Genomic DNA, 54,478 nt, shown 5'->3' on the forward strand with positions numbered 1-54,478 from the left:
GCATCGACCCCGAGGGGATCGTGCGCGCCTTCCTGACCAACGCCAAGTCGGGCAAGCGGCAGGGCGCCTCGACCATCACCCAGCAGGTCGCCAAGAACTTCCTGCTGTCCTCCGAGCAGACCTACGACCGCAAGATCAAGGAGGCGCTGCTGGCGCTCCGCATCGAGGCGGCCTACTCGAAGGACAAGATCCTCGAGCTCTACCTCAACGAGATTTTCCTGGGCACGATCGTCCCGGGCCGCAACCTGCACGGCGTGGCGGCCGCGGCGCTCGACTACTTCGGGAAGTCGGTCCACGAGCTGACCATCAACGAGGCGGCCTACCTCGCCGCCCTGCCGAAGGGGCCGAACAACTACCACCCTTACCGCAAGACCCAGGCGGCGCTCGACCGCCGCAACGAGATCATCCGCCTGATGGCGGAGAACAACTACATCACCCGGGAGGAGGCGGACGCCGCCAAGAAGATGCCGCTCGGCGTCAACCCGCGGGTCGCCTTCCCGAACGCCGCCAACGCCAACTACTTCACCGAGGAGGTCCGCCGCGAGATCTCCGAGCGCTACGGCGAGAAGAAGCTCTACGAGGGCGGCCTCTCGGTGCGCGCCACCCTCGATCCGAAGATGCAGGGGTGGGCCCGGAAGGCGCTGGTCGACGGCCTCGTGCGCTACGACCAGGCCCATGGCTGGCGCGGTCCCGTCAGCAAGGTCGACCTGACCGGACGCGACTGGGGCATGGCGGCGGCCGAGGTGCCGGCGCTCGGCGACGTGGCACCCTGGCGGCTCGCCGTGGTGCTGGGCAACGGCGGCGGCGGCGTGCAGGTCGGCCTCCAGCCGCGGCGCGAGGCGTCCGGTCAGGTCGGCAAGGACCGTGAGACAGGCGTGATCACCCCCGACGGCATGCGCTGGGCCGGCCGCGCCAACCTCCAGCCCGGCGACATGGTCTATGTCGAGGCGATGGAAGGCGGCCGCGGCCAGTTCCGCCTGCGCCAGAAGCCCGAGGTCTCCGGCGCCATCGTGGCCATGGACCCGAACACGGGCCGCGTCCACGCCATGGTCGGCGGCTTCTCGTACGACGAATCCGAGTTCAACCGTGCCACCCAGGCGATGCGCCAGCCGGGCTCCTCGTTCAAGCCGATCGTCTACTCGGCGGCGCTGGACAACGGCTACACCCCCGCCTCGATCGTGCAGGATTCGCCGATCACCATCGAGGCCGGCCCCGGCCAGGAGGCCTGGACGCCCTCGAACTACGACGGCAAGTCCGGCGGCCCCCACACCCTGCGCTACGGCATCGAGCACTCGAAGAACCTGATGACGGTCCGGCTCGCCAAGGATGTCGGCATGCCGCTCATCGCCGAGTACGCCCGCCGCTTCGGCGTCTACGACGACATGCTGCCGGTTCTGCCGATGTCGCTGGGCGCGGGCGAGACCACGGTGATGCGCATGGTCACGGCCTACTCGATGCTGGCCAATGGCGGCCGGCGCATCCGCCCGACCCTGATCGACCGGATCCAGGATCGCGTCGGCGAGACGATCTATCGGCACGACAACCGGAAGTGCATCGGCTGCGACGCCGAGAAGTGGTCCGGTCAGGACGAGCCCAAGCTGGTGGACGATTCCGAGCAGGTGCTCGACCCGCTCACCGCCTACCAGATGGTCTCGATCATGGAGGGCGTGGTCCAGCGCGGCACCGCCACCATCCTGAAGCAGATCGGCAAGCCGCTCGCCGGCAAGACGGGCACGACGAACGACGCCAAGGACGCGTGGTTCGTGGGCTTCTCGCCGGATCTCGCGGTCGGGATTTACCTCGGCTTCGACAAGCCGCGCTCCCTCGGCGACCGCGCCACCGGCGGCGGGCTGGCGGCACCGATCGCCCTGGAGTTCCTGAAGACGGCCCTGAAGGACAAGCCGCCGACGCCGTTCCGCGTGCCCCCGGGCATCAAGCTGATTCGCGTCAACCTCGGCAGCGGCACCCGGGCCGGCTCCGGCGAGGGCGCCGGGACGATCCTCGAGGCGTTCAAGCCCGGCACCGCGCCGCCGGATTCCTACGTGGCGTCTTCGGGCGGCCAGAGCGCGGCGCCCGCCGCCGCGGCGGTGCCGCCGGATGCCGACCGGGCCGCGCAGGCCGGCGGCTTGTACTGAGGGGATCGCCGGCGGGTGGCTACACCCGCCGGTCTCGTCTCAGGCTCCGAGCGGGGCGCGCGACGGTTCGCGGACGTTCCACCGGCCGGTCGACACGTGTGCGTCATCCCGCGGGCGCCGATTGAGGCTCGCGCGGGACGCCGCGGGAACCGCCCGGCGCACAGAAAAAAGCCGCCCCGGTGGGAGCGGCTTCGAGAAGTCTTCAGGGAGGCATCAAACAGAGCGGACAGAAGATACCGCTCGACATCCAGATCTCTGGATGCCCCCTTTATAAATTGAAAACCCTAATCGCCGGTTAAGATAAAACTCCGCCGTCGGCGCCTAGGCCGCCAAGCTGTCGAACAGGCCGCGGCCGTCGGTCCCGCCGATCAGGCCTTCGACAAAGTTCTCCGGATGCGGCATCATCCCGAGGACGTTGCGGCGCTCCGACAGAACCCCGGCGATCGCGTTGAGCGAGCCGTTGCGATTGGCCTCCACGGTGACGTTTCCGTCCGCGTCGCAGTATCGGAACGCGACCCGGCCCTCGCCCTCGACCCGCGCCAGGGTCTCGGGATCGACGAAGTAGTTGCCCTCCCCGTGGGCGACGCAGACGTCGATCACCTGACCCTGCTGGTACGCGCTGGTGAAGCGCGTGTCGGTGCGCTCGACCCGGAGCGTCTGCCGGTGGCAGATGAAGCGCCGGTTGATGTTGCGCATCAGCACGCCGGGCAGCAGGCCGGATTCGCACAGGATCTGGAAGCCGTTGCAGATGCCGAGCACGAGTCCGCCGCGGCCCGCATGGGCGCGCACCGCATCCATCGCGGCCGCGCGCCCGGCGATGGCGCCGCAGCGCAGGTAGTCGCCGTACGAGAAGCCGCCCGGCAGGACGGCGAGGTCGGTTCCGACCGGGAGTTCGTGGTCCGCGTGCCAGACCAGATCCACCTGCGCGCCCGACCGCCGCAGCGCCCGGACCACGTCCGTCTCGCGGTTCGAACCCGGGAAGACGATGACCGCGGCGCGCATCAGAGGATCTCGATCGCGTAGTTCTCGACCACCGTGTTCGCCAGCAGCTTCTCGCAGGCCGTGCGCAGGGTCGCCTCGGCGGCCGCGCCGTCTGTCGCCGACACCTCGATGTCGAAGACCTTGCCCTGCCGCACGCCGTCGATCCCCTCGATGGCCAGCGACTTGAGGGCGGCCTCGATCGCCTTGCCCTGCGGGTCCAGAACGCCGGTCTTCAGGGTGACGATGATACGGGCTTTCATGGGGCTTCGGGTCTCACACGGGGCCTGGAACGGGGCGCGACCTGCGGCGTCGTTACGCAGCCGGCCGCGGAGCGGTTCTAGCAGGGACGTTCCCGGCTCGCCAGCAAGGCGATGACAGGACGGGTCCGCGCGCGGTTCGCCTACCGGCGGGGCGCGGTCGGGGCGGTCCGCAACGGCTCGATGCTGGTCGCCCGGCGCCACAGCTGGAGCATGATCCAGGCCGCGAACAGGCTGAACACGCACATCAGAACGTGGCCCAACCGGTCTCCGAGATCGAACAGGCCCGCCAGGGCCCACCCGGCCGCGATGGCCACGGCGAACACCTCTGTGCCGACGAGGACCATCATGCTCACGATGGTGATGGCGTTGCGCCCGTTCACGATCTGCGCCCTCAAAAACGTTCGGGTCCCGGGCGATTACCGCCCGAGACCCGTGCAGCTAGCCCACGAAGGCCGGCCTGCGCAACCGATTGTGCCGGCCCGCCTCAGCGCGGTGCGCGCTTGGCCAGGATCCGCTGCAGCGTCCGCCGGTGCATGTTCAGGCGCCGGGCGGTCTCGCTGACGTTGCGGCTGCACAATTCGTAGACCCGTTGGATGTGCTCCCAGCGGACCCGGTCCGCCGACATCGGGTTCTCCGGCGGGTCGGCGCGCTCGCCGGGCTGCGCCATGAGGGTGCCGTGGATCTCGTCGGCGTCGGCGGGCTTGGCGAGGTAGTCGAAGGCGCCGAGCTTCACCGCGGTGACGGCCGTCGCGATGTTGCCGTAGCCGGTCAGGATCACGCCCCGGGCCTCGGGCCGGCGCTCCTTCAGGCGGGCGATCACGTCGAGGCCGTTGCCGTCGCCGAGGCGCATGTCGATCACCGCGAAGGCCGGCGCCCGCGCCTCGACGGCGGAGACGCCATCGGCCACGCTGTCGGCGACCTGCACGTGGTAGCCTCGGCTCTCCATCGCGCGCGCGAGACGCGTCGAGAAGGGCTTGTCGTCGTCGACGATCAGCAGGCTCCGGTCGGAGAAAGCCGCCAGCGGATCGGCATCGTTGATCACGGCAGCGTCGGTCGCCGCCGAGGTCCCGGGCTGCGTGAGCATCCGGCACTCCTTTCAGGTTTTCGTCGTCGGGTTCTTGGTCTGTCCCCTATATAGGTACCGCATCGCGCGGTGGCAGGGGGGTGCGTATATTGAGTTCCGGAGAATGTCGCGGCACCGCCCCCCGCTCGAAGATGTGGCGGGCCCACGAGATCCGCACGACCGCGCCGTGGGCGTCGGGGGCCGAGACGTTCATCAGGGTCAGCTGGGCGCCCGAGCGCTCGATCAGCGTTTTGGCGATGAACAACCCGAGGCCGAGCCCGGCGCCCACGGTCCCGCCGGATTGCTGCCGGTCGTGGCTGCGGGTCGTCACGTAGGGCTCGCCCGCGCGCAACAGCACCTCGCTGGAGAAGCCGGGGCCGTCGTCCCGGATCTCGATCCAGACCCGCTCCGGGCCCCAGTGCCCCTCCACGGAGACCCTGGCCTCGGCGAAGTCGACGGCGTTGTCGAGGATGTTGGCGAGCCCGAACATCACGCCGGGGTTGCGGCGGCAGGCCGGCTCCGGCCCATCGCCCGTGCTGGCGACGTCCAGGACCGCGCCGAGCCCCCGCTGCGGGGCCACCAGCTCCTCCACCAAGTGGCTGAACGTGACGGTCTCCAGGAAGCCCGCCCCGTCCCCGTCGAGGGAGGTGAGCTTGCCCAGGATGCCGCGGCAGCGGTCGACCTGCTCGCGCAGGAGGTCGAGGTCCTCCGCCACGGCGGGCGAGGCCGTGGGCCCGAGTTGCCGGATCAGTTCCTTGGTCACCACCATGATGGTGCCGAGCGGCGTGCCCAGCTCATGGGCCGCCGCGGCCGCCAGCCCGTCGAGCTGCGAGAGGTGCTGCTCGCGGGCGAGCACCAGCTCGGTCGCCGCGAGGGCCTGGGCGAGGAGCCGGGTCTCCTCCGCCACCCGCCACGCGTAGACGCCCGTGAAGGCGGTGCCGAGCAGGATCGCGGTCCAGACCCCCGAGACGTACAGGAACGGCAGCTCGATCCGCCCGTCCGCGAACCAGGGGAGCGGCCGGTGGACCAGGGCCAGCAGGGTGGCGAGCCCCACCGCCAGGAGGCCCAGCGCCAGCGTCCGCTCCGGCGGCAGCGCCGTGGCGGAGATCAGGACGGGGGCGAGGAACAGCAGCGAGAACGGGTTCTGCAGGCCGCCCGTGAGGAACAGGAGGGCGGCGAGCTGGACGATGTCGAAGGCGAGCAGCAGCGCCGCGGAATCGTCGCTGAGCCGGTAGCTCGCCGGGAAACGGATCCGCAGGGCGAGGTTCAGCCAGGACGAGGTGGCGATCACCAGGAAGCACCAGCCGAACGGCAGGGGCAGCCCCAGGCCGAACTGCGCGCCGACGACGGCGGCGCTCTGGCCGGTGATGGCGAGCCAACGCAGGCGGACGAAGGTGTCGAGCCGCAGGTGTCGCGCGTCGCGGCCGAGGCCGCTGAGGTCGGTGTCGGGCATGCGCTGCTTCGGTGCGTCGCTGGACGGACCGTGCCGGCCCGGCCTCATCGCGGATCAGCACCGCATGACGCAGGCGCGGGGATCCCGGCAAGCCGACCCGGACGCGGCGTCGCTGGCTCACGTCGTCACAGGAACGTGTCCCAGGCAAGTCGCCGCGGGTGCGGGATGTTCCACCCTCGTTCAGGGTGGGGCATTATCCTCTCGATTCGTGTCGCGGGAGGTATGGGCCGATGGGCTGGGCGCCGGCGGCCGGACGTGAGACCGCGAGGTGACGATGCTGCTGGCCTACTCGATGTACGAGGGCGCCCGCGCCCTGATGGCGCCGGCCCGGGTCGCCGCGGACCTCACCCGCTACGGGCTGCAGCTGCCCGGCAACCCCCTGGCCTACGGACCCTACGCCCGCGCGGTCAGCGCCGGCTGCGAGATGTTCGAGCGCGTCACCCGCCAGTACGGCAAGCCCGCCTTCGGCTTCACCGAGACGGTGAGCGACGGCATCCCGGTCCCCGTCACGGAGCGGGTGGTCTGGGAGCGGCCGTTCTGCCGCCTGATCGCCTTCGACCGCGCCTTCCCGACGCCGCCCGCGGAGGCGCAGCCGAAACTGCTGATCGTCGCACCGATGTCGGGGCACTACGCGACGCTGCTGCGCGGCACCGTCGAGGCGATGCTGCCGAACCACCGGGTGTTCATCACCGACTGGACCGACGCCCGGATGGTGCCGCTGCTCGCCGGCCGCTTCGACCTCGACGACTACATCGATTATCTCCAGGAGATCTTCGCGGTCCTCGGGCCGGACCTGCACGTCATGGCCGTGTGCCAGCCGGCGGTGCCGGTGCTCGCCGCGGTGGCGCTGATGGAGGCCGCCGCCGAGCCCGCGGTGCCGACCTCGATGACCCTGATGGGCGGGCCGATCGACACGCGCCGCTCGCCCACGGCCGTGAACTGCCTCGCGCAGGAGCGCGGGCAGGCCTGGTTCGAGAAGAACACGATCAGCCTCGTGCCGCCGATCTACCCGGGGGCGTGGCGGCGGGTCTATCCGGGCTTCCTGCAGCTCTCGGGCTTCATGGCGATGAACCTCGACCGCCACGTCACCGCCCATTCCGACATGTTCGACCACTTGGTGAGGGGCGACGGCGACTCCGCCGAGAAGCACCGGGATTTCTACGACGAGTACCTCGCCGTGATGGACCTCACGGCAGAGTATTACCTCCAGACCGTGCAGACCGTGTTCGTCGACCACGCCCTGCCGCAGGGCCGGATGCGGCACCGGGGCACGCCGGTCGAGCTCGGGGCGATCCGTCGCTGCGCGATCCTCGCGGTCGAAGGCGAGAACGACGACATCTCCGGCGTCGGCCAGACCAAGGCGGCCCTCGACCTGACGCCCAACCTGCCGGAGGCGCGCAAGGCCTACCACCTCCAGGCCGGCGTCGGCCATTACGGCGTGTTCAACGGCTCGCGCTACCGGGCGGTGATCGCGCCCCGCATCGCCGCCTTCATGCGCGCCATGCAGGCGGCGCCCGGTGCGCGCGGCGGGCACCTGCGGCAGGTCAGCTAAGGCAGGTCAGCTGAGGCGGCGGCGCGGCGCGCCACCCGTCCGGCGCGGATCCGGCCGGGCGGGTCGCGCGCCCGCATCCCGCCCCGATCCCCTACCCCAGCGCCTGCTCCACCGCCTTGCCGCAGGCCTGCGTATCGGCATTCCCGCCGAGGTCGCGGGTGCGCAGCGTCCGCTCGGACAGCACCCGCTCGATCCCGCCGACGATCTCGGCGGCGGCCGCGTGCTCCCCGAGATGCTCCAGCATCATCGCCCCCGACCAGATCTGGCCGATCGGATTGGCGATCCCCTGCCCGGCGATGTCCGGCGCCGAGCCGTGGACCGGCTCGAAGACGGAGGGATGCACCCGCTCCGGGTTGATGTTGCCGGACGGCGCGATGCCGATCGTGCCCGTGCAGGCGGGCCCCAGGTCCGACAGGATGTCGCCGAACAGGTTGGAGGCCACCACCACGTCGAACCGATCCGGGTTCAGGACGAAGTGCGCCGTCAGGATGTCGATGTGGTACTGGTCCCAGGACACGTCCGGATAGGTCTTGGCCACCTCCCGCACCCGCTCGTCCCAGTACGGCATGGTGATCGAGATGCCGTTCGACTTCGTTGCCGAGGTCAGGTGCTTCTTCGGGCGCTTCTGGGCCAGTTCGAAGGCGAACTTGAGGATCCGGTCGACCCCGTGGCGGGTCATGATCGTCTCCTGCAGGGCGAATTCCCGGTCGGTGCCGACAAACATCCGGCCGCCCGCGTTCGAGTACTCGCCCTCGGTGTTCTCCCGGACGACCCAGAAGTCGATGTCGCCGGGCTTCCGGTCGGCGAGCGGGCACTTCACCCCCGGCATCAGCCGCACCGGGCGCAGGTTGGCGTACTGGTCGAACTCCCGCCGGAACAGGATCAGCGAGCCCCACAGGGAGACGTGGTCCGGCACGCGCTCCGGCATGCCGACGGCGCCGAAATAGATCGCGTCGTGGGTCTCGATCTGCGCCTTCCAGTCCTCCGGCATCATCCGGCCGTGCTGCTCGTAGTAGTCGCAGCTCGCGAAATCGAACCAGTCGAGCTGGAGCGCGAAGCCGTGCCGCTTGGCCGCCTGCTCGAGCACGCGCACGCCCTCGGGCACCACCTCCTTGCCGATGCCGTCACCCGGGATCACCGCGATGCGGTAGCGGCGCTGCTGGCTGCTGGTCTGATCGGCCATAGATCCTCTCACGTGTGTCGGGTCGTCGACGTCCCGTCGTCTGGGTCAGGGTTGTTGCCGCCGGGTATCCGGTCAACACCCGGCCCTGACAATCAGTCGGTTTCGCCCGCCATGGCCCGGCGCTGACGGTCGAGTTCCTCGCTGTAGCGCTTGAGGGTGTGGCTCTCGGTGAGCAGGCCCAGCACCTTGCGGGTCTCGGGCCCGTCAACCACGGCCAGCGCCTCGCTCTCGGCGCGGTCGAAGGCGGCGGCGGCGTCCTTGGCGTTCATGCCGGGCGTGAGGAAGGTGTTCGTGTGGAGTAGGAGATCGGCCAGCACCGGCTGCGCCGCGGTCGCGGCCTCCCGGGCGGCCGCGTGCGTCTCGGGCACGTTCACGATCCCCGCGTAGCGCCCGCGCCCGTCCACGGCGATCACCCGCGAGGGCGATCCGAGGGCATGGGCGCGCAGGAAGGTGGGCAGCGGCGTGTCCAGGGCCACGGTTTCGGGATCGCGCCGCATCAGCCGGCCGACCGTCAGCGAGCGGATCCAGCCGACATCGTGGGGGCTGCGGATGCTCTCGCCGCGCAGGTGGAAGCGCCATGTGGCGAAGGAGTAGCCGAAGGTCTTCCGCACGGTGAGCGACGACGCGATCACCGCCGCCAGCACCACCCCGGTGATCGGCAGGCTGCCGGTGACCTCCAGCGCCAGGAACGTCATGGTCAGCGGGCCGCCGATGATCGCCACGGCCAGCGCGCTCATCCCGATCACCGCGTAGGCGAGCGGCGTGAGGCCGAATCCCGCCAGCGGCGGCACCAGCATCGGCGCCAGGGCGGCGAACAGCTTGCCCGCGATGGCGCCGAGGAAGAGCGAGGCGAAGAACAGGCCGCCCCGGAAGCCGGAGCCGATCGAGATCGCCGAAGCCGTCGCCTTGGCGGCGAACAGCCCGGCGAGCGCGGCGATCCCGTGGCCCTGACCCTCGGCGGCGAAGTGCATGTGCAGGGCGCCGTGGCCGCCCGAGAGCACCTGCGGGGTCGCCACGAGGGCCAGGGCGCCGACGCACAGCCCCCCGAAGGCCGGGGCGGCCGCCCGCGGTATCCCGGAGGCCTGGACCAGCCGCTCCACCAGGGTCACCCCCCGCATGATCAGGATGCCGAGGGCCGCGCAGATCAGGCCGAGGGCGAGGCTCGGCAGGATCTCCATGCTGGTGACGTGCGAGGTCGTAACCGCCTGCATGTCGCCGAGATCGACCAGCGGCTGCGCCTCGATCAGCGACCGGGAGACGAGGTTACCGCAGAGCGCCGCCACGACCACGGGGGTCAGCGTCGCGATCGAATAGGTGCCGATGATCAGCTCGAAGGCATAGAACGCGCCGGCCAGCGGTGCGCCGAATCCCGCCGCGATGGCCCCGGCCGCGCCGCACCCGACCAGCGTCCGCAGGTCGCTCCGGCGCACCTCGAAGGCGATCCCCAGGCGCGAGGCCAGGCCGGAGGCGATCTGCGTGTAGCCGGCCTCCAGCCCCACCGAGGCGCCGCAGCCGTTCGAGATCACGTTCTGGGCGGCGAGGTAGACGCTGTCGCGCAGGGACATCCGGCCGCCGTGCAGGGCGTTCGCCTCGATCGGGTCGATGGCCGGGCGCTTGCGCGGTCCGCGGACGTACTGCATCCCGACGATCAGCGCACCGAGCAGCGCCCCGCCGAGGCAGGGGCCGACCAGCAGGAGGGCCGGCGTCACGGTGTCGGCCGCGCTCAGCCGCAGGCCCGAGGGCAGGAGGAAGAGCAGCTCCCGCAGGCTTTGGGTCACCCAGCTCATGGCGGAGACTGCCACCCCGGCGACGCTGCCCACCAGGGTGGCGAGCGCCACGAGGCCGCCCTCGCTCCGGCGGACGAGGCTGCGCAGGCGGCCCGGGGCCTGGACGATCCCGGCTCCCGTCCAGCGCCGGCGGGTGCGCCCCCCCGGCCGGGGGGCTGTCCGGCCCGCCGCGTCCGCTGCCCTGCCGGCGGAGGTCTGCCCCCCGCCCGCGGCCGCCGCTGGCTGTCGCGCGCTCACGGTCCGTTCCCCAGTCCCCGGTCCATCCCGGCCGGCGAACCGACCGTCGGCGCCGCGGCCCCGCCCCGTACTTAGAGCATCTCACAGGTCGCCCGGCCACAGGACACCCGGCCAGGGGGCGCTTCGCCGGAGGCTCCCGGGGGTTGATCGGCCGCTGCGTCCACCGGCTCCGCATCGCGTCGCACAGTTCGCCTTGAAAACCGCCGCAGCCCACGATACACCGCCCGCCAGTGCCGCCGTAGCTCAGTTGGTTAGAGCACCAGATTGTGGATCTGGGGGTCCCCCGTTCGAGCCGGGGCGGTGGTACCATCCATTCAGCCGGACAGCGCGAGGGGTTGGCGGATCGCCGGCCCCTCTTCGCTTGTCCGGCGCCCCGCACTGGCTCACGGCTGCCGTGGCGGCCTCGCTTCGCCGATCCCGTCCCAAGGACGCCCGGGCCCGCCCCGCAGGCTCGCACCGGGACGCGCCGCGGATCGGGGCCGGCTCGCTCGGGCGGGTGACGCCTCAGGTTGCGCCTTGAAATGACGTGTCGGCCACGCGCCGCCGGATCCGCGCCAGCAGGGCCTGGCTCCGGCGCCGGTGGCGGCGCAGCTCCGCCGCGAGGCTGCGGGCGTCCGGCAGGCCCACGGCCTTGGCGATCTGCCGGGCCGCGGTGTCGGAGGGCGCCGCCGGATCCGCCATCACGAGCCGCTGCCACTGATAGACCGCGTCGAGGAACCCGTAGATCTCGGACAGCGACTCCGCGGCCCCCACGGGCAGCAGGTTGCGCGCTCCGGCTTCGCGGAAGACCGCGTCCGCGCCCAGGCCGATGAAGGCGGGCCAGGCATGGGCGTGGCTCAGCACGATCGCCTGGGCCAGGAAGTCGAGGTCGAACAGCGCGCCCGGCGCGAGCTTCAGGTCGGCGGGGCCGCCATGGCCGCGCTCGCGGGCGACCAGGGCCCGCATCGCGCCCGCCTCGGCGCAGACCGCGGCCGGTTCGCGGCGTCGCCCGAGGATCCCGGCGATCTCCGCCGTGACGGCATCCCCCAGGGTCGCGTCGCCGGCCACGATCCGGGCTCGGGCGAGCGCCATGTGCTCCCAGAGTTCCGCCTCGTCCCGGTGATAGGCGCAAAAGCCGCTGAGCTGCACGGCGGGCGGGCTGTGGCTGCCGTGGGGCCGCAGCCGCAGGTCGACCGCGTAGAGCCGCCCGCGCCGCGTGGCGGTGGTGAGCGCCGCGAACAGGCGCTGCGCCAGCCGGTTATAGGCCACCACGGCGTCGAGGGGCCGGCGGCCGTCGCTGGTGCGGTTCTCGGGATCGAAATCGTAGAGGAACACGAGGTCGAGGTCGGATTCGGCGCTGAGCTGCCGGGATCCGAGGCGGCCCAGCGCCAGGATGCAGCACCGCCCCTTCGGCACGGCGCCGTGGTCCTGGGCGAACCGGCGCTCCTCCGCCTCCAGGCTCGACGCCACCGTCGCCTCCGCGATCGCCGTGTAGGCCTCGCCGGCCTGCCGCGGCGTGAGGATGCCCGACAGGAGACGCGCGCCCGTGACGAAGGTCATCTGCCGCGTGGCGTCCCGGCAGCGGTCGAGGAACTCCTCATGGCTTGCCGGCTCGCCCACCAGCGCCCGGTACTGGGCGCGGACCGCGGCCGGATCCGTGGTCGGCGTGACGAAATCCGCGTCGAGGACCGTGTCGAGGACGTGCGGGCTGAGGCCGACGGTGTCGGCGAGGCGCGGCGCGGTGCCCAGGATGTCGGCGAAGAGCAGGCGCAGGCGCTCGTGCGAGCGCAGGATCGCCAGGAGTTCGGCCAGGGCGGGCATCCGCGCGAAGGCCCGGTCGAGGGCCAGCAGCGCCCCGTCCGGGTCGGCGGTGCCGCCGAGCGCCCGCAGCAGCGCCGGGAGCATCTCGGCGAGGATCTCGCGGGCGCGGCCGGTCCGCAGGGCCGGGCGGCGCCCGAGATGCCAGCCCTGCACGGTCTCCCAGGCCAGCGCCGGGTCCCGGAACCCGAAGGCGCCGAGGCGCGCCAGGGTGGCGGGCTCGGGCTCGGTCTCGCCGAAGACGAGGGTGTCGTCCTCCGCCTCCGCCGATTCGAACAGCAGGGCGTAGTGCGCCTGCACCCGCCCGGCATGGTGCAGCAGCGCCGCCTCGAAGGCCGCCAGGTCGGGAAACCCGGAGAACAGGGCCAGCGCGGTCAGCGCCTCGGTCCCGGTGGGCAGGCGCTGGGTCTGCTCGTCCCGGACCATCTGGACCCGGTGCTCGAGGGTGCGCAGGAAGGCGTAGGCCGCGGACAGCTCGTCCCGGGCCCGCCCGTCGATCCAGCCCTCCGCGACGAGGCCGGCCAGCATCGCGACGGTGCGCCGCCCCCGCAGGGCGGGCTTGCGGCCGCCGAAGACGAGCTGCTGCGTCTGCACGAAGAACTCGATCTCCCGGATCCCGCCGCGGCCGATCTTGATGTCGTGGCCGGCCACCGCGATGGTCTCATGGCCGCGGACCATGTGGATCTGCCGCTTCAGGGCGTGGATCTCGGCGATGGCCGGGAAGTCGAAGTGCCGCCGCCAGATGAACGGCGCGAGTTCGGCGAGGAAGGCCTCCCCGGCCGGGGTGTCGCCGGCGATGGGCCGGGCCTTGATGAAGGCGGCGCGCTCCCAGTTCTGGCCCAGCGTCTGGTAGTAGTCGAAGGCGAAGTCGGTGGAGAGCGCCACCGCGGTCGAGCCCGGGTCCGGCCGCAGCCGGTAGTCGATGCGGTGGACGTAGCCGTCGGCGGTCCGGTCGGCCAGGAGCTTCACCAGACCCTGCGCGAGCTTGACGAAGAACGCCTTCGGGTCCCCGCCCGTCGCGGCCGCGGCGGGGGCGGCCTCGTAGAAGACCACGAGATCGATGTCGCTGGAATAGTTCAGTTCGCAGCCGCCGAGCTTGCCGAGGCCCAGGACGATCAGGCCGGACCCGTCCTGCGGCCTGTCCGGATCCGCCGCCCTGAAGCGCCCGGACGCCATCCCCTGCCGGAGCAGCGCCTCGGTCGCCGCGCTCACCGAGGCGTCGGCGAAGGCGGACAGGGCCCGGGTCACCGCGTCGAGGTCCCAGCAGCCGCCGAGATCGGCCAGGGCGACCAGCAGCGCGTGCGCCTCCCGGTTGCTCCGCAGCCGGCGGCCCACCTCGGCGAGGTCGGGGTTGGCTCCGCAGGACGCGCCGACCGCGCGCTGCCGCGCGATGATGTCCCGGCTGGCCGCGTCCGGCGGCTGCTCCAGCAGGGCGACGAGGCGGTCCGGCGCGCGCGTGACCGCTTGCCAGAGGAACGGCGAATGGTCGGCGAGGCCGAGCAGCAGGTCGCGGCAGGCGGGCGTCAGGAAGCCCGCCGGGAAGCCCGCCTCGATCTCGGCGAGCCGGGCCCGCGCGGCCTCCGGGTCGGCGAGCCTCAGGCGGGGGGACAGGCGTTCGCGCAGGGTCGGGTCGGGCAGCATGGGGCGGACCTCCGCGTCAGTCGACAGGGGAAACCTCGGTGGAGCATGATCGTGCCGCCGGACCAACGCCGCGAGACCGTCTCAGCCCGAGGCGCGCGGTCACGCCGACCCGCGCCGTCATCGCCGCCATCGCCGCCGAGCTGGACACCGCAGCCTCCCTGGCCGACGGGTGCGGGCGCCCGACACGGTCCCGCCCGATCCGGTCCGAACCCGTACCGACGGCGGCCAACCGCGCCTGGAGCGGCCCCGTCCCGGGCCCTCCCTCGGTTCCGGTAACGCTTTTCAAAGCCGAACGTGGCGTTTATCCGTGCGGACCGGGCGTCGCCCCGGTCTGACCTGCAGGCCGCGCGGACCCCTCCGGGCGACGTCATCGCCGGATCGGGCAGCCGGGAACCGGCGGCCCCAGCCGGAATCCCGCCCGCACCCGTCCCCATCCAGATCCGCCCGCCCGGAGCGCACCATGTCCTCCCCGACCTCGCCGACCCTGAACCTCGACGGCCTCGACCTCGCCGCCCTGCTCTGCTCCCGCGTCTGCCACGACGTGATCAGCCCCGTCGGCGCGATCGTGAACGGGCTCGAGGTGCTGGAGGACGACCAGGACGAATCGATGCGGACCTTCGCGCTGGAACTGATCGGCAAGAGCGCCCGGCAGGCCTCGGCGCGGCTGAAATTCGCCCGGATCGCCTTCGGGGCGGCGGGATCGGCCGGCGCCTCGATCGACCTCGCCGACGCCGAGGGCGTCGCCAAGGGCATGTTCTCCGACGAGAAGACCAAGCTGACCTGGAGCGCGCCGCAGGCCCTGTTCCCCAAGAACAAGGTCAAGCTGCTCCTGAACCTCGTGATGATCGCCACCTCGGCGATCCCGCGGGGCGGCGTGATCGACGTCGTCGTCTCGGGCGAGGCCGAGGCGCCCACCTTCGTGTTCAAGGCCAAGGGCTCGCACGCCCGCATCCCGCCCCACGTTGAGGAGCTGATGGCTGGCCGGCCCGAGAGCGGCACCGTCGATGCCCACGGGATCCTGCCGTTCTACGCCGGCCTCGTCGCGCGGGCCGCCGCGATGGATGTTCGGTTCTCCATCCAGGATGATGAAGTGACGATCCACGGCGCCCCCGCAGTGATCGCAACACCTGATTCCGCGGATGGAGAGGCTTCCGGCACGGCGCTGGCGTGAAGTTCTGAAAAACTCTGCCGCGGGGGCGGGACGGAAACGCTTCCCTAACCCCGCGCGAGTAAGTACGTTGCGCGAGACCTTCTCTGCGTGATGAGTACCGCCGATGGACGACCTGCTTCGCGAGTTTCTGACCGAGAGCGGGGAGCATCTCGACACGGTTGACGCAGAACTTGTTCGGTTCGAGCAGGATCCGAATAACGAGACGATCCTGCGGAACATCTTCCGCCTGGTGCATACGATCAAGGGAACTTGCGGATTCCTCGGTCTTCCGCGCCTCGAAGCCTTGGCGCACGCCGCCGAAACCTTGATGGGCCGTTTCCGCGACGGGCTGCCCGCCACGTCGGCCTCGGTCACGCTGATTCTCCTGACGCTGGACCGGCTCAAGGCGATCCTGGCCGATCTGGAGGCCACCGGCACGGAGCCCACGGGATCGGATGACGACCTGATCTCCGCCCTGGAGCGCATGGCCGAGGGGCCGGCGGAACAGGAGCAGGCAGCCTCGCTGCCGCCGCCCGAGCCGGTGCTGCCGCCCCCGGTCGTCCGCGAGTTGAAGCCCGGCGAAGTGTCCCTGGAGGATTTGGAGGCCGCGTTCCTGTCGGCGCCGGGACCGGACGAATCCGATGTCCTCGCGCCGCCGGCCGCGCGCGAGGCCCCGAAGGCCGAGCCCGCGCGGGTCGAGCCGGTGGAGGCTGAGAAGACCGAGAAGGCCGAGCCGGCCCGCGCCGAGAAGGCCGAGGGCGTCGAGGGTGAGACGACGGCCGCCGCCAAGAATCAGACGATCCGGGTGAACGTCGACACGCTCGAGCACCTGATGACGATGGTCTCGGAGCTGGTGCTGACCCGCAACCAGCTCCTCGAGATCGCCCGCCGCCACGAAGATTCGAGCTACAAGGTCCCGCTGCAACGCCTGTCGCACGTCACGGCCGAGCTGCAGGAAGGCGTCATGAAGACGCGCATGCAGCCGATCGGCAACGCGTGGCAGAAGCTGCCGCGCGTGGTGCGCGACCTCTCGGCCGAACTCGGCAAGCAGATCGAGCTGGTGATGGTCGGCGCCGAGACCGAGTTGGACCGGCAGGTCCTCGAGGTCATCAAGGACCCGCTGACCCACATGGTCCGCAACTCGGCCGATCACGGCCTGGAATCGACCGCCGAGCGCGTGGCGGCGGGCAAGCCCGCCCGCGGCACGATCCGGCTCGCCGCCTACCATGAGGGCGGCACGATCACGATCGAGATCGCCGACGACGGCAAGGGCCTCAACCTCGCGGCGATCCGCCGGAAGGCGGTGGAGCGCGGGCTGGTCGCCCAGGCCGACCTCGACCGAATGACCGACGCGCAGGTCGCCAAGTTCATCTTCCACGCCGGGTTCTCGACGGCGGCGGCGGTGACCTCGGTCTCGGGCCGCGGCGTCGGCATGGACGTGGTCAAGACCAACATCGAGACCATCGGCGGCCTGATCGACATCGCCACCACGGCGGGCCGCGGCACCACCTTCACCATCAAGATCCCGCTGACGCTGGCGATCGTGGCCGCCCTGATCGTGCGGGCCGGCGAGCACCGCTTCGCGCTGCCGCAGGTGGCCGTGCTGGAACTGGTCCGGGTCGATGCCGGGGCGCAGAGGGTCGAGCACATCAACGGGGCGCCGGTGCTGCGCCTGCGCGAGCGGCTGCTGCCGATCGTGTCGCTGACCGGCCTGCTCGGGCAGTCGGCCGCTGGCGCGGAGGCGGAGCAGGCGGGCTTCGTGGTGGTCGCGCAGGTCGGGCGGGAGCGCTTCGGCATCCTCGTCGACGAGGTCTTCCACACGGAGGAGATCGTCGTGAAGCCGATGTCGGTGAAGCTGCGGCACATCCCGATGTTTGCCGGCAATACAATCCTGGGCGACGGCGCGGTGGTGCTGATCGTCGATCCCAACGGCGTCGCCCGTCAGGTGGCGCAGGGCGTCCAGGGCAGCGGCGGCCACATCGACGCCGACACCGACGAGACCGCGGAGGTGACGGACACCAAGACCACGCTGCTGGTGTTCAAGGGCGGCCAGGGCAGCTTCAAGGCGGTGCCGCTGTCGCTGGTCACCCGCCTCGAGGAGATCGAGTGCGCCAAGGTCGAGTGGCTCGGCGGCCGCGCGCTCATCCAGTACCGCGGGCGCCTGATGCCCCTGGTCCCGGCCGATGCGGGGATCACCATCAAGGCGGAGGGAACCCAGGCCCTGGTGGTGTTCTCCGACGGCGAGCGCGCCATGGGCCTCGTGGTCGACGAGATCGTCGACATCGTCGAGGAGCGCCTCGACATCGAGATCGCGGCCGACCGTTCGGACCTGATCGGCTCGGCGGTGCTGCGGGGCCGGGCGACCGACATCATCAACATCGCCCATTTCCTGCCGCTGGCCTACGACGACTGGGCGCGCGGCCTGAAGCGGCCCGAGCAGATCTCCACCGTCCTGCTCGTCGACGATTCGGCCTTCTTCCGCGACATGCTGAGCCCGGTGCTGAAGGCGGCGGGCTACCAGGTGGTCACGGCGGCGAGCGCCGACGCGGCGCTGGCGACCCTCCAGTCCGATCCGAAGATCGAGGTGGTGGTCACCGACCTGGAGATGCCGGGCCGCAGCGGCTTCGACCTCGTCGCCGCCCTGCGCCGGGCGGAGCCGAGGCTCGCCGGCCTCCCGGTGATCGGCCTCACCGGGACGATCGGCGCCGACGCGGTCGAGCGGGCCCGCGCGCTCGCCATCACCGACCTCGTGGCGAAGTTTGACCGCAGCGGCCTGATCGCGGCCCTGGCCGAGATCGGCGCCGCGACGGTCTCGAAGGCCGCCTGAACCGACCGCCGCCGCCCCCAAGACGGTCGACACCGACGGCCGACACCGACGATCGAAGCCGGAGAGTTCCGATGCAGGCTGCCAACGCCAACGCCACCGAGACCGGGGCCACCAACGACTTCGTCACGGTCTATGTCGGCGACACCCTGTTCGGGCTGGCGATCGAGCGGGTCCACGACGTGTTCGTGCCCTCGGGCGTGACGCCGGTGCCCCTGGCGCCCGCCGAGATCGTCGGCCTCCTGAACCTGCGCGGCCGCGTGGTGACGGCGATGAGCCTGCGCCGGCGCCTGGGCCTGCCCGACGCCGAGGCCGAGGCGGACGGCACCAAGGCCAGCCCGAAGATGGCGATCGGCCTGGAGCAGGCCGGCGAGACCTTCGCGCTCGTGGTCGACGGCGTCGGCGAGGTGCTCAAGCTCGGCGCCGACAGCCGCGAGGCGGTGCCGATCAACCTCGATCCGCGCTTCCGCGACCTAGCCATCTGCGTCCACCGCCTCGACGGGCGGCTGCTGGTGATCCTCGACGTGGACGCGCTCCTCGGCTTCACGACGGCCGGCGCCAAGGCGGCTTGAGGGAGGGGGCGATGAAGGCGCCGCATCAGACGACCTGCCTCGTGGTGGACGATTCCGCGGTGATCCGGAAGGTCGCCCGGCGGATCATCGAGGATCTTGGGATGAACGTCAGCGAAGCCGAGGACGGCAGCGCCGCCCTCGAAGCCTGCGCGGTCAGCATGCCCGACGCGATCCTGCTCGACTGGAACATGCCGAACATGGACGGTTTCGCCTTCCTTCAGGCGCTGCGCCGCAGCGAGGGGGGCGACGCGCCGAAGGTCCTGTTCTGCACCACCGAGAACGATATCGGTGCCATCGCCCGGGCACTCCGGGCGGGGGCGGACGAGTACATCATGAAACCGTTCGACCGCGACATCCTGACGGCCAAGCTCGAGCAGGTCGGCCTCGTCGCCGACGCGGCCTGACCTCACGTTCCGACCTCGCCCCCTACACCCGCGACCTGTTCCCGAGGCAACCCCCATGGCCCTGAGTCCCGCGGTCGCCCCGCTGCGCACCACGCCTGCCCAGAGCACGACCGCGTCCGCCGCCGCGATCCGGGTGCTGGTCGCCGACGATTCCGCCGTGGTGCGCGGCCTCGTCGCCCGCTGGATCGGCGAGGCCGGCTTCGAACTGGTCGGCACGGCCTCGAACGGCCGGATCGCCCTGGAGATGATGGCCAAGCACGACCCGGACGTGGTCCTGCTGGACATCGAGATGCCCGAGCTCGACGGCACGACGGCGCTCCCGCGCATGCTCGCCATGAGCCCGAGCGTCCAGGTCGTGATGATGTCGACCCTGACGACCCGCAACGCCGACATCTCGCTGAAATGCCTAGCCCTCGGGGCGGTGGACTACATCGCCAAGCCCGAGAGCAGCCGGGGCGTCACCACCTCGGATACGTTCCGGGCCGACCTGATCGAGCGCGTCCGCGTCTTCGGCTCGGCCCGCGCCCGGAGCCGGCGCCCCGCCCCGGCCGGGACGCCCGCCGCCCCCGTCCCCGCGTCGGCGGCCCATCTGGCGCCGGCCGCGCCGCGGCCCGCGACGCCCTTCACCCTGCGTCCGAAGGTTCGCAACCGGATCCAGCCCCGCGCGCTGCTGATCGGCTCGTCCACGGGCGGCCCGCGAGCGGTGGGCGAGATGCTGGAGAAGATCGGGGCGGCCGCCCTGCGCCGCCTGCCGGTCCTGATCGTCCAGCACATGCCGCCGATCTTCACGGCGGTGTTCGCCGAGCACCTGTCTACCCGCACCGGCCTTCAGGCGGCCGAGGGCAAGGCGGAGGAACGGGTCGAGCCGGGCCGCATCTACGTGGCGCCAGGCGGGCGCCACATGGGTCTCGCCGCCGGACCGGGCGGCCCCATCATCAAGCTCACGGACGGACCACCGGTGAATTTCTGCCGCCCGGCGGTCGACGTGCTGTTCAAGGACGCCGCCGTCGTGTTCGGGGCCGCCACCGCGACCGTGATCCTCACCGGCATGGGCTCGGACGGCACCAACGGCGCCCGGGCGCTCACCGACGCCGGGGGGCCGGTCCTGGCGCAGGACGAGGCGACCAGCACCGTCTGGGGCATGCCGGGCAGCGTCGCGCGGGCCGGCCTCGCCGAGGCCGTGCTGCCGCTCCCCGAACTGGCGTCGGCGGTGCGCGCCCTAATCACGGGGCAGCCGGTATGACCGAGCTCGAATTCGAATACCTGCGCAACTTCCTGAAGCAGCGCTCCGGCCTCGCGCTGACGGCCGAGAAGCGCTACCTGGCCGAGAGCCGGCTGACGCCGGTCTGCCGGCGCTTCGGGATCGCAAGCCTCGGGGACCTGATCGGGAGCCTGAAGCTCGCCCAGAACGGGGCGATCGAGCGGGCCGTGGTCGAGGCGATGACCACGAACGAGACCTTCTTCTTCCGCGACCGGATCCCCTTCGACCTGTTCCGCGACACGCTCCTGCCGGAGGCGCTGGCGCGCAACGCCGGCCGGCGCCGGCTGCGGATCTGGTGCGCGGCGGCCTCCACCGGGCAGGAGCCGTACTCACTCGCCATGCTGCTTCAGGAGGCGGGTCCCCGGCTCGCCGGCTGGCAGGTGGAGATCGTGGCCACCGACCTGTCCACCGAGGTGATCGAGAAGGCGAAGCTCGGGCTCTACAGCCATTTCGAGGTCCAGCGCGGCCTCCCGGTGCAGTGGCTGATCAAGTACTTCACCCAGGTCGGCGAGCAGTGGCAGATCGCCCCGAGCCTCCGCGCCATGGTGGATTACCGCCAGCTGAACCTGCTGCACAGCTTCGCCTCGCTCGGCCAGTTCGACGTGATCTACTGCCGCAACGTGCTGATCTATTTCGACGCCCCCACGAAGTCGGACGTGCTGGCGCGGCTCGCCGCCCAGCTCACGCCGGAGGGCGCGCTCCTGCTCGGGGCGGCCGAGACGGTGATCGGCCTGACCGATCGGCTCAACCCGCATCCGAAGCATCGCGGCCTCTACGGCCACGCCCGTCCCGCGGCGGCGCGCCCCGCCGAGATGGTACCGCCGCTGCGCGTGGCTGCGGGCGTCTGATCCGACGCCCGGTCGAAGCCTCGTTTGAAGCCGGACGCATCGCCCACCTGCGTCCCGCGGGGTCGACCCTGCCGGCCCGACACGGCATCACAGCGCCATCGCATTCGCGCGGCCGGGCACGGCCGGGAGGCAGGGCATGGCGGCAGGATCGGCGGCAGGATCGGCGGCGGGCACCGGGACCGGGTTGCCCAAGGTTGCGTTCATCGGAACGGGCGGGACGATCTCGTCCCTCGGGCGCGACGCCCTCGACATCCTCGACTACACGGCCACCGATCGGCGCCTCGAAGCCGGCGGCATCCTGGAGGTGGTCCCGGAGCTGGCGACGGTGGCGACCATGGTGCCGGTTCCCTTCCGGGCGGTGCCGAGCCCGGCGATCGGCTTTTCCGAGTGGCGCGACCTCGTGCTCCTGTGCGAGCGCCTGGCGGCCGAGCATCCGGACCTCGCCGGGATCGTCATCGGCCACGGTACCGCCACCCTGGAGGAGACCGCCTACGCGCTGAGCCTCACCCTGACGGTGGACGAGGCCGTCGTGCTGGTCGGCTCGCAGCGGCCGTTGAGCGCGCTCTCCACCGATGCCAAGCTCAACCTCGTGGCGGCGGTACGCGCCGCGGCGGCGCCATCGTCGCGGGGTCGGGGCGTCCTCGTGGTGCTCAACGACGAGATCCAGGCGGCCCGGGAGGTGACCAAGACCTCCGTGGCCAGGCTCCAGACCTTCCGGACGCCGGATTTCGGCGTCCTCGGTCACGTCGACGGCGACAGCGTGCGCTACTACCGCCGCTCGGAGCGCGCGACCGCGCCGGGTACGCCCTTCGACATCCGCGCACTCCCCGCCCTGCCGCGGGTCGACATCTCTTATGGCTACGCCGATGCCGACGGCACGGCCGTGCGGGCGTTCCAGGCCGCGGGCGCCCGCGGCCTCGTCTCGGCGGGCCTCGCCCCCGGCATGACCCCGCCCGCCGAGGCCGAGGCCCTGGAGGCGGCGGCCGCGGCCGGGCTCCTGGTGGTGATGTCGACCCGGGCCGGCAGCGGCGTCGTGCCTCTCACGACCCGCCTGCGCAGCCGCGGAATCCTCAGCGCCGACAACCTGACCCCGCAGAAGGCCCGGATCCTGCTCGCACTGGCGCTGACGGTGACGCACGACCGGGAGGCGGTGGCGCGCCTGTTCGACACTTACTGACGCCGATGCCGCTGATCGATCCGACCCGCACCCTCCTCCTCGTCATCGATCTCCAAATCCGCCTGATGCCGGCCATCGCCGCGAGCGCGGACGTGCTCGCCAATACCGGCCGCCTGACCGCGGCAGCGCGGCTCCTCGACGTGCCGGTCCTGGTCACCGAGCAGAACGCCGGCGGTCTCGGCACCACCGTGCCGGAACTCGCTCCGGAGCCCGGAAGGGCGTTCCCGAAGATGAGCTTCGGGGCCGCGCGGGCGCCGGGCTTCCTCGACCGGCTGCCCCGGGGCCGCGACCTCGTGGTGACCGGTTGCGAGGCGCATATCTGCGTGCTGCAGACGGTGGTCGGGCTTCTGGAAGCCGGCTGCCGGGTCTACGTGGTCGGCGACGCGGTCGGCTCGCGCCGGGCCGAGAACCGCGAGGCCGCGCTCGGCCGGATGGCGGCCCACGGCGCCGAGATCGTGACCACCGAGATGGTGGTGTTCGAGTGGCTCGGCACCGCCCGGCATCCCCGCTTCCGCGAGGTCGTCAAGCTCATCAAGTGAGCGGCGCCGGCACGTGCGGGCCTCAGGTCCCGTCGAGGGCCGCCCTGGTCTGCGCGTCGGGGCCGATATCGTCGGTCCCGTTCATGCCCAGAACCTCGATGAGGCGCAGGCGTGCACGGCTCACCCGGCTCTTGATTGTGCCGACGGCGACTCCGCAGATCGCGGCGGCTTCCTCGTAGGTGAAGCTCTGGGCGCCGACCAGGACCAGCGCCTCGCGCTGCGCGGCCGGCAGGCGGTTCAGCGCGCTCTGGAACTGCGCCATCTCCATCCGGACCTCCTGCTCCGGCAGAGTGGTCAACCGGCCGGCATGCACGCCGTCGGCATCCTCCACCTCGCGCTTGCGCTTGCGCTGCTCCGAGTAGAACAGGTTGCGCAGGATGGTGAACAGCCAGGCGGTGAGGTTGCTTCCCCGGCGGAAGCTCGCGGCGTTGATCCAGGCGCGCACCAGCGTGTCCTGCACGAGGTCGTCCGAGCGGTCGAGATCGTAGGTCAGCGAGAACGCGAAGGCCCGCAGCGCCGGGATCGCCGCCAGCAGCAGGTCGCGCATCTCGGCGTCCGCGCCCGAGGGCACATCCACGGGCGCGTTCATCGGGGCGGGTTCCGATCCGCTCCCCGTGGGAGCGGCGTGCAGCATCAGGGTCATGGCTGGACCTCCGTGTCCGAGCGGGTCGCGAGGTCGTCGAGGAGCCTCCGGAACTGATCCGGGATCGGCAGCGCCAGAACCTCGGCGTAGTGGAGGCGCAGGCCCCGCCCGATACGGTCCCGCGCCGCGCCGTCGATCGTTCGGCCCGGCGCACGTCGACGGCCCCCTGGTCGAGGTCGGAGCGCCCTGGCCGGCCCGGTCGCCTGCGCCGCGACGGCGGGGGTCATGGTCGCCGGCTCGTCCTCGTTCCCGGTCATCGTCGCGCCCCGTCCCGTGCGCGATGTGGCCCCTGAGGGCATGGCGGGCCGCTGCACCGATCCCGCTGCCGGTGACGGTGTGACCGCGCCTCATCGCCTTCTGGCGGCCCTGGTATGCGGGGTGGATTTAATCGGTTCTGAATTACGCATTCATGCAATTTTAATATACGAAGATATGAGCTTGACTATAAATTAACGCACGTTAAACGAGTTACAATTCAGAAATACCTGGTATGAGCTTGACCGTGCGGACGATGGCCGCGCTTCCCTGAACGACGGCTGAGCGCGATCAGCGCGGGCGCGCTCGGGCTGTCAGAGCCGACGAGAGATCACCGCCAAGGCGTATCGCGTAGCCTTCCGAGTTCAGGCCGGCGCAGGGCCGCCCGCCGGGCTCGTGCCTTGGGCCGCGACAGGGATTGTTCGACGTGGCCGAACCAGCCCGGGACGCGAGCGACCGACGTCATCTGGGCTGCATCGCCCCGCGGCCGCCTCCTGGGCGCCACCGGGCGGGACGCGCATCTCGGCCGCCGCAAGACCGCCGATCGGACATCCCACCCGGATCTTGGCTTGCGGCTGCCACGGTCAGGCCGACCCGCGCCGATCATCGCCGCCTGCGCCGACGCGATGCGCGCCGAGCCAATGCCGGTCGACTTGTCGGAGTGCCGATGAACTATAATTTCTCACGCGCCCGACGACCGATCGCTTAAGATTGAAACTCGATCTCATATTCCCAGATCATACTGAGACATCGGCGGTCTCTTATTGGTCGCAAGACATACCGACATCGCCGATCTATCCGACCTTAAGCCAAGCGGCGAAATTTTACTGGCGAACTGTGCCGCCGGATAGCCAGACCACGGGAGCGTGTCGACGGCGCCCGAACGGAAAACCTACCCTTGTTCAGTATTGATCAGCGATAGCAATCAGATATATGATCGCTCATAGTTGTAATTCAGCACAAGCAGATCTTGATGTCCACAGACACGGAGAGTCTGTGGGATGCGGAGCCGGATACGGACGTCAGCGTCGCAGAGTGGAAGAGTGAAATGGGCCCGCCCGATGCCGCGTTACAATCTCAAATCGCAGACCGAGAAGGCTTGAAATCGTACGTAGGACTTACGATTGCTACCATCGTATCCTGCTTTTTCGCATATGTCATACTGATTATTATTTTACAGGCGCTCGATCGGAAACCCCCGCCGGCATTCACAAATAACCTTTGTATTGACGGGAAGATTGAATTCCTCAGACAAAACAGTCCCGTGGATCCGACCCATCTCGTCATCGGTTCATCCATCAGTTGGAGGAACATCGACTCGAGCACCATTGTCGACAGACATCCGCAATCTCGGCCGCTCAACGGTGGCTTCTGCAGCTTACACATGAATCAAATCGCGTTCGTGTCGGATTTCCTCATAAAGCGGTACCCGACCGTATCCGATCTGTTACTGGTCCTCGATGTCGAGGACATGGCCGCTTGCCGGCAGAACAAGACGATCTTGTTCAATGAGAATGATGTCGCCTCCTATTTGTCGAAGGCCAACGATATACAATTCTATTTCAAATATTTTTCTCCGATCTCGCTCCTCCGCAATGCCATGCAACTGAAGGAACGGAAGCAGAATTTGATCGAGCTGGATCCGCTCGTGTTCACGGCCTATGCCGATGGCCCTCTCAATACGTCGCAGGAGCGCGGCCTGTTCTATGGAACGGCGCCCCCCATCGATAATGCGTGCGTCGATGCCCTGAGGTCCCTAGCCAATGCCGCGAAGACCAAGAAGCTGCGCCTCACGGTTGTGACAATGCCATTGCCTTCAACTTGGTCGGAGAAATACGACCAGGATGCCGTCGTCCAGAAGAGATTCACCGACACGGTGCGCACCGCCTTGGACGGCACGGGAACGCAGTTCTGGGATGGCTGGGCCGAGGCGAAAATCGACCCCAAGGCGTACACAGATGCCTATCATCTGCGCTGGAGTGCGGTCCCGGCCTTCACGCAGCAACTCATCAAGGCGACGCAATTCGGCTCCAGCGATTCGTGAGATCCGGACATGCTGTTTAATTCCGCGGCGTTCATTCTCGGCTTTCTGCCGGTGGCCCTGATCGGCTTCTTCGTGCTCGGCCGATTGGATTTGAGACGATCGGCCATTCTGTGGCTCGGTCTCGTCTCCTTGGTCTTCTACGCCGCCTGGGACATCTACAACGTCCCCTTGCTGCTGATATCGATCGCTGTGAACTTCACCGTCGGTCGACGTCTGGCGCGTCGCCCCTCGAAGGCGCTGCTGATCATCGGCATCGCGCTCAATCTCGGCGCCTTGTTCTATTTCAAGTATTCAGAATTCACTGCGGCGTCGGTCGCCCAGCTCTTCGGCTGGGACCTTCCGCACCTCAACATCGTCCTGCCTCTGGCGATATCATTCTACACATTCCAGCAAATCGCGTATCTCTGCGATACCTACGACGGGCTGACCGACGACACGAGTGCGCCCAACTACTTTGCGTTCATCACGTTCTTCCCGCATCTCATTGCCGGCCCGATCACGCACCACAAGGAGTTGATCCCGCAATTCCAGGAACCGGCGACGTTCCGACCGCAGCGCACCATGATATCGGTCGGTCTGACCATGTTCCTGATCGGGCTCTTCAAGAAAGTCATTCTGGCAGACAATATCGCCATCTATGCCAACCAAATTTTTGATGCCGCCGCGCAGGGCCAGATCCTCACGGTCACACAATCCTGGGCTGGCGCACTCTCCTACACGCTGCAAATCTATTTCGATTTCTCCGGATATTCGGACATGGCTATAGGCCTTGGCCTGCTGTTCGGCATCCGACTTCCATTCAACTTCGATTCCCCGCTGAAGGCGTCCAGCATCATTGAGTACTGGTCGCGATGGCACATCACGTTAACGCGTTTCGTGACGGCTTATATCTATAACCCCATCGTACTGCGTCTGACCCGACGCCGCCTAGCCCAGGGCAAGTCGATGCCGAAACGGGGCCGGATGGACGGGGAGACCTTTGCCGTTCTAGTGGCGGCTCCCACGATGACGGCGATGCTCATTATTGGAATCTGGCACGGTGCCGGCTGGCAGTTCGCAGCATTTGGATTGATACATGGCATCTACCTGGCAATAAACCACGGATGGCGCGCCGTCGCCCCGCGCTCGAAACGCGATGGGGCACCGACAGGCCGCGCATTCGCCGTGCCTTCAATCTTGTTGACCACGACCTGTGTCGTCATCGCCCTCGTATTCTTCCGCTCTCACAACGTGGCAGACGCCGTACATTTAGTGAAACAGATGTTCGGTCAGAGCGGAGTCCTTTACGAAGACTCGTACCTTTTCACAAAGCGGCAAACGATGCTTCTGGCAGGCCTGCTGGCGATCGTCTGGCTCTGCCCGAATACGCAGGATTGGCTACGGCTTTTCCCCACTGGAATCGGAAGTGTTCGACGATCTGCTTGGTTTGAACGCCACAATCTGTTGCTATCTGCAACGAGCTGGCGCCCATCGCCAAGTTTTGCCGTCATCGTTGGGGTGATCGGTTTTTTCGCATTGGCGCAGGCGTTCTCATCGGCGCCCGCGGAGTTTATCTACTTCAATTTTTAATTGAAGCGTGTTTAGGCGTCTTGCGGCATGGCCACACCCCAATCGATACCAGACGGCAGCAACCTTCACTAATTAAATCTCTTACCTTGTCAGCAACGCCTTACCTCCTACACCGTTGATCAGTTGGCCCAAGCAGAGTCCACATAGCATCGTCACGTGGCGTGAGTGAACGCTGACACTGGCAGCATCATCCGGCCGCAGCAACTCGGGAGATATTTATGTTGACGGAAAGTTCGGTCTATAGCGCCCTCACCGACATTTTCTCTGATGTTCTTGATAATGACAACATAGTCTTGACGCGGGACACAACTGCCAAGGACATAGACGGCTGGGATAGCTTGACTAATATACAAATTATGTTGAGAACCGGACAAGTTTTTAAGTTACATTTTTCTGCCGGACAAATTCAATCATTCCATAATGTTGGCGATCTTGTCGCGTTCATTGTAGATAAATCGAAATCCTAGTCGGTCTGCCCTATGCCAGGGTCAGTGATCGGAACTTCGATGATCGACACGCTCTATGAGGACCTCGCGTGGCTTCCGGCGGCACCACCGGACTTCAGAGAGCGCTGTCGCTTGGTCGCGCAGAATGACGATCCTGGGCGCGAGCTCCGGGCGCTCGCGAGCTACGCGCTGAGCACGCCGCAACTCAACCGCCTCGCCTCAGCGTTCGAACGCGTGACGTCTCCGTCGGACCGGTTGCCCCAACTGGCACCCTTCCGCTTGGGCTTGCTCGGCAACGGTACGTTGGACGCGATCGCCCCGGCGATCGTTGCAAGCTCCCTGCGCCATGGCTTCGCGATGGAATGCGTGACCGTGCCGTTCGGTACCTTCGCGCAGCAGGCCTATGATCCGGCGTCCCTGATCCACAGGGCACGATGCGACGCCGTACTTCTGGCCTTGGATGCCCGGGCCTTGCCGTTGCACGGACCTGCGATGGATCGGGAAGAGGCGCGCACCGTCGTCGACGGGGCCGTCGCCGTCCTGGATGGCCTCCGGAGCGCTCTCCATGCCGGGAGTGGCACCACATGCATCGTTCAGACACTCGCGGCCTTTCCGGAGACGCTGTTCGGCAACGCCGATCGGCGGACCTCCACCACGTCGCGCTATCTGGTGGATGCCTTCAACGAACGCCTCATCGCGGGCCTGACCGGATCGCCGGATGTCCTGCTCGACTGCGCGGCCCTGGCCGAAACCGTCGGCTTGGGCCGCTGGCATTCTCCCGCTCAGTGGAACTTGGCGAAGTTGCCGTTTGCGGACGCGTACGTCCCCGTTTACGCGGACCAGGTTGCGAGACTCGTCGGCGCGATCAAAGGCAAATCCCGACGCTGCTTGGTGCTGGATCTCGATAACACGGTCTGGGGCGGCGTGGTCGGCGACGTCGGGATGGAGAACATCGCGATCGCGGAGGGAGATGCGGTCGGTGAAGCCTTCCGATCGGTCCAGCGCTTTGCCTTGGAGTTGCGGGAGCGGGGCGTCGTCCTGGCTGTCTCGTCGAAGAACGACGACGCGGTGGCGAGGCGGGTCTTCCGCGAGCATCCCGACATGCTCCTGCGCGAAAATCACATCGCCGTGTTCCAAGCGAACTGGAAGGACAAGGCCTCGAACATCAAGGCGATCAGCGAAGAGCTGTCGCTCGGTCTCGATGCCTTCGTGTTCCTTGACGATAACCCGGCCGAGCGAGGGATCGTTCGGCAGATGCTGCCCGACGTCGCCGTGCCGGAACTGCCGGCGGATCCGGCTTACTATGCGCGCACGCTGGCCGCCGCGGGATATTTCGAGAGTACTGTTTTTTCGCCCGAGGATCGGCAGCGTGCCGATTATTACGAGCGCAATGCCAAGCGGGTCGCCCTCCAGAAGGAGCTCGGCGGTCTCGATGAGTACCTCGCATCGTTGGACATGGAGATCACGTTTTCACCCTTCGATGCCTATGGCCGCGATCGGATCGCGCAGCTGATCAACAAGTCCAATCAGTTCAATTTGACCACGAAGCGCTACACCCCGGCCGAGATCGCCCAGCTGGAACGCGATTCCGACGTACTTGCGCTGCAGATTCGCTTGTCGGACGTTTTCGGCGACAATGGGATGATCAGCGTGGTCATCTGCCGTCGGGCCGACCGCGCGGTCTGGACTATCGACACGTGGCTGATGAGTTGTCGCGTGCTGGGACGTGGCGTGGAGCGCATGGTCCTGCGGGAACTCATCGCGCGCGCGCGCGCGTGCGGCATCGCGCGTCTGACAGGTTACTTCATCCCCACCGGCCGCAACGAACTCGTGCGGGATCATTACGCGTCCCTCGGCTTCAGACCCGACGGCGAGGCGTGGTGTTACGATGTGACCGAGTCGGAGCCGGAACCGACGATGAGAGTTCGATACGGCTGAGCCGGCCTAGAGAGAGGTCGCGCGCGATCTTGGCGGTCGGTGCGGGGTGTCGTCGCGACGTCTCGGCGCGTTGCTCGGCTCGGACAGCCATCGCGCAGGGTGGCGTGTGCGAGGGTCGTGAAGGGCGCGCGCGGCTGGGGACATGCGGGAGACTTGCGTCCGCGAGGTTGTCCCGAGCGGCGGCGACGGATCCGTCCCGAGGGATGCGGAAGAGGGCGGGCATTCGGTAACGGGTAACCGGGGCTTCGGCCCAGTCCGGCTTTACCGGCCGCGGGCGGCGACCACGGCCGGCTCCGATACCCGTGCAACGGGTAAGGGCCGTAGGATCAAGCGGTAGGACCAAGCGCTGGTTGTGAGTTCCCTGCACGAAGTCGCGGCTCTCGCCCTCGGACCTGGGTGCGCCCACCTGTCATGACTCGGCGACATTCTGGTGCCGGTGGAGAGGATCGAACTCCCGACCTTCGGTTTACAAAACTGACGAAACGGCGTCTCACGGCCTAACACAGCCTCACAACGGTCGGGCTCCGCAAGCCATTGCGCAAGCTTGTATTTTTGGGAGTGTTGGCTAGTGTTAATCACTGAGCCTAACAGGCCCAAACGTGCCTTCGGTGTTACCCCGGTGATACCCGCAGAAGGCCAGCGGTTTCGGAGCGAGGCCATGCCCAAGGCCCTCACGGTCAGAGGGATCGAGGCGTTGAAGGGCGGACCGGCCCGGGCCGAGATCCCGGACGGGCTGATCCCTGGCCTCTATCTCGTCTGCCAGTCGTCGGGTGTGAAATCTTGGGCCGTTCGCTACCGGAGCGGCGGCCGGACCCGGAAGCACACCCTCGGCCGCTATCCAGCAATCGACCTCGCGAACGCCCGTGAGATCGCCCGGCGCACCCTAGTTGCAGTCGCGTCCGGCCGTGATCCCGCAGCTGACAAGGCCGAATCGCGGCGCGTGGCTGGTGAACTAGCCGGGCCTGCTCGTGATCGCTTCGACGCAGCAGCGGCGCTCTTCATCGAGCGCTATGCTAAGGCCAACACGAAGGCGCAGACGTGGCGGGAGAGCGAGCGGTTGCTCGCTACACATGTCCTGCCGCTCTGGCGCACCCGCCGCGTTCAGGAGATCGCCCGGCGCGATGTCGTCGAACTGATGGATGTTATCGTCGACCGCGGCGCGCCTGTGTCCGCCAACCGTACCCTCGCGGTGGTCCGGCGGATGTTCGGCTGGCTGGTCGAGCGCGGCGTGATCGTCACCAATCCCTGCGCCGATGTGAGGGCACCAACGGCCGAGAAGAGCCGGGACCGCGTCCTATCCGACGACGAGTTGCGGACCATCCTGCAAGCCTGCGACCGGCTCAACGAACCGTTCGGCGCACTGATCAAGCTGCTGGCACTCACGGCACAACGCCGCGACGAGGTCGGCCAGATGACGTGGCGCGAGGTCGACCTCGATGCGCGAATGTGGACGATCCCGAAGGAGCGAGCAAAGAACGGGATTGCGCACGACGTGCCGCTCTCCGACTCTGCTGTGACGGTGCTAGCCGGTGTTCGGCGCATCGCCGGCACCCGCGGCTTGGTGTTCACCACCACGGGCGAGACGCCGGTCTCCGGCTTCAGCAAGATCAAGAAGCGACTTGATGCGGCCGTGCCGGATGCCCCACCGTGGGTGTTGCACGACCTGCGCCGCACGGCGGCTTCGGGCATGGCGCGGCTTGGGGTCGGTCTCCCAGTAGTGGAGAAGGTCCTGAACCACACGTCCGGATCGTTCGGTGGTGTGGCTGGAGTCTATCAGCGACATCATTTCGCCGACGAGAAGCGGGCGGCGCTGGAGGCATGGGCGGCGCACGTTGAGGCGATCATCAGCGGAGCCCACACACGATGATGGCTCAAGAGTATTATATCAGCCTGAGCCAAGTTCACGTCAAACTCTGCGAATTGCTTGGAAGCCAAACAACAGCAGAGGTTCTTCTACTTGAGGCGCTGCGATCCGGTCGTATCGAAATGACCGGCGACTACTACATGAACGGTCGCCCCTATCCCGAGAGAATTTTGGAGGTGGGGAGTTTGAGAGACGAGCGTCACGTGATTTGGAGTGAAAGCAGGATTGAGCACAAAATCGAACGATCATTGATTGGCCCAAAGGGGCAGACACATTTTTATCTGGGCGATTTTCATCGGGTCCGACTTAGATGTCAGGATGTATCGGCACTATGGCCTGATCTGTATGAGCGTGCCGCGATAGATGTTCCCGCTTCCAATCCTGAAGCGAAGAACAAAGGTGGCCGGCCTGGGAAATACGAATGGGCGGCGGCTGGAGGTGCGCTGGCCGGCCATATGTACGGAGCAGGAATTCAGGAAAGCTCAAAGCTGAAGCTGTTTATGCTCAATTGGTTTCAGAGTCAGCTTGGTAAAACTCCCGACGAACGAGACGTAGAGAAATTCGTGGCGGCGGCTCTGGCCGCATTCGATCAAGCCTTGCCAAAAGGGTAGTTTGCCCGGGTTTCCCCGGTTTGCCCGGCGACAACCTCTAACATTCGGCATCTATAGCAAGCGTGTTCCTCAAAGGAGCGGCGCGATGAACTCACGCACCCAACGATCTCCCGAAGACATGTTGCCAGCGGCTCAAGTCCTGGCCCGCTATCAGGTCAGCGACATGACGATCTTCCGTTGGCTGAAAGACACCGGTCTTGGTTTCCCCCAGCCCCTCCGCATCAACGGGCGCCGCTACTGGCGGCTAGCCGACCTGCAGGCCTTCGAAGTCCGGCAGGCCTCGAAGAAGGAGGCCGCGTAGCACCATGGCCCTGAAAACAGTTGAGGGACGCGGCGCGGCTAGGCGCTCACGTCCCTCCGATAGTGTCTCTCGCCAGAGTGACCTGTCCGATATAGCACCCCACCGGCATCCCGCCAACGGCAGGCTCTTTGTTTTCGATAGCCGCGGTTCATTCCTCGGCTTCGTGACCGGCCCCGCTGAGGCGCGCGCTCTCGTTCGGGAGGGTGTGTGATGGGCGCACCCTGCACCCCGTCGGCTCAGCCTGACATCTTCGCGGTCATCGGCGCGGATCTGCGCTTCTTTGCGCGTCGACCGAGCCAGGATTACCGGCTCCGTCTTGCCGCCCCCTGTGAGATCGAGGAGGCGCGGGCGAAGCTCAACATGGTGCCGCCCCCACCGGGCGCTCGCGCCTTCGTGGGCGTTCACCGCGTCGGGCGCGGCGGCCTGCAACGCGTCGTAGGCTTCGCCATCGACGCAGGCGAGGTCGACTTCGACGAGGTGTCGTCGCGCTTCGCTTACCTGCGGCTGCAGCGTCAGGACGTGACCCGCCGCCCGGCCTCCGGCTCGCTCTGGCGAGCCGACCCCCACGCGCTTGGAGGGCGGCGATGACCGAGCAGACCCACTACTACGGCACCGCCGAGCCGCTGCGCGACTTCGTGGCCGAATGCCTCGCGCAGGTGCAGTTCTACGCCAGCATGGGCGTGGACTACGCCGGGGCCAGGGACGACGCCGGCCTGACCTACTCGACCCGGTGCGCCATCGCGGCGCTCAAGCAAGGCGTGACGATCCTCAAGATGCTGGAGGACAAGAACGCTGCCGATCTGAAGGCCCGGCAAGCTTCCAAGGCCGAACGTGAGGGCGCCGATGCGGCGCTCGGATTGTGAGGCCGTGATGGATAAGCGCGATCCATTCGACGACCTGAAGGACATGGAGGATGCGATGGGTCCTGAGCGCCCGCGCTACTCCTACGATCCTCACGAGGATGAGGAACCCGCGGCGGATACCGACCCGCCTCGGTCGCGGGCCAAGTCTGGGGCGGACCGCTCGCCCATCTGCGCTACGCCCTACGTCTACCGCGACCCGGCCACGATCCCGGTGAGGCAGTGGGTGTACGGCAAGCACCTGATCCGCAAGTTCCTGAGCACGACCGCCGCGCCGGGCGCCGTCGGCAAGAGCAGCTTCAAGTTGGTCGAGTCTATCGCCATGGCCGCCGGCAGGGCCTTGCTCGGTGTGGCCGTGCCGAAGCGCCTGCGCGTCTGGTACTGGAACGGAGAAGATCCCCTTGAAGAGATCGAGCGCCGCGTCGCTGCGATCTGCATCCACTATGGCATCGATGGGCGCGAGCTTGAGGGCTACCTGTTCCTCGACTCCGGCCGGACTAGCAGCATCGTCATCGCGAGCCGAACGAAAGAGGGCGCCAAGGTCGCCGAGCCACTGGTGGACAAATTGATAGAGCAGATCCGGGAACACGAGATCGACGTGCTCGTGATCGATCCGTTCGTGAGTAGCCATGGGCTTGCGGAGAACTCGAACGACGAGATCGACCTCGTGGCAAAGACCTGGAACCGCATCGCGGACGCGGGTGATGCCGCGATTGAACTGGTCCACCACGTCCGCAAAGGGATGGGACCGGCGGGCGAGTACACGGTCGAAGACGGCCGCGGGGCCGTCGCCCTACTCGCTGCAGCCCGCAGCGCCCGGGTGCTCAACCCTATGACGAAGGACGAGGCCGAACGCGCCGGCCTGGAGTCCCATCGGGGCTACTTCCGGGTGGATAACGGCAAGAGCAACTTGGCTCCGCCGCCGGATCGGTCCGAGTGGTTCCACTTGACGCCCGTCTCGCTCGGCAACGGGCCTCCCGGCATCCTCGACTACGGGGACCAAGTAGCGGTGGTGGAGCCTTGGGAATGGCCCGACCAGCTCGCCGACATCACTACTGCAGACCTAATCGCTGCTCAGACTGAAGTGCGCGCCACCGGCCCTTGGCGGGAGAACTCCCAGGCCAAAGACTGGGTCGGCATACCAATCGGCCGGGTGCTCAAGCTCGACCCGCAAGAGAAGGCCGACAAAGAGAAGATCAAGCGGGCGCTCAAGGTCTGGATCGCGAACGGCATGTTCGAGTCAGTCACGGGCAAGGACGCCAAGGGCAATGACCGGCCCTTCATCGAGGTCGGAACCCCCGCGACAGAATGATTTTCTTCCCCACCTTCAAACGCCCCAAAAGTGCCTGCCACCACCCCCACCACACCTCCCCACCCCTATAAGGGGGTGGGGAAGGTGAGGAGTGGGGAATGGGTGGCTCAAGCCCTCACCTCCACACCTCTCCACACCACACCTTTCAAGGTGGGGAAACCCAGAACAGGCCGAGCAAGCGCCTGCGGCAGGGCATAAGCACAGGCCGGTGCGACAGAACAACTCAGCGCGACCATAACAAAACACAACAGCGAACAACCAAGCATAACAGCGAACGGCTGCGGACGATCAAGTAACGCTAGTCGTCCGCTTGCATTTAGCTTTCATATCGTAACATATCTTGGGTCATCACTTGCACATGGAGTGCGCCCGGGATGTCTGCCGACCGTATCGAGTTCTCCGAGCCCGTTTGCTTCAGGGCTGAGCCCGGCCTGAACCATGCCGTTGCTCGCGCCGCCCGTCAGGCCCGCACCTCGTCTGCCGAGTGGATGCGCCGCGCGCTCCGCGAGCGCCTTGCCGGTGACGGTGTAGCCTTGCCGGCCCTCGACGGCGGCGACGGCCCCCGCACACCGCCGGCCGCTCCCGCGCTCCGTCAGGCAGCGTGAGGGCGACCAGCATGCGTCAGCTCCCGACCGCCAACGTCCGCCACGACCGCCACCTCGCTCCGGTCGCCAGCATCGGCCGCAGCCGTGCTGACTTGCAGCCGGTACCCCAGATAGGTCCTCGGAGCTCAGCGCAGATTTTCGCTGACGGTGAGCGCGCCCGATTTGAGTGCGACGCCCTTTTAGCGAGCCGCCCCGACATGCTCCTGATCGGCTCGCCCGAGGAGGTTGCCGCCCTCGACGCGCGCATCGAGCTGGCGCGGATCCGGACGCTGCAGGCCAACACCCAGCACGCCGCCGCGCTGGCTGCCGAGACTGAGGCCAAGGCGGCGCACGAAGCCGAGCAGAAGCGCCGCAAGGACCTTCACCGCAGGGCCGTGAAGGCCAGCGCCGAGGTCGAGAAGCTGGCGGCCGAGTACATCACCGAGGCGCAGCGCCTCGTGCCGTTGCTTGAGCGGATCCGCGAGCGCGCCGCGCTGATCGAGGCCGCCAACTTCGCCTTGCCCGAGGGCGCCGATCCGGTCCCGCCGGGTGAGCCGCGCTGCAGTTGGAACGGCAGATCGGACCAGCCGCACAGCTCGATTGCCAGCCGCGTGAAGCTGCCCGCCCTCGGCACCGACGCCGGCTACATCTGGGGCGAGGTCGCCCCGATCCACGGGAGGATCATCCATGAACCGCACTGAGATCGAGGAAGGCCGCGCCTGGGCCCGTCGTGCTCTCCGGAAGCCTGAGCCGTCCGCTCCTGAGCGCAAGCTGAGTTCGGCCGAACGCATCGCTGCGTATCTGGCTCAGAGCCGCGAGGCCGAGGCCACGGCCACTCAGACCCGTTCTGCCGTCGAGCAGACCCGACGCGACCTGCACGTGCCCGGGTCGACCTTCGCAGTCGGCGGCGAGCGCTATGCGGCGGACGGCTCCCGCTGGAAGCGCGTCGCTTAATCCGGATTGCGCGGGTCCAAGCCCTTACGGGCCTCCTGCTCGCGCCATTGAGGAAGACGCAGTCCTTCCGAAACCGGAAGCCAGCCTGTCCCCGAACGACCATGGCCATGGGACCGGGGATCCAAAGGCCGGCACGACTGCACCCCCTGACCAAGCAGGGATCCCGGGAGATCGCGGCGGAGGGGTCACCCCGCTGCGGTCTCCTCATCCAGCCCGAGCCAACCACCCGATCTGTTCAGTGGGTCGCGAGCGAGACGCTATGCACCATCAGCACAGCCGTCAGGAGCATGCCGAGAGCGGCAGGCGTGGCGATGGCGAGACGGGCAGACATGCTGATCATGGCGTTCTCCTTTCCCGTCCAATGTGGCGAGATCATCGAAGCTGCGCTGTGCGCCAGCTCACTCCATCTGCTGACGATCTTCGTGGTCGTCGCCGTATTGCTGATCCATCGCACCTCTCCTTTGCCGAGAATTGCAACTTCTGCGCCAGCGCCGGACTGCTGACCTCTGCCAAGTCTCAAGAGTGCGCCGTCACGGTTAACGAAAGCTTTCAGAGGGCAGGTGGGACCCAACGGGGATCTCCCTGCGGAGGGTGTTCCGATGCGAGTTCCTAGGTTCTTCCCGAGGGGGGTAGAGGCCGAGGGTCCGCGCGAGTGAATACAATATCCAGGCGCCGACCCCGAAAACCCAGCAACACGCAACGGCCAGCGCAAAGAGCAGCACGCAACATGGCAACGACCGAGACCAGAGCGGCCTTCGCCCGCCGTCACGGTGTGAACCGTTCGACGGTCGGCCGCTGGGAAACCAAGGGCAGCTTAGTGCTGACGGTCGATGGGCTGGTGAGCGTCGAGGCGTCGGAGCAGTTGCTCGGCGCCCGGGCGGAAACCTACCGCGGCGGCAAGGCGAAGGGCCCGAGCGCTCACAAGGCCCCGGCGACGGTCGCTTCAAATCTGGATGCACCCGCTGCTCAGGATTCGCTGGCGCTCGCGCACGCCGGCTTGGCCGAGGTCATCCGTGCGATCGGCCCGTATGCCGCCCGTATGGCGGTGGAGTTCGGCGCGCCGCTGGAGGTTGCCTATGGCCTTGATCAGGCTGTTGCCGTTGAGGCAGATTGCATCGCAGCCCGGTTCCTAGCGCAGCACGGCTATCCGGACACGGCCAATGGCTACGGCACGCTGGAGAGCCTGTGCGTCGACTTCGTGGAGGCGGACTGGGCCGCGCTCGCCAAAGCCGCTGGCGCCCGGCTCGACCTCGATGCGCTTGATGCGTGGTTCACCGGCACTCCCTACTGGCGGTCGCCTGCTGAGGCTTCGGCATGACCATCCAGCCGGCTCCTCAGCCCATCCCATCCAACGACCCGCTGCGCATCGGCGAGATCCGGACCCTGCTCGGCGTGCCGCTGCGCTGGAACGGCAGCACGTGGCAGAAGGTGACTGCGAATGGCTGACGAGACTCTTCGACTTTCTGCGGAGGTTATCGACGAATTTTTCGGCCCCCTCAAAGCTCTACGCATCCGGCTGCTCGATGCTGGTTGGGAATGCGGGCCGGTTGCTCGGCGCTACAGAGGCAGCAGGTCGCCTAGTCGTCCAAATTCGACGCTTGCTACCCGCAGCGGAGGGCCGCCTGCGATCCGTTGCAGACCCTCACGATGTCTGCTTCGCGGTAGTTAAACGCCAAGCGCCCTCGGACCGTCGCAAGCACGATGGCTGGCAGACGATTGTGATGACTGTCGGACGGTTCAGCGCAGGGCGGCGGTAGTTTCGAGGTTCGACAGCCGGTCTCTGACAGCGACGCCTCTGTAAATGACGATCGTCGCTACAAGGCCGCAAAGCCCCCCGAACGCCATCCAGTATCCCGGCGCCGCTTGGTTGCCGGTCTCCTCGATCAGCCATGTGGAGATCAGGGGCGTGAACCCTCCGAAGAAGGCCGTCGCCAGCGAATAGGCGAGCGAGAACCCTGCCGTGCGCACAGTTGTGGGGATAATCTCGGTGAGAGCGACAACCATCGCGCCGTTGTAGCTGCCGTACAGGAACGACAGCCAAAGCAAGACGATCAACATGTTCGCGAAGGACGCATTTGCGACCAGCCATGACAGCGCAGGGTAAGCCGTCAGCAAGGTCAGCGCCGAGAAGATCAGCAGAAGCGGCTTGCGACCGACCCTGTCCGACAGCGCCCCCATGACGGGCAGCCAGAACAGGTTCGATAGGGCCGTGCAGAAAGTCACAAGCAAGCTGTCCGTGTCGGAGAGCTTGAGGACGTTCTTGCCGAACGTCGGCGTGTAAACCGTGATCGTATAGAAGGACACGGTCGTCATGGCGACGAGCAGCATGCCGAGGCCGACGATCCTCCAATTCTGAACAAGCGAGCTGAAGATCTGCTGCGTGCTCGGCCGTACCTTGCGCTGAAGGAATTCCTCCGTCTCCTCCAGCGAGCGGCGGATGTAGAAGAGGAACGGGACAATCGCGCAGCCGATGAAGAACGGGATGCGCCAGCCCCAGTCGTTCATCTCCGCGGGGACGAGCGCATGGTTAAGGAAGTAGCCTATGATCGCGGCGAACATCACCGCGACCTGCTGGCTGCCGGACTGCCACGATACGTAGAAGCCCTTGTTGCCGGGGGTGGACATTTCGGCGAGGTAGACCGAGACGCCGCCGAGTTCGACGCCGGCCGAGAACCCCTGCAGAAGGCGACCGATGAGCACTAGGAAGGGTGCGAACAGCCCTATCGTCGCGTAGCTCGGCACGAAGGCGATGAGGACCGTTCCAAGGGCCATAATCATCAGCGTGACGATCAAGCCCTTGCGCCGTCCGATGCGGTCCACGTAGGCGCCGAGGATCACCGCCCCAAGGGGCCGCATTAGGAAGCCCGCGCCGAACGTAACGAACGTTAGCATCAGCGAAGCGTATTCGTTGGCGACTGGGAAGAAAGCCTTGGAGATATAGGAGGCGTAGAAACCGAAGAGGAAAAAGTCGAACATCTCCAGAAAGTTGCCGCTGGTGACGCGAAGCACCGTCGCCACCTTGGACTTGGATCGATCGCGTTCCGAGAACGTAGCCACGGCGTCCCTCCAGAACCTAGCCACGGCCGTTTTGAGGGCCGCATTTGTTGATGCTCGTTTTAATCCCTGCGCTAATCGACGCAATGAGCGGGCCGCCTAGAAACAGGAAGCGACAGCCAATTCTGGTGTTTATGTAACTAGCTTTCGATTACCTCGACTTTCGGCAGTCGAAGGTTCAAAGCGGGCGAACGGCGTTCGGTTAAGCTCTGCATGCCCCTAGGTTCTGAGCTCAGGCCTGTCGCGCGAAGAGGTTGGTGGCGGCCAGTACGACTGGGTTGGGTCCACGCTGTGTGAAAACGTCGGCGCCCTGCGAAATCGTAGAACAATTCTCTACGCGGCAGACATGCACGTCTGTCGGATTGCCGCTCCGGCGTCTTCAGGGTACCCGTTTCGGCGCTGCACAGGCTGCTCTGCGGAAGATCCTTCTACCGCTTCTGCGTTTTCACACACTCTCGGTCGGAGGCGGAACGTCCCCTTCAGGGCGGAAGGTCGAGGTCCGGTTGCCACCCGTTGCGGACTCTGCCGTTGGGTACCAAGCGTCGGATTTCGACCACTAGCTGGTCTGCCTCACCCCAACGTAGCCCAAGCTGACGGCGAGGGCTGGGCCGGTCGGGAGAAGGCCAGGAAGGCTTTCGGGGCGATGCAGAAGGGCGAGGGGCGACTCGATACCTCCGCTGGAAGAGCTGGGGTCGTCGGCGGGCAGAAGGTCGAGGCAAACGGCAGCGTCAGCGTCGTCGTGCAGCGGCCGGGCCCGGACACGAACGTCCGCACCTCAGCCTCCGGCAACCTGTTCAAGGACGTCGTTCTGAGCCGAGGGCGGACGATGGCCCCGGCCGAACGGACGTGACTTTGTGCAGTGGACGGTTCACCTAGCGGTCGCTGATCAAACCCCTGCTTTCGGCATATTTGACCACGTCAGCGTCCGCCATTGTGAAATCGCCCATCCGCCAGTGCTGAAAGCCGTCACGGTCCCCAACCGGGGTCACCATGCGCCCGCATGCACGTAGGGCTGCTACGGCTTCCAAGATGCGAGCAGGGCGGACAGGTTCGGGCCTACTCACCCGACGGCTCAGCCAAACGAAGATCTGCGAGCGCATGGCGGTGACCCCGACCGGCCGAGAGCCTCTAACGAATGACGAGGCGCTCCAGACTGCCAGAGCCATGACTCGCCTCGTGGACAGGATGCGCCTCAAAATCTGCCAGAGGAAGACGGGCGGCAGATGGCGAAGGCGGATTAGCTCGCTGTGCTTCTACGGTAGAGACGAACTATGGGCAGCCGCGAAATTGCTCATTCGGCCGCCCACGACGCTGTGCTGTGCCGAGGTCTGGACCATCTCAGCCTCTAGATCCGCGAGCGGCACCTCTACACCGTTGGCAGCTAGATCTGCTTGGACTCGCTCCAGCAACGCAGTGGGCTTTAGTCCCTCAATCCTGGCGGCGATCAGCGCCTGCGCATAGGCTTCCGATGTCATTCCATCCAGACCCAGCATGCGTATGGCTAAGTCAGCGACCGCTCGGATGCCGGCGATGTGGTTTGTAAACCGCATCTCCTCGCCATGTATATAAATAAGCTCGGCCGCACGCTCGCGTTCTTCAAATGACCTCAGCATGGCTAGGCCCTCTTCGAGCTACAGCATGCAGCTTACGCCTGTTTTCTAATCCAGCAAGCATCTCCGCGCCTGCGCGATGGCGGCCAACAACAGCCACGCGTGAGCGATCGGCCTCGCACCTTCGTGACATGACATGGGCGTGAGCTGGGATACGATCTCTCTCGTCGTATCTCCCGATCCGACAAACCTACCTTCAGCCCGCCCGGTTCAAGCCGCGGCGGGCTTTTTGCCGCGCGTCGGACGGTGCCATTGTGGCCGAGCTTGCAACGGTGTTTCGTGTCCTCGGACTACCGATCTGATTTGCGACAACCTTAGCCCACCCGGTTCGCCGGTGCGGGCTTTTCTATGCACGCCAACCCGCAAGAAGCCTCGTTTCTACCTCCGGCTCGGCCCACGAAGAACCATAGCGACGCTCCAGTTCGGCTTGTCCGGCAGCGGTGATCCTGTACTCGGCGCTCCTAGCCTTCGGGTCGGTCTGTCCGGTGGCGGTGATCAGGCCGAGCGCCTCCAAGCGGCGCGTGTAGTCACTCGGCTTATAGAAGCGCCCCCCGGTCTGAGCGAGTGTGCGGAGCCGGTAGAGGCTGGTGGGCGCGAGCTTGTGCATCAGCGCGTAACTGCCCCGATGTCGTCCTCGAAGATCGAGTCCGGCTGGCAGGCGTGCCACTCCTTCTTCTCCTCAGTCTGACCCTTACGGCCCCAGCAATAGCCGACCTGGGCCAAGCGGCCGCTGAGCCGATCTTGGAGCCTGCACTGCTCATGGGTAGCAGCCGGATCCCCGGCGGCCTCACAGGCTTGCGATGCCTTCAACTCGGCGGTCAACAGCTCGGGAACGGTCGGAAGCTGCTGCTGAGCCTGCGCTCCACCGGCAGCGACGACGAGAGCAAGGGCGGCGAGAAATGTGCGCATCCCGGCAGGATAGCCGAGCCGAAGCGTCCAGCAACCTCTTCCGCGACGTGGTGCAGAACCACGGGCGGCAGATGGCGAAGGCGGTTTGAGGCTTGCGGAACCGCCGGCCCACTCGCGCGTCGACCCGGTATCCCGAGTGCAATGACCTTCAGCCCCGCCGGCACCGCCACGCGGGGCTTTTTCATTCAGCCTAATTCGAGCCGACGAAAGGACACCGTCGAGCGAATGGCGAGCGTGATCGTTCCCGTTCAGAGCCAAGAAGGCTACTGCTACTCGCTGCGCCACGACTCCGATGGGCGGGCTGGCGTTTGGGAGGATTGATGGGTTTCACCGCGCACAATATCCGGTTGGCGGACGGCTCGGAGACGCTGCCCGAGGCAGGCTGGCTTATCGCAGATAGTCCCTGGACCCAGGCGGCCCTCCGATCGCTCCGCCTGTTCTACGGAGGTCGTCTGACCGGGCGCACGATTGTGGACCTTGGCTGCTTGGAGGGTGGCTACACGGTCGAGTTCGCGCGGGCGGGGATGCGAGCGACAGGCGTCGAGGTGCGCCGCTCCAATTACGAGAACTGCCTTCAGGTCAGGGAGCGCGCAGGCACGAATGGCCTTGATTTCATCCACGACGACGTCTGGAATTTACCGGCACACGGCACGTTTGACGCCGCGTTCTGCTGCGGCCTGCTCTACCACCTCGACAAGCCGGCGGCGTTCATCGAGCTCATGTCCCGGTTCGTACGGGACGTGATCATCCTGCACACGCACTTCGCGACGGATCAGGATGAGACCATGTTCAACCTCTCGCCCATGTCGGAGAATGAGGGGCTACCCGGCCGTTGGCTTCACGAACACGATCTGGACGATACCGCGAAGCTTGAAGAGCACAAGTGGACGTCGTGGAGCAACAAGCGATCGTTCTGGCCGACGAAGCCTGCGCTGATCCAAGCGCTCAAGGGGTGTGGCTTCGACATGATCTACGAGCAGTACGACATGCTCGGTAATGACATCCGGACGTCGATGGAGAGCGGCTACTATCACCAGCAGGGACGAACGATGCTTGTGGCGGTGCGGACGGCTTAGGTCGGCGGAGGCACGCAGCGGCTGAGCCTCCGCTACCGGCAACCTCTTCCGCGACATCGTGCAGAACCGCGGGCGGCAGATGGCGAAGGCAAATTAGACCGCCCTCATCTCCGCGTCGATATAGAAATTAACGGCAGCCATTTTGTCGCGCCTCATCCATTAAAGATCCAAACGAGGCATTAAGGGAGTACGCCATTTCCGCATCGCATAACGCCACTATATGTCGGAGCCTAAGATAAGGCGTCGCGATCTCAGATACAATTTTACAGTAATTACCTTTTTCTCCAAGCGCTAACTGCATCTGGGCAAGCTCAATTTGTTGATCAAGCTGTGGATAACCAACGAGTTTGTCGGTGGCGTCCCGTATAGAATTTGCAACTGACGCGCAATTTTTGTTGTTCAAAAGCGTTCCGCGCAGATCAGATACAAATCTTTCTTTCTTCTTAACGTCCTGCTGTTTTTGCCATTCTGGACAGAGTTGCCTTTGCTGCGCAAATCGAGCCAATTCCTTCGCGTGAATACCTATCTGCAGCTTCGTTTGGAACGCCAAGGTTTGCGGCCTTCGCGGTGAGATGCCCTGGGATAGGCAGGGACGCAGGGCATCAGAAATCTTAGCGACATCTGTTGATGTAAACTCATCAACACTCTTACCAAACAAGTCTCTACTCTCAGTTTGCAGCGCGGGCAGTTTCAAATAATTGGAGTCACTGATTATCTTATCATAAAAATAAACAATTTTCCCGCATTCTGGTATAGTGATGGTCGGAGAATTCGGCGCATTTTGATCGTAACCCGAACGACCGCTCGCTATATCGAGCATTTTGCCTTGAGCAATTGTTCCATCGTATTGGCTGCACAAGGCAGATAAATCCGTTTCTTTTGAAACGGCGTCCTGATTATTTCTGGCTCCAAGCTGTTTTGACGGCAGATTATCATTTGGTGTGACGGCCGGGTCCTGAGTTAGGTTGTTCTGTGGCGGCTTGGCCATCTCAGTTTGCGTAGGCAATGGAGTAGTGCCCTTGCTACCGCTTACGCCTGCGTCGTTGTCACCGTGTGTAATTGTTTTTAGAAAATCCGCTCGCCGCGCCGTTTCCTCTGTTCTGCACCAAGGCTCAGATATAAATCTTGCCCATGAATTATGGTAAAGTCTCACCGTTAGACCGCATGTGCTGTCTCGTGATTTAATCCAATCACGTTGAGCCTCGCGCAGAGCAGATTTTTGATCTTGATCGAGTTCAGCGTACAGTTTTTTGTAAACAGTGTTGAGGCGAGTGTCTTGGATTGGAAACTCCACGGAATAACAATCGTAGATTGCTGCACGATTGCCTTCAGCACGTGACATGCAATCGGCGTGCAATTTTGAGAGGTTAAGTTCTTCTGCGCTTGGGACAGCAGGCGTGATAAACAACAGAAATGCGGCAAGGCGACGTTTAGAAGACGGACGCCTGTAGATGTTAACGAAGTAAAGCCTTAGGGTGTTCGCCATACGCGCAGAGCAGATCGAGCGACATCTTGCAAAGTGCAATGCTTATTCCTCTTTCCAGCTAGCACGGTTTGGGCGTAAGGAAGCCGTGCCGCACCAGATAAAGGGAAGGCGTGTTTCGAGAGAATAGCGCGCAACGGTCCGGCGTCGAGGCGAGCGATTGCTTTGCGGCCTACTCTGGAACTGCACGGACTGCCTGCCTTGGCATCGACGGACCGTAAGTCTGGGCCTTCGTGGAGCGGTACGGCGACGGCTACGACGCCGGCCGGCGAGCCGCGACGTCCTGTGGCCGAGCCGCGCGTGCCTTGAAACCGATCTTCGAGGGCGTTCGGCAGGCCGCGTAGCTTACGCTGGTGCCGGCGACTCACCGTGCCGGCACCTCAGATTGGTTCATCTTTGATTGCGGACCAATTTGGTCGTTCTTCTGCTGCGCTTCGTCGATAAATCCGATCAGTCCGATTAAGCTGAAATTTCTGAAGGGCAGCGTTCAAGCTTACCATTCTCGCAAACACGTTCTGAATTTCATTCAGCGTCACTTCTCGCCACTGAAACATTGCGGTCGATTTGCTTTCGTCTGTGCTGATGAACGCACGCTTGCCGTCGAGCGTCCACCAAAGACCATGGGCATAATCGTTCCGACTACCACTTATTCCTGAAAATTCATCTAATATTCGGTCGTACCACATACTTTTATCTTCATTGATGCTCGACTGTTCTAGCAAGGACCGCATGACTTTGACGCGCGCTTGTTGATTAACTATACTAAAGAAAATTTGACGCGCGGGCGCACTTCCTCCAAGCAAGTCTTCAAGTACTGCTATCATACCTTGTTCCAGGATCGGAAACGTCGTCACAATGCGTCCGATCTCCAACACAAAATGTTCGAGATGCAGTCCTTGGCTATAGCGCCCCGGTGGTGTTTCGCGGATCTTTTGTCCCAGCTGTCCGAACCTAATTGGTGGCTTCTTTCGGGGCGTGTTCATTGGCAAATGGTTCTTGAAGAGGTTCGTCATCGGCGCACATTCGAACGGTACCGACAAGTCTCATTCGCAGAACCGTGATCCTCTCCTCAGGATTGTCCCGACGCCAGCGCCTTCGCCGGTGGGCCGCGAACGCGAGGCCCATGGCGGGCCCGGCAGGACTCGAACCTGCAACCAGACCGTTATGAGCGGTCGGCTCTAACCATTGAGCTACAGGCCCCGCCTTTCCGAATAGCCGTCACGGCCCGGTCAGCGCAACAACTGCTCGTCCCACACGGCGCGCCGCGATGTACGGCCCCACTCCCCGGCGACAGTTCAGCGCCTGCCAATGAGGGGCAAATCAGGACAACGTATCTCCGCCCCGCGCCAGCATTCGCAGCTTGCACCTATTTGGCCAAGCCACGCTGTTGATTTTATGCTCAGAAAAAATATGCTTTACTGTATTGCGACTCAGAACTCGGGGCTTGCAGATGGCTTTTAGCGATATCGAAGCGCTATGCAAACTGACACCGGAGGGCAGAGAAGCCCTATCAACTCGTGATAAATTCAATGTAACTTACAGTTTCGAAGCTAATTCGCTGCCAGCTTCGTATGATGCTGCAACTGGCAATGTAACTCTCGACAATACGATGAGCAACGCGAAGCTGGCATCATATTTTGTTCATGAAATGACGCATGTGCGACAGCAGAAACTCGGAAAATCTGTTGACGTATCAAATTCAGATAGCGATGAATTTATCAAAGCCAACGTCAACGAGGAATTTATAGCCACTGCATTTCAAATGCAGTTTTTCGTAAGGCTCGATGTCGGAGGCTACCTCAACAGCATCAAACCTTTGACGGACAAGAATGCGCCTCCGCGGTATGATCAATACAAAAGTGCCTACAATGCTGGCGTCACCAAGATGGCCGGCAAAGGCTTCGACGAGGAAAAACTTATCACTGCAGCCTTAGGAAACGCAATCAGCTGCTTAAAATATTTGTTTTTGAGGGCGGCTTGGGTGTAGGCGGAGCGAAATACTCAGATTATTACCGGGGAAAGTGGAAGCAAGCTCATCGCAATTGATAAGGTATTTGCTCATAGCCGAATGAGCATATGTCTTGAACTCACTTAAGATAGCCCTTCGCCTTCAGGTGCTCGGTGAGGGCTTCGCGGATCGCCTCAGGACGTGATGGCCTTGGCTCCGGGTGCTCAGCAATCCAAGCGTCCAACGGCTGCAGATGTTCAGGCTGCACCCGAACCCCAATGAACGTGCCGGTCTGCTTCGGGCGAGGTTTGCGCGGCACGTTCATGTTATCACGAGTTGACCCGGTCAGACTCTGGTGATAACACGAGTTCGGTCCGGCGGGAAGGTGGAAGCTCCCGCACCGGACCTAACCACCAACCGCACTCAGGATGCTGTTCATGGCTATCCACCACCCTACACCGCCCGTCGGCGGCGGTGAACGCCCGCGCTTGCCTTCAGCACAGTTAGGACCGGTCACACAGGCCATCCGCGCGATGCGGGCGCCAACTTGGCATCTGCACGCTGGCGACATCCGCAAGCTCTCTCGCCCTGAGGTCGAGGAACTGATCGGCAGCCTGATCGACCTCCTCGACGCCATGGACGGCAGCAACGTAGGAGCAGCGGCATGAGCGCTCCTGCGAACCGCCGCCGCTTCCTGTGCGGCCTGTCCACGCTTCCCCTCGTCGGTGGCAGCGTGGCCCTCACCAGCGTGTCAGCCATGGCCTCCGATGCTGATGGCGATGCGGAGATGGTTACCGCTATCGCGCGCTACGAAGCCGTCACAACCGCCTTCGAGGAGGCGGAAGACGAGATGTACGACGCCTACCAGCGGTGCCGGGATCTGGGCGAGGTCGCGATCCCTGGCGCTCTCTATCAGCGGGCCACCGACGCCGATCTCCGCCTCGGCGACGGGCACATGCAGACCAAGGACGGGCGGCGCTGGTACGCACAAGGGAACGCCGAGTGGCTTCGGAGCCGGCCGCGGATGCGGGAGGTGTATCGCGATCCGACCGAGGAGGAGTGCCGGCGCAGCCGCTACAAGATCGGGATCGACCGCATCGTGGAGCACCACCACTGGCCGGAGGCACAGGCGCGAGCCGACGAGATCGTCGCCGCCTGGGACTGGCTGACAGCGGAACGCAATGGCCGCAAGGAGGCATCCGGATCATTCGCGGCCGAACGGGCGGTTGCAGCCGCTCAGGCTGAGCGTGAGGCGGCCTGTGCCGCGCTGGTGAAGGTGCGGGGCAGGACGCCCCGCGGCGTTCAGCTCAAGGCGGCCTTGGTCGCGAGCTGGTTCGCGACCATCGAGGATATGGACGGGGACATCGCCGCGCAGGGCTGCCCAACCTACGCGCTGGCCCTGTCGGTGCTGCGGGATGTCGCCTATGGAGCCCAGCCCTCAAGCGAGGGAGAAGCCTGACCCATCTGAGTCGACCGTGAAGGGACTCGGCCCTAAAGCCAATCATCCGAGTGGTTTAGGCCGCGATTTGAGGCTCAAGGGACTCATTCCTTCGAGGGCATCCACGCCCGCCCCCTGATGAACGTTGGGACGGCATTGGAGGACGGGCGTGGAGGTCGAGAGGAGACCCGACGCCAAGCCGAAGCAAGAAGCATGCATCCACGCCCGCCCTTGTCGCTGAGGGGCGAACGGTGGGCGAGCGTGGAAGGCCAGCGGGACCGTCCCAACCCGCCAGCGGGGCGGGTGGTAACCAGCCGGGCTTAGCGAATGGTTTGCGCCCCTCACGAACGTCGCTCCCCGCATCTGAGGAGCGGCTCCAAGGCTGGGGCTGATCAGGAAATCAGGGCAAGCTGCCAACCCATGAAGCAGATGAACAGGACGAACACCGCGCCCCCAGTGAACTGCAGGTAGCGAATGCGTTGGGGTGTCAGCTCGAGCATGAGGCCCCTCTCGCCAGTGATGAAGATCAGCTCTGGCGAGACGCTGCCATACGCACGCCGGTCGCGCATCCGGTGCGGATGCCTTGAGCCCACGCGGAATGCCTCCGCGGTTACCCCGGCTGTTACCCCAATAATAAGGAGCATCCCATGGAGCTGATAAAAACAGACCTAAGTCACTGTAATTTCTGGTGCCGGTGGAGAGGATCGAACTCCCGACCTTCGGTTTACAAAACCGCTGCACTACCGCTGTGCTACACCGGCAGGCGCTCTGAAACCATTGAAGAAATTGGCGGTTTCGGCGCTTCGAGGAGCTTTTGACTACGTTTGGGGGCGCTTCGTCAAGGCGCAAGATCCGGCCCGGTCCGCGCCCTGCCGGTCGGGATGCCTCGTGGAGGGAGCGCCCCAGGCCGGCTCCCCTGCAGATCGCGACCGGGGATCGGGCCCACGCCCGGAGGACGCGTCGACCCCGGGTCGACGGCCTAGGCTCGGCCGGTCAGAGGCCGGCGCTTCCCGTGACGGGACGGACGCGGGTTGGCACCGGAGCGGCCCGCTTCGCCGCTGCGCCCGGGCAATGGCGCCGCCACCGGCGTTCCGCTGATGATCCTGCATCCGGTGACCGGCCCGGAGGCGGCCGTGGCGGCGTCGCGGCGGGACCGGGATCCGCGATGCCGAGGCCCCGCCCGGAACGGGCCCGTCCCGGCGGATGTTGGGCTGCCGGACCTGGAGCGGCGCGGCCGGCACGATGCGCCGCCCTCCTCGGGAGCGGAGACCATGATGCGTCAGCTCGTTCGCCTCGGCCTGGTGCTCGTCTGCTGCGCCCTGCCGGCCGTCGGTGAAGCCGTCGACCCGCAGGATCCGCGATCCGCGACGGGCGAGACGGGTCGTGCGGGAGCGCTGGACGGGACGTGGATCTGGCGGCTGCCCGATACGCCGAACGGTCTGCACCCGACCCAGAGCTGGCACGCCACCGGCTCCACGCCCGACGGCGACATCTACGTCGGCGGCATGGATCATCGGACCAACGCGGCCCTCTACCGCATCGAGGCGCGGACAGGCACGCTGCGCCTCGCTGGGGATGCGCGCTCGGCCTCCGAGGCCGCCCACAATTGGCTGCCCGGCGAGACGGCGCAGAAATTCCACACCCGGCCCCTCTGGCACCACGGCAAGGTCTACGTCGCCACCATGGATCGCTCGGACCTGGACGAGGGGTACCTCGCCCGCCGCGGCTTCCATTGGTATGCCTACGACCCGGCCCACGACCGCTTCACGGATCTGAGTGCCGCCGAGCCGGGCGGGAGCGCCGTGCCGCACGGCAATCTCGTGACCCTCGCCTCCGACCCGGTCCGCAACGTCATCTACGGCGCGGGCGTGCCCACCGGTGCGATCTACCGCTACGACGTCGCGACCGGTCGCACCCAGGATCTCGGCCGTCCGGCCTCCTACGGGCAGCCCTACGTCTACACGGGGCGCGTGATGTGGGTGGACGCGCGCGGGCGGCTCTATTTCACGGCCAGCAACTGGGACGCGCCCGCGGCGCACGACCACGTGCACTTCTATGACCCGCAGACCGGCTTCGGCGAGGAACCGGGCTGGGTGCTGAAGGACGGCATGGCCCTCGAGACCGGCCAGTGTTTCGACGGGGGCCGGCACTGCGTGTTCGGGGACGACCGCGGCCATGTCTATCGCTTCGATCAGGACGCGCACACCTGGACGTATCTCGGTCAGGTGGAGACCGGTAAGGCGGCCGGCTGGAACGGCGTGGAGTTCTGGCTCTTCGCCGTGGCGCCCGACCGCACCAGGGCTTACGTCGCCACCAGCACGTCCCCGCGGCCCAGCGACGACACGGCGCTCTACGAATTCGACTTCGCCAGCGGGCAGACACGGCGGCTCTGTGCCATGGCCGATCTCGATCCGGCCCTGGCGCACAGCCACGTCCACACCGGATACGACGCCTGGGATGCCGCGGGGCGCTTCTACTTCGCCAGCTTCGGATACGGCGACAAGCCGGTCGTGCGCGTGTCCCGGATCGATCCCGCCCGCCTGAAGGCGGCCCTGGCCCGACGAGCCGCCACCAAGGCCGGCGCGGGGGCCGGCCGCTGAGCCGACCGGGTGCGCCCATCGGTCCCCTCGGCCGTGGCGCGGGGCCAGCCGCGGATCGGGATCGCGGAGGGGTCACCCGATCCGTCAGGGCTCCGGAAGCCTGTCGGCCGCCGCCCGGTCGCGCGCTGGCCAGCGCGTGGGACGCCCCCCCGGCCGGCGCAGGCGGGGTGACTGCGGCCCGTCTCACCCCGCTAGGGCCGGCTATGCGGGGAAGCCGGCTTAACGATGCCTTTACCCTACGCCCGCAGCATCGGCGGGAAACCGGAGTGCCGTGACCCGCCATGCTTGATGCCGCGTTCTGGTGGTGTGCGACCGTGGCCCTCGTCGGGTCGGCCGGGCTGGTCGCCGTGGCGCTGCTGGCGGGGCGCTCGTCCCGGTCCTATCCGGCCGGGACCAAGCTGCCCAGGGAAGAGCACCTCATGGTCCGGCACTTCGGCCGGGCTTAGCCGGCCGGACCACTCAGCCGTCATCGTCGCCGGCGTCGAGCAGCCAATCGGGCAGACCGGGGATCACCTCTCCGGCGACCTCACCGGCGCTCTTGAGGGCCCGCTCGGCCTGCGCCTCGGGGTGCTCCCCCCGAACCTCGGCAAACAACTCCCGCGCCAGCCGGTCCAGATCCTCGTCGGACAGGTTCGATTTATCCGGTTCGGTCATCGGATGCCTCCTGAAGCGCTCATCCCCGTCCCGACCGGCTCACGGCCCCGGAAGGGCTCGGATCTCGCCACCCGCAGGCCGATACGCGACGCGGTCTCCTGCCACGATGCCGGGATGAGATTAGCCGGCCGTGACGCATTCTGACTTACGGTTGTGCCGGAATAGGCCACGGAGGGCGCGAGGCGGTCCGGAACCGGTGCGTCGTCGAGGGGGCCGCCGCCAGGATCACGGAGCGTCGGCCGGGTTCGGCCCGCACGTTCCCGATCGCGGCGCGAACCTCAGGCGGCGAGCGCCCGCCTCACCGTGGCGCGCAGATCCGCCAAGGAGAACGGCTTCGTCAGCACGTCGGTGACGATGGCGTCGAGCCCGCGGGCCCGTTCACGCTGGTCGGCGAAGCCGGTCATCAGCAGGATGGTGAGGTCCGGAAAATCGCGCTTGGCGGCGAGCGCCAGCGCGATGCCGTCCATGAGCGGCATGCGGATGTCGGTGAGCATGAGGTCGAAGCCGCCGCCCGCCTCGTTGAGGCGGTCGAGCCCGTCGCTGCCATCGTTGGCGGTGACGACCGCGTGGCCGTCGATCTCGAGACCCCGCTTGAGGAAGCCCCGGACGGTTTCTTCGTCATCCACCAGGAGGATGCGCGCCATGGGGTCCCGTAAACGTCCTCGATCCTGCGAGCGTCCCGCCGTCACGGCTTCGGGCTCATGGTGAACGACTGACACCGACGGATCCGCCGCCTGTCAAGATGTCACACCGCGAAACCGCCACCTCCAGGGGATGAGGGGCGAAAATGCCGCGCCGCGGGGCATTCGGGTCACGGATCGAACAGGTCGGGGTCGCCGCTGCCGTAATCGACGACGCCCACGAAGGGCAATTGGCGAAAGGCGTGGGCCGCATCCATCCCGTAGCCGACCACGAACACGTCGGGGCAGGTGAAGCCGACGAAGTCCGCGTCGATCGTCACCGCGCGCTTGCCCGGCTTCTCGAGAAGCACGGCGGTCAGCACCCGCCGCGCGCCGCGCGCCATCAGCAGGTCCTTGGCGAAGACGACGGTCCGGCCGGATTCCAGGATGTCGTCCACGAGCAGGACGTCCCGGCCGCGCACCTCGCTCTGCACGTCGCGCAGGATCTCCACCTGCCCGGTGGAGACCGTCCCGGTGCGGTAGCTCGACAGATGTACGAACTCGACCTGCGGCGAGAGACCGACCCGGTGCAGGGCCCGGAGCAGGTCGGCCGCGAACATGAAGCTGCCCTTGAGCACCGCCACGACCAAGAGGTTGTCCGGCCGGGCGGCCAGGATCTCCTGGGCCAACTCGTCGTTGCGCTTGGCGATCACCGCCTCGTCGAACAGGGTTCGGACGCGCCGTTCAGGGATGCTCATCACACGTGTCCCGGAAGCCCGGCCGCGGGACGGGACCCGCCGCCGCGATCGGCGACGGTCTTAGCGTTCCTCGGGCGCGGGGGAAACACCGGATCCACGCGGCAAAGCCTCCGCGGCCGCAAGGCCTCGCCGCCCGTAAGGCCAAGTCGCCGGCAAGGCCAAGCCGCCGGCAAGGCCAAGTCGCCGGCAAGGCCAAGCCGCCGGCGAGGCGGGCGTCAGGCCCCTGCCGCACGCTGGAAGGGACGCAGGATCCGGACGAGCCGGCCCTTGCGCGGCCCGGCCTCGTGCCTGCGTGCCGCGGCCGGGCGGGCTTCCGCGGCCGGCTCGGGGGTTCCCTCCGCCTGCCCGGGAGCTTCGTCCGTCCGGCCGGGGGCTTCCTCCGCCGGCTCGGAGTGCCGGACCTCGTCCAGGACGTCGGCCACGATGCGGGGAATCGGGCGCTGGTGTTCCTCGAGCAGGAGCGAGGCGGTCCAGAGCCGGCTGGCATTCGCCAGCGGGAGGGTTCCGCGGGTCAGGCGCTCCATCAGCATCCGGTCGGCCAGGGTCGCCGCCAGCGCGCTCACGGTCTCGAGCTGATCCTGCTGCATCGTGCTGGTCATGGTATCTTCAGTTCATGTGCATGATCAAAACAAGCGGTCTCGCGAACGTATGCGGTCAAATTTGGCGATTCTATAGCATTCGCACTTGCGAAAAGCCGGCGTTCCGCCCCGAAGCCTGACGGAGACCGGGCGGCGGACGCACGCCGCAGCGCCATGGATCACGAGAAAAGGTCCCGCCTCCCGATGACGAGCCCTGCGGCGCAGTCCGGAAGAACGGATACCTACGCGCTGCGCACGCCAGGATCCCGTCAACCCGTGTCCGACCCTCGGTCCGCATCGAAAACCGTCGACATGCTGCGCTTCGTCGGGCATTCAGAGCGATCTCGGGAGGAACCATGACGGGCGCGGCGACGATCTCGGGGCCTGAGCGCGAGCGGATCGCCGCGGTGCTGGCCGAGATCGCCTGCACGGCCGGCGAGGTGCTGCGCCGCTACCACCGAGGCCCCTGCCCTCACGCCCTGAAGGCGGACGGATCCCCGTCGAGTGCCGCCGACGTCGAGGCCGAGGACCTGATCGTCGCCGCCCTGGCAGCACGGTATCCCGGGATCGCCGTGGTTGCCGAGGAGCGCGCCCAGTCCGTCACGACGCGTCCGGCGGACCTCTTCTTCCTGGTCGACCCCCTGGACGGCACCCGCGACTTCCTGGCCGGGACGCCGGACTACTCGGTCAACATAGCCCTGGTGGCGGGCGCGCGCCCCGTGGCGGCAGCCCTCGCGGCTCCCGGGCTCGACCGGGTCTGGTGGGCCGGCGCGACGACGGTCGAGGCCCCGGTGGTTGCGGGGCGTCCCGGCACCGGGCGCCCCGTGCGGGCGCGCGCCGTTCCGGAGACCGGTCTCGTCGCCCTCGGCAGCCGGCGGCACGGCGATGCCGAGACTGCCACCTGCCTCGCCACCCTGCCCATCCGCGAGACGCGACAGGTCGGCTCCGCCCTCAAGTTCGGCCTGATCGCCGCCGGCGAGGCGGACATCTACGTGCGCTGCGGCCCGACCATGGAATGGGACACGGCGGCCGGCGATCACGTCGTGTCGGCGGCCGGGGGCTGCGTGGTCGTGCCGGGCGGCGGCCCGATCCGCTACGGGCAGGGCGGGATCGACCATCGCAACGGGCCCTTCGCGGCCCTCGGCGATCCGGCCCTGGCAGCCCGCCTCGCCCTTCCTGCCCGCGGCAGGGATGCGCCTGCGGAGTCGCAGGTCAGCGCGGCGCATCCGTGAAGGGGATGTCCTGCAGCCCGCGCAGGCCGGGCCAGGCCGCCTCCGCCTGCCCGGCGAGACCGGGGTCGGCAAGGAAGCGGGCTCGACGCCCGGCGTCCCGGAACAGGTAGAGGCGCTCGTCGATCACCGCGAAGATCAGCGGATTGGAATCCACCAGACGCCCCTCCAGGATTCCGGCCGCGTCGTAGCCGCCGAGCCGCGGCGCGTAGGTCCGGGGATCGTCGCGGAAGGCCTCGCGGTTGGCGCCGTTGGCGAAGCGCCAGACCCGCCCGC

54 protein-coding genes and 3 tRNA genes (2 of these 57 cut by a window edge) are annotated in these 54,478 nt (G+C 66.7%); 33 read left to right on the forward strand and 24 right to left on the reverse strand.

Annotation, left to right across the window (positions count from 1 at the left end):
- Nucleotides 1-2,135, forward strand: partial view of a penicillin-binding protein 1A gene (locus MFF58_RS10295; RefSeq protein ID WP_238287060.1) — the 3' portion only. The gene continues 295 nt to the left of window position 1, outside the view; 2,135 of the gene's 2,430 nt are visible here — the last part of the coding sequence; the start codon falls outside the window, past its left edge; it ends in the stop codon at nt 2,133-2,135.
- Nucleotides 2,136-2,456: 321 nt separating this feature from the next.
- Here MFF58_RS10295 and purQ read toward each other — a convergent pair whose 3' ends face one another.
- The 5 genes from purQ to MFF58_RS10320 all read right to left on the reverse strand — a co-directional run bounded on the left by purQ (nt 2,457) and on the right by MFF58_RS10320 (nt 5,892).
- Entirely contained in the window at nt 2,457-3,137 is a 681-nt protein-coding gene (gene purQ / locus MFF58_RS10300) for a phosphoribosylformylglycinamidine synthase subunit PurQ (protein WP_238287061.1), read from the reverse strand.
- Nucleotides 3,137-3,376: a phosphoribosylformylglycinamidine synthase subunit PurS gene (gene purS / locus MFF58_RS10305; RefSeq protein ID WP_238287062.1), complete on the reverse strand. Its 240-nt coding sequence runs from the start codon at nt 3,374-3,376 to the stop codon at nt 3,137-3,139. Before purS ends, purQ begins: the two co-directional genes overlap by 1 nt.
- A 140-nt stretch (nt 3,377-3,516) precedes the next feature.
- Nucleotides 3,517-3,756, reverse strand: a complete 240-nt coding sequence (locus tag MFF58_RS10310; protein WP_238287153.1) for a hypothetical protein — start codon at nt 3,754-3,756, stop codon at nt 3,517-3,519.
- A 104-nt stretch (nt 3,757-3,860) separates the two neighbouring features.
- On the reverse strand, nt 3,861-4,460 hold the full coding sequence (locus MFF58_RS10315) for an ActR/PrrA/RegA family redox response regulator transcription factor (protein WP_091782791.1): 600 nt from the start codon (nt 4,458-4,460) through the stop codon (nt 3,861-3,863).
- Nucleotides 4,461-4,506: 46 nt separating this feature from the next.
- Entirely contained in the window at nt 4,507-5,892 is a 1,386-nt protein-coding gene (locus MFF58_RS10320) for an ActS/PrrB/RegB family redox-sensitive histidine kinase (protein ID WP_238287063.1), read from the reverse strand.
- A gap of 274 nt (nt 5,893-6,166) precedes the next feature.
- Here MFF58_RS10320 and MFF58_RS10325 point away from each other — a divergent pair, with 274 nt between their 5' ends.
- Nucleotides 6,167-7,444, forward strand: coding sequence for a polyhydroxyalkanoate depolymerase (locus MFF58_RS10325; protein ID WP_238287154.1), 1,278 nt, complete (start codon nt 6,167-6,169; stop codon nt 7,442-7,444).
- Nucleotides 7,445-7,535: 91 nt separating this feature from the next.
- On the opposite strand, the gene MFF58_RS10330 is transcribed toward MFF58_RS10325, so the two are convergent.
- A complete protein-coding gene (locus MFF58_RS10330; RefSeq protein ID WP_238287064.1) occupies nt 7,536-8,627 on the reverse strand; it encodes a tartrate dehydrogenase in 1,092 nt (363 codons plus the stop codon).
- A 92-nt stretch (nt 8,628-8,719) separates the two neighbouring features.
- The gene (locus tag MFF58_RS10335; RefSeq protein ID WP_238287065.1) at nt 8,720-10,651 is read right to left on the reverse strand and encodes a chloride channel protein; all 1,932 of its coding nucleotides are present in this window, start codon (nt 10,649-10,651) and stop codon (nt 8,720-8,722) included.
- 232 nt (nt 10,652-10,883) lie between these two features.
- Here MFF58_RS10335 and MFF58_RS10340 point away from each other — a divergent pair.
- Nucleotides 10,884-10,960 (forward strand) — tRNA-His (locus MFF58_RS10340).
- 195 nt (nt 10,961-11,155) lie between these two features.
- Here MFF58_RS10340 and MFF58_RS10345 read toward each other — a convergent pair.
- Nucleotides 11,156-14,089 carry a bifunctional [glutamine synthetase] adenylyltransferase/[glutamine synthetase]-adenylyl-L-tyrosine phosphorylase gene (locus MFF58_RS10345; RefSeq protein ID WP_238287066.1) on the reverse strand — a complete coding sequence of 978 codons (2,934 nt, stop codon included), beginning with the start codon at nt 14,087-14,089 and terminating at the stop codon, nt 11,156-11,158.
- Nucleotides 14,090-14,549: 460 nt separating this feature from the next.
- On the opposite strand from MFF58_RS10345, the gene chpT reads away from it, so the two are divergent.
- From chpT to MFF58_RS10385, 8 genes are all read left to right on the forward strand, one after another.
- Nucleotides 14,550-15,260: a histidine phosphotransferase ChpT gene (gene chpT / locus MFF58_RS10350; RefSeq protein WP_238287069.1), complete on the forward strand. Its 711-nt coding sequence runs from the start codon at nt 14,550-14,552 to the stop codon at nt 15,258-15,260.
- A gap of 103 nt (nt 15,261-15,363) precedes the next feature.
- Nucleotides 15,364-18,066, forward strand: coding sequence for a hybrid sensor histidine kinase/response regulator (locus MFF58_RS10355; protein ID WP_238287071.1), 2,703 nt, complete (start codon nt 15,364-15,366; stop codon nt 18,064-18,066).
- A gap of 71 nt (nt 18,067-18,137) precedes the next feature.
- A complete protein-coding gene (locus MFF58_RS10360; RefSeq protein ID WP_238287073.1) occupies nt 18,138-18,635 on the forward strand; it encodes a chemotaxis protein CheW in 498 nt (165 codons plus the stop codon).
- 11 nt (nt 18,636-18,646) lie between these two features.
- Nucleotides 18,647-19,039, forward strand: coding sequence for a response regulator (locus MFF58_RS10365; RefSeq protein WP_238287075.1), 393 nt, complete (start codon nt 18,647-18,649; stop codon nt 19,037-19,039).
- A 55-nt stretch (nt 19,040-19,094) separates the two neighbouring features.
- A complete protein-coding gene (locus tag MFF58_RS10370; protein ID WP_238287078.1) occupies nt 19,095-20,282 on the forward strand; it encodes a protein-glutamate methylesterase/protein-glutamine glutaminase in 1,188 nt (395 codons plus the stop codon).
- Complete coding sequence (locus MFF58_RS10375; RefSeq protein ID WP_238287079.1) at nt 20,279-21,148, forward strand: CheR family methyltransferase; 870 nt, start codon at nt 20,279-20,281, stop codon at nt 21,146-21,148. Before MFF58_RS10370 ends, MFF58_RS10375 begins: the two co-directional genes overlap by 4 nt.
- A gap of 136 nt (nt 21,149-21,284) precedes the next feature.
- Complete coding sequence (locus MFF58_RS10380) at nt 21,285-22,325, forward strand: asparaginase (RefSeq protein WP_238287081.1); 1,041 nt, start codon at nt 21,285-21,287, stop codon at nt 22,323-22,325.
- A gap of 5 nt (nt 22,326-22,330) precedes the next feature.
- On the forward strand, nt 22,331-22,864 hold the full coding sequence (locus MFF58_RS10385; RefSeq protein ID WP_238287083.1) for an isochorismatase family protein: 534 nt from the start codon (nt 22,331-22,333) through the stop codon (nt 22,862-22,864).
- 22 nt (nt 22,865-22,886) lie between these two features.
- On the opposite strand, the gene MFF58_RS10390 is transcribed toward MFF58_RS10385, so the two are convergent.
- Together MFF58_RS10390 and MFF58_RS10395 are read right to left on the reverse strand one after the other, a co-directional pair.
- A complete protein-coding gene (locus MFF58_RS10390; protein ID WP_238287085.1) occupies nt 22,887-23,507 on the reverse strand; it encodes a sigma-70 family RNA polymerase sigma factor in 621 nt (206 codons plus the stop codon).
- Nucleotides 23,504-23,764, reverse strand: a complete 261-nt coding sequence (locus MFF58_RS10395; protein ID WP_238287086.1) for a NepR family anti-sigma factor — start codon at nt 23,762-23,764, stop codon at nt 23,504-23,506. The genes MFF58_RS10390 and MFF58_RS10395 overlap by 4 nt, the downstream gene beginning before the upstream one ends.
- Nucleotides 23,765-24,735: 971 nt before the next feature.
- On the opposite strand from MFF58_RS10395, the gene MFF58_RS10400 reads away from it, so the two are divergent.
- The 14 genes from MFF58_RS10400 to MFF58_RS32255 all read left to right on the forward strand — a co-directional run bounded on the left by MFF58_RS10400 (nt 24,736) and on the right by MFF58_RS32255 (nt 37,691).
- Nucleotides 24,736-25,806: a hypothetical protein gene (locus MFF58_RS10400; protein WP_238287087.1), complete on the forward strand. Its 1,071-nt coding sequence runs from the start codon at nt 24,736-24,738 to the stop codon at nt 25,804-25,806.
- A gap of 9 nt (nt 25,807-25,815) precedes the next feature.
- Entirely contained in the window at nt 25,816-27,375 is a 1,560-nt protein-coding gene (locus MFF58_RS10405; protein WP_238287088.1) for an MBOAT family O-acyltransferase, read from the forward strand.
- Nucleotides 27,376-27,881: 506 nt separating this feature from the next.
- The gene (locus tag MFF58_RS10410; RefSeq protein WP_238287089.1) at nt 27,882-29,759 is read left to right on the forward strand and encodes an HAD-IIIC family phosphatase; all 1,878 of its coding nucleotides are present in this window, start codon (nt 27,882-27,884) and stop codon (nt 29,757-29,759) included.
- A 658-nt stretch (nt 29,760-30,417) separates the two neighbouring features.
- Nucleotides 30,418-31,626 (forward strand): tyrosine-type recombinase/integrase, encoded by a 1,209-nt coding sequence (locus tag MFF58_RS10415; RefSeq protein ID WP_238287090.1) that lies wholly within the window; start codon nt 30,418-30,420, stop codon nt 31,624-31,626.
- Nucleotides 31,623-32,234 (forward strand): hypothetical protein, encoded by a 612-nt coding sequence (locus MFF58_RS10420; protein WP_238287091.1) that lies wholly within the window; start codon nt 31,623-31,625, stop codon nt 32,232-32,234. Before MFF58_RS10415 ends, MFF58_RS10420 begins: the two co-directional genes overlap by 4 nt.
- Before the next feature lie 85 nt (nt 32,235-32,319).
- Nucleotides 32,320-32,535, forward strand: coding sequence for a helix-turn-helix transcriptional regulator (locus MFF58_RS10425; protein WP_238287092.1), 216 nt, complete (start codon nt 32,320-32,322; stop codon nt 32,533-32,535).
- A 210-nt stretch (nt 32,536-32,745) separates the two neighbouring features.
- The gene (locus MFF58_RS10430; protein WP_238287093.1) at nt 32,746-33,123 is read left to right on the forward strand and encodes a hypothetical protein; all 378 of its coding nucleotides are present in this window, start codon (nt 32,746-32,748) and stop codon (nt 33,121-33,123) included.
- Nucleotides 33,120-33,398, forward strand: a complete 279-nt coding sequence (locus MFF58_RS10435; protein WP_238287095.1) for a hypothetical protein — start codon at nt 33,120-33,122, stop codon at nt 33,396-33,398. The genes MFF58_RS10430 and MFF58_RS10435 overlap by 4 nt, the downstream gene beginning before the upstream one ends.
- 7 nt (nt 33,399-33,405) lie before the next feature.
- A complete protein-coding gene (locus MFF58_RS10440) occupies nt 33,406-34,707 on the forward strand; it encodes an AAA family ATPase (protein WP_238287155.1) in 1,302 nt (433 codons plus the stop codon).
- Nucleotides 34,708-35,509: 802 nt separating this feature from the next.
- A complete protein-coding gene (locus MFF58_RS10445; protein WP_238287097.1) occupies nt 35,510-35,992 on the forward strand; it encodes a hypothetical protein in 483 nt (160 codons plus the stop codon).
- Nucleotides 35,979-36,245 carry a hypothetical protein gene (locus MFF58_RS10450; protein WP_238287099.1) on the forward strand — a complete coding sequence of 89 codons (267 nt, stop codon included), beginning with the start codon at nt 35,979-35,981 and terminating at the stop codon, nt 36,243-36,245. The genes MFF58_RS10445 and MFF58_RS10450 overlap by 14 nt, the downstream gene beginning before the upstream one ends.
- Before the next feature lie 329 nt (nt 36,246-36,574).
- On the forward strand, nt 36,575-36,748 hold the full coding sequence (locus MFF58_RS10455) for a hypothetical protein (RefSeq protein WP_238287101.1): 174 nt from the start codon (nt 36,575-36,577) through the stop codon (nt 36,746-36,748).
- 224 nt (nt 36,749-36,972) lie between these two features.
- On the forward strand, nt 36,973-37,563 hold the full coding sequence (locus MFF58_RS10460) for a hypothetical protein (RefSeq protein ID WP_238287102.1): 591 nt from the start codon (nt 36,973-36,975) through the stop codon (nt 37,561-37,563).
- Nucleotides 37,560-37,691 (forward strand): hypothetical protein, encoded by a 132-nt coding sequence (locus tag MFF58_RS32255; RefSeq protein ID WP_283206432.1) that lies wholly within the window; start codon nt 37,560-37,562, stop codon nt 37,689-37,691. Before MFF58_RS10460 ends, MFF58_RS32255 begins: the two co-directional genes overlap by 4 nt.
- 291 nt (nt 37,692-37,982) lie before the next feature.
- Here MFF58_RS32255 and MFF58_RS10465 read toward each other — a convergent pair whose 3' ends face one another.
- Nucleotides 37,983-39,302: an MFS transporter gene (locus MFF58_RS10465; protein ID WP_238287103.1), complete on the reverse strand. Its 1,320-nt coding sequence runs from the start codon at nt 39,300-39,302 to the stop codon at nt 37,983-37,985.
- Between the two features lie 640 nt (nt 39,303-39,942).
- On the opposite strand from MFF58_RS10465, the gene MFF58_RS10470 reads away from it, so the two are divergent.
- The gene (locus MFF58_RS10470) at nt 39,943-40,149 is read left to right on the forward strand and encodes a hypothetical protein (RefSeq protein ID WP_238287104.1); all 207 of its coding nucleotides are present in this window, start codon (nt 39,943-39,945) and stop codon (nt 40,147-40,149) included.
- Between the two features lie 403 nt (nt 40,150-40,552).
- On the opposite strand, the gene MFF58_RS10475 is transcribed toward MFF58_RS10470, so the two are convergent.
- Nucleotides 40,553-40,912 (reverse strand): ATPase inhibitor subunit zeta, encoded by a 360-nt coding sequence (locus MFF58_RS10475; protein WP_238287105.1) that lies wholly within the window; start codon nt 40,910-40,912, stop codon nt 40,553-40,555.
- Between the two features lie 603 nt (nt 40,913-41,515).
- Complete coding sequence (locus MFF58_RS10480) at nt 41,516-41,818, reverse strand: hypothetical protein (RefSeq protein WP_238287106.1); 303 nt, start codon at nt 41,816-41,818, stop codon at nt 41,516-41,518.
- 320 nt (nt 41,819-42,138) lie between these two features.
- Here MFF58_RS10480 and MFF58_RS10485 point away from each other — a divergent pair, with 320 nt between their 5' ends.
- Complete coding sequence (locus MFF58_RS10485) at nt 42,139-42,894, forward strand: class I SAM-dependent methyltransferase (protein WP_238287107.1); 756 nt, start codon at nt 42,139-42,141, stop codon at nt 42,892-42,894.
- 127 nt (nt 42,895-43,021) lie between these two features.
- Here MFF58_RS10485 and MFF58_RS10490 read toward each other — a convergent pair whose 3' ends face one another.
- The 3 genes from MFF58_RS10490 to MFF58_RS10500 all read right to left on the reverse strand — a co-directional run bounded on the left by MFF58_RS10490 (nt 43,022) and on the right by MFF58_RS10500 (nt 45,577).
- Nucleotides 43,022-44,380: a lysozyme inhibitor LprI family protein gene (locus tag MFF58_RS10490; protein ID WP_238287108.1), complete on the reverse strand. Its 1,359-nt coding sequence runs from the start codon at nt 44,378-44,380 to the stop codon at nt 43,022-43,024.
- A gap of 377 nt (nt 44,381-44,757) precedes the next feature.
- Nucleotides 44,758-45,390 carry a hypothetical protein gene (locus tag MFF58_RS10495; protein ID WP_238287110.1) on the reverse strand — a complete coding sequence of 211 codons (633 nt, stop codon included), beginning with the start codon at nt 45,388-45,390 and terminating at the stop codon, nt 44,758-44,760.
- Between the two features lie 111 nt (nt 45,391-45,501).
- Nucleotides 45,502-45,577: transfer RNA gene (locus MFF58_RS10500), tRNA-Ile, on the reverse strand.
- A 250-nt stretch (nt 45,578-45,827) separates the two neighbouring features.
- On the opposite strand from MFF58_RS10500, the gene MFF58_RS10505 reads away from it, so the two are divergent.
- A complete protein-coding gene (locus MFF58_RS10505; protein WP_238287112.1) occupies nt 45,828-46,364 on the forward strand; it encodes a DUF6782 family putative metallopeptidase in 537 nt (178 codons plus the stop codon).
- A gap of 100 nt (nt 46,365-46,464) precedes the next feature.
- On the opposite strand, the gene MFF58_RS10510 is transcribed toward MFF58_RS10505, so the two are convergent.
- Nucleotides 46,465-46,650 carry a ribbon-helix-helix domain-containing protein gene (locus MFF58_RS10510; RefSeq protein WP_238287115.1) on the reverse strand — a complete coding sequence of 62 codons (186 nt, stop codon included), beginning with the start codon at nt 46,648-46,650 and terminating at the stop codon, nt 46,465-46,467.
- 112 nt (nt 46,651-46,762) lie between these two features.
- Here MFF58_RS10510 and MFF58_RS10515 point away from each other — a divergent pair, with 112 nt between their 5' ends.
- The gene (locus tag MFF58_RS10515; protein ID WP_238287117.1) at nt 46,763-46,993 is read left to right on the forward strand and encodes a hypothetical protein; all 231 of its coding nucleotides are present in this window, start codon (nt 46,763-46,765) and stop codon (nt 46,991-46,993) included.
- A gap of 65 nt (nt 46,994-47,058) precedes the next feature.
- Nucleotides 47,059-47,784: a hypothetical protein gene (locus tag MFF58_RS10520; RefSeq protein ID WP_238287119.1), complete on the forward strand. Its 726-nt coding sequence runs from the start codon at nt 47,059-47,061 to the stop codon at nt 47,782-47,784.
- 371 nt (nt 47,785-48,155) lie between these two features.
- On the opposite strand, the gene MFF58_RS10525 is transcribed toward MFF58_RS10520, so the two are convergent.
- The gene (locus MFF58_RS10525; RefSeq protein WP_238287121.1) at nt 48,156-48,356 is read right to left on the reverse strand and encodes a hypothetical protein; all 201 of its coding nucleotides are present in this window, start codon (nt 48,354-48,356) and stop codon (nt 48,156-48,158) included.
- Between the two features lie 93 nt (nt 48,357-48,449).
- Nucleotides 48,450-48,524: transfer RNA gene (locus MFF58_RS10530), tRNA-Thr, on the reverse strand.
- Nucleotides 48,525-49,034: 510 nt separating this feature from the next.
- Here MFF58_RS10530 and MFF58_RS10535 point away from each other — a divergent pair.
- On the forward strand, nt 49,035-50,363 hold the full coding sequence (locus tag MFF58_RS10535; RefSeq protein ID WP_238287123.1) for a Kelch repeat-containing protein: 1,329 nt from the start codon (nt 49,035-49,037) through the stop codon (nt 50,361-50,363).
- A 281-nt stretch (nt 50,364-50,644) separates the two neighbouring features.
- On the forward strand, nt 50,645-50,809 hold the full coding sequence (locus tag MFF58_RS10540; protein WP_238287125.1) for a hypothetical protein: 165 nt from the start codon (nt 50,645-50,647) through the stop codon (nt 50,807-50,809).
- A gap of 13 nt (nt 50,810-50,822) precedes the next feature.
- On the opposite strand, the gene MFF58_RS10545 is transcribed toward MFF58_RS10540, so the two are convergent.
- The 4 genes from MFF58_RS10545 to MFF58_RS10560 all read right to left on the reverse strand — a co-directional run bounded on the left by MFF58_RS10545 (nt 50,823) and on the right by MFF58_RS10560 (nt 52,994).
- On the reverse strand, nt 50,823-51,017 hold the full coding sequence (locus tag MFF58_RS10545; protein ID WP_238287127.1) for a hypothetical protein: 195 nt from the start codon (nt 51,015-51,017) through the stop codon (nt 50,823-50,825).
- Nucleotides 51,018-51,295: 278 nt separating this feature from the next.
- Entirely contained in the window at nt 51,296-51,661 is a 366-nt protein-coding gene (locus MFF58_RS10550) for a response regulator (RefSeq protein ID WP_238287129.1), read from the reverse strand.
- 167 nt (nt 51,662-51,828) lie between these two features.
- Entirely contained in the window at nt 51,829-52,395 is a 567-nt protein-coding gene (gene hpt, locus MFF58_RS10555; RefSeq protein ID WP_238287131.1) for a hypoxanthine phosphoribosyltransferase, read from the reverse strand.
- A 215-nt stretch (nt 52,396-52,610) separates the two neighbouring features.
- The gene (locus MFF58_RS10560) at nt 52,611-52,994 is read right to left on the reverse strand and encodes a hypothetical protein (RefSeq protein WP_238287133.1); all 384 of its coding nucleotides are present in this window, start codon (nt 52,992-52,994) and stop codon (nt 52,611-52,613) included.
- A gap of 335 nt (nt 52,995-53,329) precedes the next feature.
- On the opposite strand from MFF58_RS10560, the gene MFF58_RS10565 reads away from it, so the two are divergent.
- Nucleotides 53,330-54,205 (forward strand): 3'(2'),5'-bisphosphate nucleotidase CysQ family protein, encoded by an 876-nt coding sequence (locus tag MFF58_RS10565; RefSeq protein WP_238287134.1) that lies wholly within the window; start codon nt 53,330-53,332, stop codon nt 54,203-54,205.
- On the opposite strand, the gene MFF58_RS10570 is transcribed toward MFF58_RS10565, so the two are convergent.
- On the reverse strand, nt 54,186-54,478 hold the 3' portion of the coding sequence (locus MFF58_RS10570; protein WP_238287135.1) for a YHS domain-containing (seleno)protein. It continues 244 nt past the right edge of the window; the window shows 293 of its 537 coding nt (coding positions 245-537); its start codon lies off the right edge, out of view; the stop codon is at nt 54,186-54,188. The two genes, MFF58_RS10565 and MFF58_RS10570, sit on opposite strands and share 20 nt — an antisense overlap.

Origin of the sequence: Methylobacterium longum, from assembly GCF_022179385.1 — a bacterium.
GTDB classification, from domain to species: Bacteria; Pseudomonadota; Alphaproteobacteria; order Rhizobiales; family Beijerinckiaceae; genus Methylobacterium; species Methylobacterium longum.

What these genes read in the sequence shown, in the direction of transcription:
- purQ (WP_238287061.1), bottom strand. Translation starts at nt 3,137, where the DNA reads ATGCGCGCCGCGGTCATCGTCTTCCCGGGTTCGAACCGCGAGACGGAC.
- purS (WP_238287062.1), bottom strand. Translation starts at nt 3,376, where the DNA reads ATGAAAGCCCGTATCATCGTCACCCTGAAGACCGGCGTTCTGGACCCG.
- MFF58_RS10315 (WP_091782791.1), bottom strand. Translation starts at nt 4,460, where the DNA reads ATGCTCACGCAGCCCGGGACCTCGGCGGCGACCGACGCTGCCGTGATC.
- MFF58_RS10320 (WP_238287063.1), bottom strand. Translation starts at nt 5,892, where the DNA reads ATGCCCGACACCGACCTCAGCGGCCTCGGCCGCGACGCGCGACACCTG.
- MFF58_RS10325 (WP_238287154.1), top strand. Translation starts at nt 6,167, where the DNA reads ATGCTGCTGGCCTACTCGATGTACGAGGGCGCCCGCGCCCTGATGGCG.
- MFF58_RS10330 (WP_238287064.1), bottom strand. Translation starts at nt 8,627, where the DNA reads ATGGCCGATCAGACCAGCAGCCAGCAGCGCCGCTACCGCATCGCGGTG.
- MFF58_RS10345 (WP_238287066.1), bottom strand. Translation starts at nt 14,089, where the DNA reads ATGCTGCCCGACCCGACCCTGCGCGAACGCCTGTCCCCCCGCCTGAGG.
- chpT (WP_238287069.1), top strand. Translation starts at nt 14,550, where the DNA reads ATGTCCTCCCCGACCTCGCCGACCCTGAACCTCGACGGCCTCGACCTC.
- MFF58_RS10355 (WP_238287071.1), top strand. Translation starts at nt 15,364, where the DNA reads ATGGACGACCTGCTTCGCGAGTTTCTGACCGAGAGCGGGGAGCATCTC.
- MFF58_RS10360 (WP_238287073.1), top strand. Translation starts at nt 18,138, where the DNA reads ATGCAGGCTGCCAACGCCAACGCCACCGAGACCGGGGCCACCAACGAC.
- MFF58_RS10365 (WP_238287075.1), top strand. Translation starts at nt 18,647, where the DNA reads ATGAAGGCGCCGCATCAGACGACCTGCCTCGTGGTGGACGATTCCGCG.
- MFF58_RS10370 (WP_238287078.1), top strand. Translation starts at nt 19,095, where the DNA reads ATGGCCCTGAGTCCCGCGGTCGCCCCGCTGCGCACCACGCCTGCCCAG.
- MFF58_RS10375 (WP_238287079.1), top strand. Translation starts at nt 20,279, where the DNA reads ATGACCGAGCTCGAATTCGAATACCTGCGCAACTTCCTGAAGCAGCGC.
- MFF58_RS10380 (WP_238287081.1), top strand. Translation starts at nt 21,285, where the DNA reads ATGGCGGCAGGATCGGCGGCAGGATCGGCGGCGGGCACCGGGACCGGG.
- MFF58_RS10385 (WP_238287083.1), top strand. Translation starts at nt 22,331, where the DNA reads ATGCCGCTGATCGATCCGACCCGCACCCTCCTCCTCGTCATCGATCTC.
- MFF58_RS10390 (WP_238287085.1), bottom strand. Translation starts at nt 23,507, where the DNA reads ATGACCCTGATGCTGCACGCCGCTCCCACGGGGAGCGGATCGGAACCC.
- MFF58_RS10395 (WP_238287086.1), bottom strand. Translation starts at nt 23,764, where the DNA reads ATGACCGGGAACGAGGACGAGCCGGCGACCATGACCCCCGCCGTCGCG.
- MFF58_RS10400 (WP_238287087.1), top strand. Translation starts at nt 24,736, where the DNA reads ATGTCCACAGACACGGAGAGTCTGTGGGATGCGGAGCCGGATACGGAC.
- MFF58_RS10405 (WP_238287088.1), top strand. Translation starts at nt 25,816, where the DNA reads ATGCTGTTTAATTCCGCGGCGTTCATTCTCGGCTTTCTGCCGGTGGCC.
- MFF58_RS10410 (WP_238287089.1), top strand. Translation starts at nt 27,882, where the DNA reads ATGATCGACACGCTCTATGAGGACCTCGCGTGGCTTCCGGCGGCACCA.
- MFF58_RS10415 (WP_238287090.1), top strand. Translation starts at nt 30,418, where the DNA reads ATGCCCAAGGCCCTCACGGTCAGAGGGATCGAGGCGTTGAAGGGCGGA.
- MFF58_RS10420 (WP_238287091.1), top strand. Translation starts at nt 31,623, where the DNA reads ATGATGGCTCAAGAGTATTATATCAGCCTGAGCCAAGTTCACGTCAAA.
- MFF58_RS10425 (WP_238287092.1), top strand. Translation starts at nt 32,320, where the DNA reads ATGAACTCACGCACCCAACGATCTCCCGAAGACATGTTGCCAGCGGCT.
- MFF58_RS10430 (WP_238287093.1), top strand. Translation starts at nt 32,746, where the DNA reads ATGGGCGCACCCTGCACCCCGTCGGCTCAGCCTGACATCTTCGCGGTC.
- MFF58_RS10435 (WP_238287095.1), top strand. Translation starts at nt 33,120, where the DNA reads ATGACCGAGCAGACCCACTACTACGGCACCGCCGAGCCGCTGCGCGAC.
- MFF58_RS10440 (WP_238287155.1), top strand. Translation starts at nt 33,406, where the DNA reads ATGGATAAGCGCGATCCATTCGACGACCTGAAGGACATGGAGGATGCG.
- MFF58_RS10445 (WP_238287097.1), top strand. Translation starts at nt 35,510, where the DNA reads ATGCTCCTGATCGGCTCGCCCGAGGAGGTTGCCGCCCTCGACGCGCGC.
- MFF58_RS10450 (WP_238287099.1), top strand. Translation starts at nt 35,979, where the DNA reads ATGAACCGCACTGAGATCGAGGAAGGCCGCGCCTGGGCCCGTCGTGCT.
- MFF58_RS10455 (WP_238287101.1), top strand. Translation starts at nt 36,575, where the DNA reads ATGCTGATCATGGCGTTCTCCTTTCCCGTCCAATGTGGCGAGATCATC.
- MFF58_RS10460 (WP_238287102.1), top strand. Translation starts at nt 36,973, where the DNA reads ATGGCAACGACCGAGACCAGAGCGGCCTTCGCCCGCCGTCACGGTGTG.
- MFF58_RS32255 (WP_283206432.1), top strand. Translation starts at nt 37,560, where the DNA reads ATGACCATCCAGCCGGCTCCTCAGCCCATCCCATCCAACGACCCGCTG.
- MFF58_RS10470 (WP_238287104.1), top strand. Translation starts at nt 39,943, where the DNA reads ATGCAGAAGGGCGAGGGGCGACTCGATACCTCCGCTGGAAGAGCTGGG.
- MFF58_RS10475 (WP_238287105.1), bottom strand. Translation starts at nt 40,912, where the DNA reads ATGCTGAGGTCATTTGAAGAACGCGAGCGTGCGGCCGAGCTTATTTAT.
- MFF58_RS10480 (WP_238287106.1), bottom strand. Translation starts at nt 41,818, where the DNA reads ATGCGCACATTTCTCGCCGCCCTTGCTCTCGTCGTCGCTGCCGGTGGA.
- MFF58_RS10485 (WP_238287107.1), top strand. Translation starts at nt 42,139, where the DNA reads ATGGGTTTCACCGCGCACAATATCCGGTTGGCGGACGGCTCGGAGACG.
- MFF58_RS10490 (WP_238287108.1), bottom strand. Translation starts at nt 44,380, where the DNA reads ATGGCGAACACCCTAAGGCTTTACTTCGTTAACATCTACAGGCGTCCG.
- MFF58_RS10495 (WP_238287110.1), bottom strand. Translation starts at nt 45,390, where the DNA reads ATGACGAACCTCTTCAAGAACCATTTGCCAATGAACACGCCCCGAAAG.
- MFF58_RS10505 (WP_238287112.1), top strand. Translation starts at nt 45,828, where the DNA reads ATGGCTTTTAGCGATATCGAAGCGCTATGCAAACTGACACCGGAGGGC.
- MFF58_RS10510 (WP_238287115.1), bottom strand. Translation starts at nt 46,650, where the DNA reads ATGAACGTGCCGCGCAAACCTCGCCCGAAGCAGACCGGCACGTTCATT.
- MFF58_RS10515 (WP_238287117.1), top strand. Translation starts at nt 46,763, where the DNA reads ATGGCTATCCACCACCCTACACCGCCCGTCGGCGGCGGTGAACGCCCG.
- MFF58_RS10535 (WP_238287123.1), top strand. Translation starts at nt 49,035, where the DNA reads ATGATGCGTCAGCTCGTTCGCCTCGGCCTGGTGCTCGTCTGCTGCGCC.
- MFF58_RS10540 (WP_238287125.1), top strand. Translation starts at nt 50,645, where the DNA reads ATGCTTGATGCCGCGTTCTGGTGGTGTGCGACCGTGGCCCTCGTCGGG.
- MFF58_RS10545 (WP_238287127.1), bottom strand. Translation starts at nt 51,017, where the DNA reads ATGACCGAACCGGATAAATCGAACCTGTCCGACGAGGATCTGGACCGG.
- MFF58_RS10550 (WP_238287129.1), bottom strand. Translation starts at nt 51,661, where the DNA reads ATGGCGCGCATCCTCCTGGTGGATGACGAAGAAACCGTCCGGGGCTTC.
- hpt (WP_238287131.1), bottom strand. Translation starts at nt 52,395, where the DNA reads ATGAGCATCCCTGAACGGCGCGTCCGAACCCTGTTCGACGAGGCGGTG.
- MFF58_RS10560 (WP_238287133.1), bottom strand. Translation starts at nt 52,994, where the DNA reads ATGACCAGCACGATGCAGCAGGATCAGCTCGAGACCGTGAGCGCGCTG.
- MFF58_RS10565 (WP_238287134.1), top strand. Translation starts at nt 53,330, where the DNA reads ATGACGGGCGCGGCGACGATCTCGGGGCCTGAGCGCGAGCGGATCGCC.